We start from the raw sequence: 55,446 nt of genomic DNA on the forward strand, positions 1-55,446 counted from the left end.
GCGTCGATGCCGTCGTGCACGGGATGGCGCAGGCCCACGGCATCCCCGAGGCGGCCGGGGCCGCGAGCCAGATCCCGCGCGACCCGCGCGGCGGGGCGGCGGGCGAAGGCGACATCCTCGCCCTCGATCACGGCCCCCGCACGCAGCAGGATCCCGCCGGCCTGACCCTCGGGGGCGCAGACGACGTTGACGCACGAGTGGATGCCGTGGCTCAAGTAGACGTAGAGGTGGCCCGGCTCGCCCCACATCGTGGCGTTGCGGGCGGTTCGCCCCATCCGCGCGTGGGATCCGGGATCGGGCTCGGGCCCGGTGCCCGCGCCGTGGTACGCCTCCACCTCGGTGAGGCGCACGGCCACCCGCGCCTTGCCGACGGTGACCTCCAGCACGCCGCCGAGCAGGCGCGGCGCCACCTCCACCGGCAGCGCCGTGAGCGCCGCCCGGGTCGCGGGAATCAGGCCCGAGCGCTCGCTCATGTGCGCGGCGGCGTCTGGCACCACGAGATGTCGAAGCCCGCGAGGGCGCCGACCTCGGTGCCGGCCTCCGCGCCGGTAAGAGCCACGACGTGCGTGCGCAGGTGCGTCGGCATCGGCAGCTTGTACCCGTCATACGGGTTCGACACGGCATCCGGGGCCACCAGGAAGGCGGCGTATCTCCCGCTCGGGGACACGCACGACTGGATGAGGATGTCTTTCGGGTCGACGGAGAAGACCGGCGTCGCCTGACCCGCGGTGTCGACGACGTTGACGGTGGTCGAGCGCACGGTGAAGCCGTCGACGACGGCGAGCACCCGCAGCGTGTCGCCGTTGGTCATCGGCACCATCTTGTTCGTCTGGCCCAGAGCCTTGTCGGTCGGCGGCAGGTCGACCTGCTTGGCCGTGGCCAGGTCGATGGCCGCGGGCCCCTCCACACGCTCGACGATCGCGGTGGTCGTGCCGCGCGCGATGCCGTCGATCGACACGGCGTTGCCGAGGGTGACCGGGTCGCCGCCGGACGGGGAGATGAGAGTGAGAGCTCCGTCGTACGTGAGCATGAGGATGCTGTCGGTGCCGGGCACGAACCGCCAGTCGTCGACGCGGGACTCGCCGCCGCTGCGCTGGATCATCGTCGGCTGCGCATCGCTCTGCGCGGAGGCGAGCGAGGCCGTGAACAGCCGGGCTTCGCGAGCGCCCGGCGTGCCGACGGTGGCATCCGTGTAGGTGTAGCCGATGAGATCGCCCCGATCGGCGCTCTGCAGGTCGGTGACCGTGCCGTCGCCGGGGAGGGCGAGCTCGCGCACGTTGCCGCCGTCGAGATCGGTGACCACGAGGTGCGACTTCTTGTCGTCGTCGAGCGTCGACATGACGAGATGGCCGGCGGTCGCACGGAAGTCTTCGATGTGCGCGTTGGTGTAGACCGGTTCGGGGTCTTGACCGGCGAGGCCGGTGCGCAGGATCCGATCGCCGCCGTCGCCGCGCTGCAGGACGAAGGCCTGCAGCGCGGGCGTGGTGAAGCTCTGCGAGACGGATGCCGTCGGGCCGCCGCCGATGCCGCTGACCCCATTGATCGTCACGGTGTACGAGGTGTCGTCCCACAGCGGCTGGGTGAAGCGGATGCCCACGCTGCGTCCGGACGTGTCCACGGTGAAAGGCGCGGCGGGCGAGACGGTGACCTGGGTCGGCGTGACCTTGGCGAGGGACTGGGTGGTCGTGATGATCAGCCGCGAGCCGGCCGCGCTGACCGCGGCATCCGGGTCGACGCTCACGTTCGTGACGCGCGGACCCTGCGCGACCGTGACGGCGGCGCCGGCGAGTCCGATGACGGCCAGCGCGGCGACGACGATCGCGAACCCGGCGAGGAACGCGCGCGCGCGGCGGCGACGTGTCCGCTCGCGACGCGTCGCACGATCAGTACTCATACGGGTCCTTGGGCTGATCGACCGTCTGCACGGAGGCCGGCTGGATCTGCAGTCGTCCCCCCGCATCGCGGATCGTGCCCGTCACGGTGACCCACGTTCCGGTGGCCGGGATGTCGCCCGAGGCAACCGGCACACTCGCCGGCTGCGCATCGATGACGCAGTGCGTGATGACCAGGCGCGTCAGTCCGAAACCGCCGTCGGTGGGGGTCACGAACCCGGTGAGCGTGATGGTGTCGCCGTCGAACGCCTCGGGGTTCGTCGCCGTCGCGAACACGCTCGCCCACTCCCCGACGCCGAACTTCGAGGTGTCTCCCGTGGAGGCCAGCGCCACGGTGTCGGAGCCTTGGAACAGCGGTGGGGCACCCGTGTCGCGCTGCATCGCGAGCTCGGCGGACAGCGTCGCCGGAGGCGTCAGCATGATCGCCGCGACGACGCCGACCGACAGCACACCGCCGGTCACGGTCGCGGCGGTGCCCCAGCCGCTGCGGCGCTCGTGGCCGTGGTCGTGGTCACGCCCGTGGTCGTGGGCACCCCCGGTCGTCGAGCGAGCGGAGCGCGTCGAAACGCCGGCGCCGACCTCGACGCCATCGCCGTGATCGTGCCCGTGGTCGGATTCGGCGCCCTTCGGCAGCGCGAAGCTGATCACCGCACCGACGAGGGCGATGACCGCCATCGGCACCGCGAACCAGTTCGACGAGGGGTTGATGTACAGCGCCAGCTGGCCGTTCAGCCACAGCACCACCGTGACCGCGGCCAGGCCCGCCGCCAGTCCCACCCCGAGCAGGCGCGATCCGATCAGTTCACGCAAGGAGGTTCACCACCGATCCGACGGCCACGGCGAACAGCACGACGATCACGACGAGCCCGACCAGCACCTTCGAGCGGAAGGTGGTGCGCAGCAGCGCGAGCATCTTGACGTCGACGAGCGGACCCACGAGCAGGAACGCGACGATCGAGCCGGGCGTGAAGGTCGAGGCGAACGAGAGCGCGAAGAAGGCGTCGACGTTCGAGCAGATCGACACGATCATCGCGAGCGTGATCATGGCCACGATCGACAGCGCGGGGTTCGATCCGATCGCCAGCAGCGCCGAGCGCGGCACGAGCACCTGCACGGCGCCGGCCAGGGCAGAGCCGATCACGAGCGCGGGCATGACGGCGCGCAGTTCGACGACGAACTGGGCGAGGCTCTGCTGCGCCTTGCCCGGCCCGCGGCCGTGCGCCGCGTTCTCGAGCGAGATCTCGCAGCTGGCCCGGAAGCGATCCGTGATGAGGCCATCGGGGTCGGGATGCCGGCTGTAGAGCCACCCGATGAGGTTCGCGACCGCATAGCCGCCGAGGAGGCGCGCGATGAGGATGCCGTCGTCGAAGCCGAACGCCTGGTGCGTGGTGATGATCACGATCGGGTTCACGATCGGCGCGGCGATCAGGAAGGTGAGCGTCTCGGCGACCCCCAGCCCGCGCATCATGAGACCGCGCGCGAAGGGGACGTTTCCGCACTCGCAGACGGGGATGAGCATGCCCAGGAGCGACAGCACCGCCCGCCGCGCCCACGGCGCCCGCGGCATCCATCGTTCGATCGCACCGGCCGGCACCCACACCTGCACCACGATCGACAGCAGGACGCCGAGGATCACGAAGGGGAGCGACTCGATCAGGACGCTGATGGAGAGGGTGAGACCGTCCTGCAGCCGGGTCGGCAAGGCAGGCCCCGGGGCGAGGAAAGCGACCGCGATGAGCGCGGCCACCACCAGCGCGCCGATGCCGACGGCCACCAGAGGACGGGCCGGCGCGACGCGCACCTCAGTCGACACGCTCTCCGACCGGATCGGCGGCGCGCAGCGCGGAGCACGAGGCGCAGAGGCCGAAGATGTCGACGACGTGCTCCGCGGCGGTGAACCCGTGCGCGGCGGCGGTGCGCTGCGCCCACGCCTCGACCTCGTGGGCCTCGATCTCGACGGCGAGACCGCACGAGCGGCAGATCAGGTGGTGATGGTGACCGGTCGTCGAGCACGCGCGATAGATCGCCTCGCCGTCGGGGCTCTGCAGCTGATCGGCCTCGCCGCTGGCGGCGAGCGTCGCGAGCGCCCGGTAGACCGTGGCCAGTCCGATGCCCGTGTTCTCGTCGCGCAGGGTCGCGTGCAGCGTCTGCGCGCTGACGAAACCGGGGGCGTCGGTCAACGCCTCGCGCACGCGATCGCGCTGCCAGGTGTTGCGCTGGGCCATGCCGGGAGTCTACCCGCGAGGGCTAGGAGCGGGCTGGATGCCTTCGCGGGGGGATATCACGCCTCGACGGACCCGCGTCGGCGCGCCCCGTCGATGACGCGGCAGACGAGGTAGATGAGGAACGACAGCGTCGTGATGTACGGGCTCACCGGAAGCGTCCCCGCAATCGCCAGGAGGATGCCGCCGACGGCGGCGGTCACACCGAAGCCGGCGGCCAGCAGCGGCACGGCGATGGGGCCGGTGGAGACCCGCATCGCCGCCGCCGCCGGCGTCACCAGCAGCGAGAGCACCAGGAGGGCGCCGATGATGTGCACCGCCACCGCCACGACGATGCCCAACAGGATCATGAACGCGAACGAGACGACGGTCGTCGGCACGCCGCGCGCGGCGGCCGACTGCGGGTCGAGCGAGTCGAAGTTCAGCGGTCTCCAGATGAGCAGCAGTCCCACGAGCACGATCGCGCTCAAGACGATCAGCACCGTCAGCTGATCGCTCTGCACCGACACGATCTGACCGGTCAGCAGGCTGAAGCGGTTGGCGCTGCGGCCGTTGTAGAGCGAGATGCACAGGATGCCGATACCCAGCCCGAACGGCATGAGCACGCCGATGATCGAGTTGCGGTCGCGGGCGCGCGCGCCCAGCCAGCCGATGAGACCCGCCGCGATGAGCGAGCCCACGATGGACCCCGTGACGACGTCGACGCCGAGAAGGAGCGCCGCGGCCGCGCCGGCGAAGGACAGCTCGCTGATGCCGTGCACGGCGAAGGCCATGTCGCGCTGCATGACGAACACGCCGATGAGTCCGCCGACGATTCCGAGCACCGCGCCGGCCCAGACGGAGTTCTGCACCAGGGCGAGGATGTCGCCGTAGCGCGCCATCCCGCCGAACAGCGCGTTGCCGATGTCTCCCCAGCTCACGCGACACCTCCCGCGGGTGCGGCGACGGCGTCGCCGTGATGGTGGTGATCGGCATCCGAGTCGGGGGCGCCGACCACGACCAGGCGCCCGCCGACACGGGCGACATGCACCGGGGTGCCGTACAGGGCGGTGAGGGTCTCGGAGGTCAGGACCTCGTCCGGGCTGCCGAGGGTGAACCGGCCGCCGGTTAGGTAGAGGATGCGATCGACCTTCTCCAGCACGGGGTTGATGTCGTGCGTGACCAGCAGCACGCCGGCGCCGCTGGCGGTGCGGTAGCGGTCGATGAGGTCGATGACGTCACGCTGATTGGCCAGGTCGAGACTGGTCAACGGCTCATCGCACAGCAGCAGACCGGGCTCGTCGGCGAGCGCCTGTCCCACGCGCAGCCGCTGCTGCTCACCCCCGGAGAGCAGGCCCACGGGGCGATCGGCGAAGGCCGTGGCTCCGACGGCGTCGATCAGTGTCTGCACGCGCTCGCGGTCGCCGCGGCGGCGCACCGGGAAGCCGAAGCGGTGGCCGTCGACACCGAGACGGACGAGATCGCGGCCGCGCATCGCCGTGTGCCGGGGCAGCGGGCGCTGCTGCGGAATGTAGCCGATGCGACGATTCCCGGCCCGGCGCACGGGCTCTCCGAGCGCCTCGATCGAGCCCGCACTGAGGCGCTCGAGGCCGAGGACGGCGCGAAGAAGCGTGGTCTTGCCGGCACCACTGGGCCCGAGCACCGCGACCAGTTCGCCCGGCTGCAACTCGAGGTCGAGGCCGCGCCACAGCTCATGGCCGCTGCGCGAGAGCGCAGCGGCCATGATGCGAAGGGGAAGAGCGGAGGCGGGGGTCACGAACCCAGCGCGGTCTTAATCTGCGTAGCCATGTCAGTCATCCACGATACGTAGTTCTGGCCCTCCGGGAGCAGCTCCGAGGCTTTGATGACGGGCACGTTCGCCGCCGCGGCCTTCGCCTCGGCCTGCGTGGTCTCGGCACCCGCGGCCTGGGCGTTCACGAAGAGGATCTTCACCGATCCCCCACCGATGAGCGTGAGCGCGTCGAGAAGTGTCGCCGGCGGGACGTCCTGGCCCTCTTCGACGGCTTCGCTGAAGGCGGGCGGGGTCACGTTCTTCAGTCCGGCGGCCTCGGCGAGGTACAGCGGCACGGGCTCGGTGACGAAGATCTCGGCGCCGCTGTGGGCTTTGGAGATGTCGCCCAGGATCGGCGTGACCTTCGCATCGATGTCGCTGCGGAACGCTGTGGCGTTGGCGGTGAACGCGCTCGCGTCGGCGGGGTCGAGCGTCCCGAGCTGCTTCGCGATCTCGTCGGCGACGGCGGCGATGGTCTGCGGGTCGTAGAAGACGTGCTCGTTGAAGCCGTCGACGGCCACGGTGGGGTCGGAGCCCGTCCACTCGGGCGAGAAGGTGACGGCGCTGATCAGCGGGGCGGTCGACTTCGCGGCATCCTTCAGAGACGCCATGAACGGGTCGTAGCCGCCGCCGTTCTCGATGAGCAGCTGCGCGTTCTGGACGTCGAGCTGATCGGCCGCGGTCGCCTCGAACTCGTGCGGATCCTTGCTCTCGTCGGCGATGAGCGAGGTGACCTCGACGTGGTCACCGCCGATCGTCTTGACGATGTCGCCGTAGACGTTGGTGGAGGCGACGACCGAGATCCTGCCGCCCGCGGACGCGGAGCCGCTGGGCGACGAGGTAGCGGAGCTGGAACAGCCGGTGAGGGCGAGGGCGGATGCCGCGACGAGGGCGGACAGGAGGACGACGGGACGCTTCATACCGCCCAGCCTAGGACTACTGATAATCGTTATCAAAACCAGGGTGGCCGAAATGCTGTCAATTCATAGCCTCCGCTTGAAGTCGAGACCGCGCCGCCGACAGGCTGTTCTTCGGTCCTCGCGTCCGACGGCGCTCGCGAACGACCGTGTCACGTTCTCTGCGACCCCTCCGCTGTCGCCTTCGCCTCTCGAGGAGCCGTCATCTCCCCCTGGACTCTGCTGCTGCTCGCGCTCGGCGTCTCCGCCGATGCCTTCGCCGTCGCCCTCGGAAAGGGCCTGCAACTGCGCGCGCACGTGCTGCGCACGGCGCTCGTGTTCGCGACCGCATTCGGGGTGTCGCAGGCGATCATGCCGCTGCTCGGCTGGCTGCTCGGTTCGACGTTCGCCGACGCGATCGCACCGTGGGACCACTGGATCTCGTTCGGCCTGCTCGCGCTGGTCGGCGGGAAGATGCTGTGGGAGGCGCTGAGCCCCGACGCCCCGGTGGACGCGGAGCACCCCGAGCACGTGCACGATATCGAGGCCTTCAGCGTGCGCGAGGTGGTGCTCCTGTCGGTCGCGACGAGCATCGACGCGCTCGCCGTCGGGGTGTCCTTCGCCTTCTTGAACGTGGACGTCGCGATCGCCGTCACCACGATCGGTCTCGTCACCTTCGCACTGTCGTTTCTCGCCGTCTTCATCGGCTACCGCATCGGCACGCGCTTCCGCCGCCCGGCGGAGATCGTCGGTGGCCTGGTGCTGATCGGGATCGGTACGCAGATCCTCATCGAGCACCTCACCGCCTGACGGCCCCCTCCTTGCCCGCGACGCGGCGAGGACCTACCGTGAACAGGAGGAGGGTGTCATGACGCGACTGATCGATCGGTTCCGCACGTGGCGCGCGAACCGCAAGGCGAACCCGTACATTCCGCCGGAGGGCCGCTTCACCGGCAGTATGCTCACGCAGCTTCCCGGTGTGCGCGGCCCGTCGCTCTGGACGGGCAAGCGTGGTGGCCTCGGCGACGTGCTGCAACCGGCGAACCTGTCGGGCAACTTCCATCCCGTCGTCGACCCCGTCGACGACCCGCGGTCGCGCTGACCCGCGGTCGCGCGGACCAGGCGCCGTCCGCTCAGGCGAGGCCCGGCAGCGCGGCGGTCAGGCCGTGCACGAGGATCTCGGCGCCGATGGCCAGGATGAGAAACCCCATCACGCGGGTGATCGCGCCGACACCGGTCGGACCGAGCTTCTCGGCCAGCGGCGTGCCGTAGCGCAGGAGCACCGCGATCACCGCCGCGATGACGAGGACGGCGAGCACGATCCCGACGCGGTCCAGGATGCCGGGATTGCGCGCCGCGAGTCCCACGATCACGCCGATCGCACCGGGGCCGGCGATGAGCGGCAGCGCCATCGGCGAGAAGCTGATGTCGGTCTTCGTGGCGGCATGCTCCTTCTCGGCATCCGAGGCCCCCGCACCCAGCGCGCGCGGCACGACCATGCCGAACCCGGAGTGCATCACGACGAGGCCGCCGGCGATCTGCAGCGCGCCCAGCGAGATGCCGAAGAACTGCAGGATCAGGGTTCCGAGCAGCGCGAAGACGGTCAGGATGGCGGCGACGTAGATGCCCGTGAGCCACGACTGCCGGCGCCGGTCGGCCTCGTCGAGGTGGGCGGACAGCCCGGCGTAGGCCGCAACCGCCCCGATCGGGTTCGTGATCGGGACGAGCGCCGCGAGCGCGGCGACGAAGACGGTCAGCATGCCTTCATTGTGTCGCAGCGGATGCCGGGGGTCAGTCCAGCAGCAGCGCCGGCTCCTCCAGGATCGATGCGACATCGGCGATGAAGCGACTCATCCCGTCGCCGTCGATCACGCGGTGGTCGAACGAGCCCGAGACCGTGGTGACGAAGCGGGGACGCACCTCGCCGTCGACGACCCACGGCTTCTGGCGGATCGTGCCCATCGCGACGATGCCCGACTCGCCCGGGTTGATGATCGGGGTGCCGGCATCCATCCCGAAGACGCCGATGTTCGTGATCGTGATCGTGCCGCCCTGCTGGTCGGCCGGGGTGGTCTTTCCCTCTCGGGCCGTCAGCGTCAGCTTCTCGAGGGCCTTGGCGAGCTCACGGAGGTTGAGGTCCTGGGCGTCCTTGATGTTCGGCACGAGCAGGCCCCGCGGCGTCGCGGCGGCGATGCCGAGGTTGACGTAGTTGCGCACCCGGATCTCGGCCGAGCCGTCTTCCTTGTCGATCCACGCGGCGCCGATCAGCGGCGTGCGTCGCACCGCCCAGATCACCGCGCGCGCCATGATCAGCAGCGGCGAGACCTTGATGTCGGCGAAGTCGGGCGAGGCCTTCAGGCGCTTGACGAGCTCCATCGTGCGGGTCGCGTCGACGTCGGTCCACACCGACACGTGCGGCGCGGTGTAGGCGGAGCGCACCATGCCGGATGCCGTGGCCTTGCGCACGCCCTTGACCGGAATCGCCTCTTCACGCTCGCCGACCGGCGGGGCGGGCACGGGCGAGGCCGAGACCGGGATGGTCTGCTCCCGCTCGGCGGGGGCGGCGGGCGTCGCGATGTTGCGGAAGACGCTGGCCTGCTCGGCATGGCGCACGACGTCGTCGCGGGTGACCTCGCCGGCGGGCCCCGTGGGGGTCACTTCGGCGAGCGTGACGCCCAGATCGCGCGCGAGCTTTCGCACCGGCGGCTTGGCGACGACCCCGACGGACGCCCGCACGGTCTCACCGCGCTCGGCGGGGCGCTTGCGGCGCGAGGTCGCTCCGGCGCCCGTGCCGTAGCCGACCAGCACGGCGCCGCCGTCGTCGGATGCCGCGGCCGCCTCGGGCTGCGCGGGTGCCGGGGTGTCGGCATCCGCCGCCGCGCCGCCGATCGTGATGATGGGGGCCCCGACCGTCACGGTCTCACCCTCGGGGGCGAGGAGCTCGCCGACGGTGCCGGAGAAGGGCGAGGGCAGCTCGACCAGCGACTTGGCCGTCTCGATCTCGACGAGCACGTCGTTGACCTCGACGGTGTCGCCGGGCGCGACGCGCCACTGGACGATCTCGGCCTCGGTGAGGCCTTCGCCGACGTCCGGCAGGTGGAAGATCTGCTCGCTCATGTCGTTCTCCTTCAGGGCCTGAGTCCGCGAGACACGTGATGCGCACCGAGACACGGGGCTACAACTCGTGTCTCGGTGCGGGGCTGGTGTCTCGCGGTCATGGGCGGGGCGGGGCGGGGCGGGTCAGTAGGCCAGGGCGCGGTCGACGGCCTCGAGGATGCGGTCGGCATCGGGGAGGTAGGTGCCCTCGAGCTTGGCGGGTGGGAACGGCACGTCGAAGCCCGACACGCGCAGCACCGGCGCCTCCAGGGCGAAGAACGCCCGTTCCATGACGGTCGCGGCCACCTCGGAACCCACCGACGTGAAGCCGGGCGCCTCCTGGGCGTAGACCATGCGGCCCGTGCGGCGCACCGAGTCGAGGATGGGACCGTAGTCGATCGGCGAGAGCGAGCGCAGGTCGATCACCTCGCACGAGGTGCCCTCGCTCTCGGCGAGCGCGGCCGCCTGCAGCAGCGTCGTGACCATCGCGCCGTGGCCGACGAGCGTGACGTCGGTGCCGCGGCGCACGAGCCGCGACGCGTGCAGCGGCAGGGGGCGCTCGGCGCTGTCGACGTCGCCCTTCATCCAGTACTTGGCCTTGGGCTCGAGGAAGATCACCGGGTCGGGCGAGCGGACGGCATCCTGGATCATCCAGTACGCGTCGTTCGCCGTCGACGGAGAGACGACGCGCAGGCCCGCGGTGTGCGTGAAGTAGGCCTCCGGGCTCTCCTGGTGGTGCTCGACGGCTCCGATGTGGCCGCCGTACGGGATGCGGATGACGACCGGCATCTGCAGCGCGCCCTCGTGCCGGTTGGTGAGCTTGGCGAGCTGCGTCGTGATCTGGTCGAAGGCGGGGAAGACGAAGCCGTCGAACTGGATCTCGATGATCGGACGGAACCCGGCCATCGCCAGACCGATCGCGGTGCCGACGATGCCCGACTCGGCGAGGGGGGTGTCGAGCACCCGCTGCTCGCCGAACTCGGCCTGCAGACCTTCCGTCACGCGGAACACGCCGCCGAGGCGACCGATGTCCTCGCCCATGAGCAGGACGTGGTCGTCGGCGGCCATCGCGGCGCGAAGACCCGCGTTGAGCGCCTTCGCGAGGGGCATGGACTCCACCATCAGACTCCTCCCTCCAGCGACGCCTCGTAATCGGCGAGCCAGCGACGCTGCTCCACCATCAACGGGTGGTCCTCGCTGTAGACGTGCGCGAACATCGACTCGGGCTCGATCGCGCCCAGCGCGTTGGTGCGTACGCGCACATCGTCCGCGTAGGCCTGCGCCGCGGCATCCACCTCGTCGAAGAAGGATGCCGCCGCCCCCCGCGCCTCGAGGTAAGCACGCATGCGGGCGATCGGATCGCGCCGCGCCCACGACTGCTCCTCGTCGGACGTGCGGTACTTGGTGGGGTCGTCGCTCGTCGTATGCGCGCCCATGCGGTAGGTCATCGCCTCGATCGCGCGGGGCCCCTCGCCGGCGCGCGCCTCGTCGAGCGCGAGCTTGGAGACCGCGTAGCTGGCCAGCACGTCGTTGCCGTCGACGAGGGTCGACGGCATGCCGTACCCCGCGCCGCGGCGGTACAGCGGAGCCCGCGACTGGGTGGCGACCGGCACCGAAATCGCCCAGTGGTTGTTCTGCAGGAAGAACACCTGGGGCGTCCGGTAGGTGTTGGCGAACACCATCGCCTCGTGCACGTCGCCCTGGCTGGATGCGCCGTCGCCGTAGTAGACCACGACGGCCTCGTCGCGGTTCGCATCGCCCGTGGCGCATCTCTTGTCGAAGACGAGCCCCATACCGAAGCCGGTCGCGTGCAGCGTCTGCGATCCGAGGACGAGCGTGTAGATGCGCACGTTGCCGTTCTTCGGGTCGGTCGGGTCCCACCCGCCGTGCGTGAGACCGCGCATCACGCGGATGATGTCGATCGGGTCCACGCCGCGGGCGGTGGCCACGACGTGCTCGCGATAGGACGGGAACAGGTGATCCTGCGGCCGGGCGGCACGCACCGATCCGACCTGGGCGGCCTCCTGCCCGAGCGACGGCGGCCACAGGGCGAGCTGGCCCTGCCGCTGCAGGTTGGTGGCCTGCCGATCGAAGGCGCGCACGACCACCATGTCGCGGTAGAACGTCTCGAGCTCGGCGTCGGAGAGCGCGTCGATGAGCGGCAGGTAGCGCTCGGCTTCGGGTGTGGGGGCGAACGTCCCGTCCGCCGCCAGAACGCGCACGAGGGCCGGGTCGTCAGGCGGGGTCATGTTCCCACGCTAACGCCCCGCGCATGCGTCCGACTGCATGGGATCGACAACGGGAATCGCGATCCGCCGTGTGCCGACCACAACGGGCAGGAACTAACGGTGCGCTGCGACGGATGCCGCCACCCGCACGATCGGCTCGATCGCCTCGTGCTCGCCGATGGAGATGCGCACCCCGTCACCGGCGAAGGGGCGCACGATCAGGCCGGCCTCCTCGAACGCCGCCGCGACCTCCAGGGCACGCGCGCCGGCCGGCAGCCAGACGAAGTTGCCCTGCGCCTCGGGAACGTCCCACCCCGCCGCGCGCAGCCGTGCGGCCAGGTCGTCGCGGTGCGCGGCGAGGGTGCGCACGCGCTCGAGCAGCTCCTCCTCGGCATCCAAGCTGGCCAGGGCCGCTTCCTCGGCGGCGGCCGTCACCGACAGGGGGATGCCGGTGCTGCGCGCGGCCGCCAGGATGCGCGGGTCGCCGACGGCGTAGCCGACGCGCAGGCCGGCGAGACCGTAGGCCTTCGAGAAGGTGCGCAGCACGACGACGTTCGCGTGGCCGGCCGCGATGACGTCGGCGCCGGCCACGGCATCCGGATCGGTGACGAACTCGGCGTACGCCTCATCGAGGATGACGAGGACGTCATCCGGGACGCGGGCGAGGAACGCATCGAAGCCCGCCTGGGTCACCACCGGACCCGTCGGATTGTTCGGGCTGCAGACGATGATCATGCGGGTGCGCTCGGTGACGGCGTCGGCCATCGCGTCGAGGTCGTGACCGCCCGCCGGATCGTTCGGGACGGTGACGGCCGTCGCGCCGGCCACCGTCGCCAGGCTCGGGTAGGCCTCGAACGAACGCCAGGAGAAGAGGATCTCATCGCCCGGTCCGCTCGTGGCCTGGGCGAGCTGGAAGAGGATCGACACCGACCCGGCCGCGATGTGCACCGCGTCGTCACCGACGCCGAAGCGCTCCGCGAGGCGGGCCCGCAGACGCGGCGACGAGGCATCGGGATAGCGGTTGACGGCGATGGCCGCCTGCACCGCGGCCACGACGCTCGGCAGCGGCGCGAAGGGGTTCTCGTTGCTGGACAGCTTGAACGCCTCGGCGCCGGCCTGCTTGCCCTGCTTGTAGGCGGGGAGGGCGGCGATCTCGGGGCGGATGCGCACGGGCAGATCGGTCACGCGTCGAGTCTACGAGGGGCGATGCGAGGCCGGCGTGAACCTTTCGAGCGCGGCATCCGCGTGGAAGACTGTGAGCACCATGCGCTTCATCGTCCGCGTCGTCGTCAACGCCTTCGCCATCTGGGTCGTGACCCTCATCCCCGCCCTCCGGGTCGGGGTGACGCCGTTCGCGCCCGGTGAGACCCTGCAGCTCGTGCTGACCCTGCTCGCCGTCGCCGCGATCTTCGCGCTGGTCAACACGATCATCGGCACCGTGATCAAGATCGTCGCGATCCCGCTGTACATCCTGACGCTCGGGCTCATCTCGTTCGTCATCAACGGGCTGCTGCTGTGGATCACGGCATGGGTCACGAGTTCATGGGGCTGGGGCCTGACCGTCGAGAGCTTCTGGCTCGGCGTCGTTGCCGCGATTCTCATCTCGCTGATCAACTGGGTGTTCGGCATTCTGCTGCGCCCGCAGGAAAAGAAGCGCCGCAGCTGACGGTCGCGCCTCCTCGTCAGAGCCCTCCTCCTCCCGAGCGCCGGCGCCGATCCGCCGAGCGGTTCGGCTCGCGGTGGGCGCCGTAGACCGTCGAGGTGACGACAGCCGCCCCCGCCAGAGGTGCGAGCCGCTCGCGCAGCACCGCGATGCGCGGATCGGCCGAAGCGTCGACCATCGCCGCCGTCTCGCGGTAGGCGCCGAGCTGGTGCACCGAGAAGGTCGCGTCGCTCCAGCGCGGCATGGGGTCGACCTCGCGTTCGACGACGACGCTGTCGGCAGAGCCGGACACCCCTGGGATGCCGCCCGCCGCCAAGGCCGCGACCGGATCGTCGGTGTGGCGGACGGCGACGGAGAGCACATGGTCGGTCTGGTCGGCCTGGACGGGGCTGCCGAAACTGACCTCGGTCACGACGTCGAAGCGGCCGTCCCGCGCCAGGTGCGCCGCGATCATGCCGCCCTGCGAGTGGCTGAACAGATGCACGCGGCTTCCCGCGACCGCCCCGGCCGCCGCCAGTGCGCGCTCCACCGCGACGTACGACGACGACTGCTCGCCGAAGTAGAGCTGGAGGTTGGAGGTCATGTCCCACGGCTCGTCCGGCGCGAACGCCGCGCGGGTGCCCGCGATATACGCCACGAACTCCCGCTCGCCCGACGCATAGCGGTACTCCTCCACGCGCACCCGTGCATCGTCCAGGCCGTCCGCTCCCGGCATCCGGTCGATGGCGTCGACCAGTCCGCGCGGCGCGGCCGCGGCGCCGGTCGCGACATGCACGCTGATCTCCTCGACGGATGCCGTCTCGGCCCCGCGCCGCAGCGGGGGCGCCGCGGCGGGCACCGTCCCCCGATCGGCGCGGCGGACGGCGGCCGTCAGCAGCGTCAGGGCGGGTCCGAGCGGCGCGTAGACACCGAGCAGGAGGGCGCTGGCCCGCATCTGATCCTCGATGTCGCGGTGACGGCCGTCGATCCACTCGGCCGCGAGCCGCCTCGCCGCCGCCGCCACATCCGCCTCGGCCTGCATCCGCGCGGCGGCGAGCCGCATCGCGTCGACGTCGCGGGGGCCGTGGAGCGCGTGAAGCGCCTCCGTCTCGGCGAGGTCGTACGCCTCGGCGAGCACCTCGAGCGTGCGCGACAGCTCGGTCACGATCGACTGCGCCCCCCGCGCCCGCCCGGCGGGATCGGCGACCCAGAGCCCGGCCGCCAGCGATGCGGCACCGGCGGCCGCGAGGGCGTCTGCGGCCTCGTCGAGATGCGCGGCGATCAGACCGAGGGCGCCGGAGAGCTCTCGCAGGGCGTCGGTGTCGACCGCGATGAGCCCGCCGGAGCGGATATCGACGTCATCGCTCATCCGTCCGCCTCGATCAGTGCCCGTTCGGCCGCGTGAGCCAGGTCACGATCCCACTCGTCGATCTCGTCGATCGCCATCGCGCTCAGCCGTGCGCTGGCGTCGAGACGTTCCCGGACCGGCTCTGCCGCCGCTGTCTCCCATTGCGCGTCGACCCCCAGCCCGAGCATCCGCAGATTCGCCGCCGCGAGGAGGTCGCGCGCGTGACGCAGGCCGGCTCGGGCATCGGCGATGTCGGCGAGTCGGTCCACGCGACGATCGTCGCCCCGGGCGACGCAGCCCCGGGCGGTGATCCCGGCATCCGTGGACCGTCTCGGCGCGCAGCCGCGTGGGGAGGAGGTCTTTCGTGCGGCCGGCGACCTGCACCACAATGGGGAGGTGACTGCCGACGCCGCACCGTTTCGCGTCGTGTTCGTCTGCACCGGCAATATCTGCCGCTCCCCCATGGCCGAGATCGTCTTCCGCGAGATCGCCGAACGCGCCGGCCTCGGCGCACGCGTGGTGTCGACCAGCTCGGGGACGGGCGACTGGCACGTGGGCGAACGCGCCGACAGCCGTACCCTCGAGGCGCTCGCGCGGCGCGGCTACGACGGCGCGCGCCACCGCGCGCGCCAGTTCACCCTCGACGACTTCGAACGCAACGACCTCGTGGTCGCCCTCGACCGTTCGCACGAGCGCATCCTCGCCAGCTGGGCGCGCACGACGACGGATGCCGACAAGCTCGCGCTCCTGCTCTCGTTCGACCCCGAGGCCCACGGCAACCTCGACGTTCCCGACCCGTACTACGCCGGCCCGGAGATGTTCGACGACGTGCTCGGTATGATCGAGAGCGCGAGTCGGGCGCTCTTCCGGCAGCTCGAACCGGCCATCCGTCCGTTGTGAGCGTGTCGTCGTGCGCATCGGCCGCGCGTCGACAGACACCGTGATCGGAGCCCACGTCGTGACCACCGCGAACACCCTCGCCCACCAGCCCCTCAGCCCCCTCGACGGCCGTTACCGCGGCGCCGTCGCCGACCTGTCGGCGTACCTGTCCGAGGCCGGGCTCAACCGCGCGCGCGTCGAGGTCGAGGTCGAGTGGATCATCACGCTCACCGACCGCGGCCTCTTCGGGTCGACGGCGCTCACCGACGAACAGAAGGACGCCCTGCGCGAGCTCTACCTGGCCTTCGGCTCGACGGAGATCGAGTGGCTCGCCTCCACCGAGTCGGTGACCCGTCACGACGTGAAGGCCGTCGAGTACCTCGTGCGCGACCGCCTGCGGACGCTGGGCCTGGACGCCGTCGCCGAGCTCACCCACTTCGCGTGCACCAGCGAGGACATCAACTCGGCCTCGTACGCGCTGACGGTCAAGCGCGCCGTCGAGAGCGTCTGGCTGCCGAAGCTGCGCGCCGTGATCGACGCCCTGTCGGCGCTCGCACACCAGCACCGGGATGCCGCGATGCTCTCGCGCACCCACGGCCAGCCCGCCACTCCGTCGACGATGGGCAAGGAGCTCGCCGTCTTCGCCTGGCGGCTCGAGCGCGTGGCCGCCCAGATCGCCGACGGCGAGTACCTGGCGAAGTTCTCCGGCGCCACCGGCACGTGGTCGGCCCATCTGGCCGCCGCGCCCGACGTCGACTGGCCCGAGCTCTCCCGCGCGTTCATCGAGGGCCTCGGCATCGACTTCAACGTGCTGACGACGCAGATCGAGTCGCACGACTGGCAGGTGGAGCTGTACGACCGCGTGCGGCACGCCGGCGGCATCCTGCACAACCTCGCGACCGACATCTGGACCTACATCGCGATGGGCTTCTTCGCCCAGATCCCGGTCGCCGGCGCCACCGGCTCGTCGACCATGCCGCACAAGATCAACCCGATCCGCTTCGAGAACGCCGAGGCGAACCTCGAGATCTCGGGAGGTCTGTTCACGACCCTCGCCTCGACCCTCGTCACGAGCCGCATGCAGCGCGACCTCACCGACTCCACGACGCAGCGCAACATCGGCGTCGCGTTCGGCCACTCGCTGCTCGCTCTCGACAACCTGCAGCGCGGGCTCACCGAGATCTCACTGTCGCGCGACGTGCTGCTGGCCGACCTCGACGCCAACTGGGAAGTGCTGGCCGAGGCGATCCAGACCGTGGTGCGCGCGGAGATCGTCGCGGGTCGGTCGCAGATCACCGACCCCTACGCGCTGCTGAAGGAACTCACGCGCGGGCGCCGCGTCGGCGGCGCCGAGCTGGCGGAGTTCGTGCGCGGCCTGGACATCGGCGACGACGCCAAGGAGCGCCTGCTGGCCCTCACCCCGGCCGGCTACACCGGCCTCGCGGACGAGCTCGTCGACCGGGTCTGACCGCGTTCGACGGGCTCAGACGCGCGGCGCGGCGCCGTCGTCCGTCGCGTCGGGCGACGCGACGGCATCCGTGTCGTCCATCAGCACACCGTGGTCGATCTCGCCGCCCATCTTGGCCGGGTCGATCGCGAGCATGCACAGGGCGATGATCACCAGGGTCGCGATGAAGGCGACGCCGGCGACGACCAGCGAGACCACGACGACGTGCACGCGCTCATCGCCGGTGAGGTCCTGGAAGAACCCCATCGAGACGAGAGTGACGAGGCCGGAGAACACGGCGGCGGCGAAGGCGAAGCCCAGCAGCTGCACCGGCTTGAGCAGATCACGACGGGTGGGACGCGGCTCGCTCATGCGGATCCTCCTGAACGGGTGCCGTCCTCGGCAGCGGAGCGTCGCGGCGAGAAGCCGGCGATGCCGAGGAAGACGGCGATGATGGCGGCGTAGCCGCCGAAGAGGCCGACACCGATGGTGATGCCGGTGAGGGTGAAGGAACGCCCGGCCTCGGAGATGAAGTACTCCAGGCTGTATGCGGGGTTCACCAGGAGCAGACCGATACCGAGGGCGATGGTGAGCGCGCCCGCGAGCACGCCGTCGCGCCCCTCGTCCCTGCGCTCGCTGCGCAGGACGCCGTCCAGTGACGCAGCGCCGCGGCGCAGTCGAACGCCCCCGACGAGCTCGGCGACACCCGCGATGAGCGCCCACGCGATGACGACGACGAAGAACAGGGCCGTCGAACGCAGCCCCGGGATGCCGGTGGCCATTCCCGCGAGCAGAGTCAGCACTCCGAGCAGGATCGGAACGGAACGGCGCTCGCGCGGGAAGGCGAGCCAGGCGCCGATCAGGAGCACGAGCGCGGTGGCGATCGCCCAGCCGCTGAAGACGGCGAGACCGACGGATGCCGAGTGGTCGGGCGAGAAGGTCACCATCACGGCGGCGAGAGCGGCGAGCAGGGCGCGACCGAGCTGCACATGACGCACGTCGAAGGTGCGGGTCGCTCCGGCACCGTGGGTACGGCTGGGAGCGGGGGCGTCGTCGGACACGTCGGACTCATCGGATCGGGGACGGTGGAACCCCACCAGTCTAGGTCGTCGCCCGCGCCGATCCGGCGCCGACCTTCGCCGGACGCCGGCGGTGCGCGCTCAGCCCACCGAGCGGGCGACGAGCTCCCGCAGCGTCTTTTCCACGGCCGGTGTCACGGCGACGACGGCGAAGGACGTCGCCCACATGTCCCCATCATCCAGCAGCGCATGCTCCTGAAAGCCCACCGTGCCGTATCGGGTGTCGAACTTCGACGCCGGCTGGTAGAAGACGACGACCTTCCCGTCGCGGGCATAGGACGGGAAGCCGTACCACGTCTTCGGCGCGAGCTGGGGCGCTTCCTCGGTGACGACCCGGTGCAGCAGCGTGGCCACCTCGCGGTCGGTGCCGGTCAAGGCATCGATCGCCGCGATGCACGCCTCGAACTCCGCAGCCAGCTTGGCGGCGCCCTTCAGCCCCTTCGTGGATCGCAGCTCTTCGGCGCGCTGCGCCATCGCCGCACGCTCATCGGCGCTGAAGCCGCTCTTGGTGTCACTCATGGGTGTCTCCTCTCAGTGGGACTGCTGGATGCGCAGGAGGTTGCCGGCGGGATCGCGCACCGCGGCATCCCGCAGCCCGTAGTCCTGATCGGTCGGGTACTGCACGATGTCGGCGCCCGCCGCCGCCAGGCGGGCGATGTCGCCGTCGAGGTCGTCGGAAGCCAGGTTGACCCCGAAGTAGCTGCCCTTCGCGACGAGCTCGGCGAGCGTCCGCCGTTCGTCGTCGCTGATGTCGCGTCCCACACCGACCGGGTGCAGCACGATCGCGGTGTCGGGCTGGCCGGCGGGGCCGACCGTGATCCACCGCAGGTGCTCGTAGCCCACATCCAGGCGCACCTCGAATCCCAGCACGTCGCGGTAGAACGCGAGCGACGCCTCGGCGTCGATGTGCGGCAGGAAGGAGGAGTGGATGCTGATGCTCATGGGCCTCACGATAGGCCGGTCTCGCGCGGGAGCGCTTCTCGATTCCTGACCGGTCGGGTCAGCCGACGGGCGATGCAGGGGAGCATACCGACGCGGAAGGGCGCGCCGCGGGTGCGATAGCGTCCCGGAGACACGCCCACCAGCTCGGTGAAGCGTGTGGTGAAGGTACCCAGAGACGGGCAGCCGACGGCGAGCGCGATGTCGGTGACGGCGAGCTGCGTCGTCCGCAGGAGGGTCATGGCGCGTTCGACACGACGCGTCATCAGGTACGAGTAGGGCGTTTCGCCGTAGGCCCGCCGGAACTGTCGCGACAGGTGACCCGGCGAGACGTGCACGGCCCGCGCAAGGGTGGGCAGGTCGAGGGGCTGGGCGAAATCGCGGTCCATCATGTCGCGCACGCGTCGCATCCGCACGAGCGTGTCGAGCTCGACCCCGGCGCTCACCGCGCGGCGCGTCCCGATCCGGCGCGCAGCGTCTCGGCATCGGCACGGATCGCCTCGACCGCGCGCAGCACCTCGAGGCTGCGCTGCTGGTCGGCCGACGCGTCGGCGCCTGCGCGGACGAGCTGCGCGAAGCGCGCCACCTCGAAGCGCATGTTGTTGTCGGGCCCGTCGATCTCGATCTCCTCGTGGACACCGGAGAAGAGGTCGAGCGTGATCCGGCGCGGCGCCGTGATCTCGTCGATCTCGATCGTGCCGAGCTCGCCCTGGATCTCGTTCGGCCGACGCGAGGCGCCGATCTTGGAGAAGCCGATCTGCACGACGAAGCCGTCATAGGCGAGCACGGCCGCACCCGCTCCGTCGGCACCGGTCGCGATCGTCGCCGTCGCCCCGACCACCGCGCGCGGCGGGCCGAACAGCTCGATGGCGGCGCTGAGCGGATAGACGCCCAGATCGAACAGGGCCCCGCCCGCCAGAGCCGGGTCGAAGATGTTCGGCGTCTCGCCGGCCAGCACGAGGTCGTAGCGCGCCGAGCGCTGGCTCTGCCCGAACGACACGAGCCGCACCGTTCCCACCTGTGGCAGCAGGGTACGGAGGCGGGCCATGCCCGGGTCGTAGGCGTTGCGCATGCCCTCGAACACGACGACACCTCGCGAGCGGGCGGCCTCCACGAGGCGCGCGAACTCGTCGGCCGTCGGCGTCGCCGGCTTCTCGAGGAACACGTGCACGCCCGCCGCGATGGCCGCTTCGGCCTGCGCGGCGTGGGCGCCGTTCGGCGAACCGACGTACACGGCATCCACCTCGCCGGAGGCCAGCAGCGCCTCGAGATCGGTACTGACGCCGTCGACGCCGAGTCGATCGGCGAACGCGCGTCCGCGCGCTGCGTCGCGGGAGAAGACCACGTCGATGCGGATGCCGGGCGTCTGCGCGACGGCATCCGCGAACTTCTCGGTGATGGTGCTGGTGCCGATCGTGGCGAGTCTGATCACGCCCCCAGAATAGGCGCGGCGCCTGCCTCGAGGAATGGATGGTGTCCGCCGACGGTTGGAACTCAGCATGAAGGCACTCGTCTATTCGGATTTCGGCGGCAACGACCGCTTCGAGCTCACCGACCGTGAGGAGCCCCACGTCGGCCCCGACACCCTGGTGGTGAGGGTCGTCGCGGCCGGGATCAACCCCGTCGACTACAAGATCCGCGAGGGCTACCTGCGCGGCCTCATCGACACCCGCCTTCCGGTCGTGCCCGGCTGGGACGTCGCCGGCATCGTCGAGAAGACGGGTCTGGACACCCCCGAGTTCGCCGTCGGTGACGCGGTGCTCGCCTACGCCCGCGCCGACATCGTCGAGAACGGCTCGGTCGCCGAGTTCATGCCGGTGCCGGTGCGCACCGCGACTCCGAAGCCCGAAGGTCTGTCGTTCGAGGATGCCGCCGCGCTGCCGCTGGCCGGGCTGACGGCGCTGCAGACGCTGGAGCGCGCCGGTGTCGGCGCGGGTCAGACCGTGCTGATCCACGGCGCCGCCGGTGGGGTGGGCTCGTTCGGCGTGCAACTCGCACGCCGGCTCGGGGCTCGTGTCGTCGGCACGGCGTCGGAGCGCAACCACGCGTACCTCCGCGATCTGGGCGCCGAGCCCGTCGTCTACGGCGAGGGCCTCGTCCCCGCTGCCCGCGAGATCGCCCCCGAGGGGTTCGATGTCATCATCGACTTCGTCGGCGGCTCGACGCTCGACTCGACGCCCGATCTGCTCGCCGACGGCGGCGTCGTCGCCTCGATCGCCGATGCCCGCGCACGCACCGAGTTCGGCGGCCACTACGTGTGGGTCCGCCCGAACGCGTCGCAGCTGGGCGAGCTGGCTGAACTCGTCGCGTCGGGTGAGCTGCGCGTCGAGATCGCCGCGACCTATCCGCTCGACGAGGCCGCCGCCGCGTACGCCGCTCTCGAAGAGGGCCACACTCGCGGCAAGATCGTCGTCACCGTCTGATCGCCCCCGCCTCGCGGCGGCGGTCTCACGGCCGCAGCGGCAGAAGGGGCGCGAGGTCGGCCCGGGTTCCGGACGCGAGAATGCGACCGGCGGCCCGGGCCTCGGCCCACGACTCGACACCGGTCGCGAGCGCGATCCAGGTGGTCGCGTCTGTCTCGACGACATTCGGCGGGGTACCGCGGGTGTGCCGCGGGCCCTCGACCACCTGCACCGCGCCGAACGGCGGCACGCGCACCTCGACGGTGTTGCCGGGGGCCTTCTCTGCCAGCAGCTGGAGCAGGTAGCGCACGGCGGTCGCCAGCGCCGTGCGCGGGGGTGTCACGTCGGCATCCGTCGCCGCGGCGACAGCGGCGAGCGCGTCACGACCGTCGGCGGTGGAGATCTTGCGGGCCATGCCTTCACGCTAGCCCGCACCGACGACGCGGCGGGCCGTCGGTAGGCTGGCCGGGTGCGCATTCTCGTCCTCGGTTCCGGTGCCCGCGAGCACGCCATCCTCCTCGCTCTGAAGGGGGAGGACGCGGGGCACGATCTGTTCGCGGCCCCGGGCAACGCGGGCATCGCCGCGGACGCCACGATCGTTGCCGACCTCGATGCGAACAGCCCGGCCGCAGTGACCGAGTACGCCAACGACCACGACATCGACCTCGTGATCATCGGCCCCGAGGCGCCGCTGGTCGCGGGAGTCGCCGACGCCCTGCGGGAGCACGGCGTTCCGGTGTTCGGCCCCGGCAGGGCAGCCGCGCAGCTGGAGGGCTCGAAGGCGTTCGCGAAGCGGATCATGGATGCCGCCCACGTGCCCACGGGCCGGGCGACGCGCGCGACGACCCGCGCAGAGGTCGAAGCCGCCCTCGACGCCTACGGCGCGCCGCACGTCGTGAAGGCCGACGGGCTGGCCGCCGGGAAGGGGGTCGTCGTCACCGACGACCGCGAGGCGGCGCTCGCGCACGCGGACACCTACCTTCCCACCGGCCCCGTGCTGGTGGAGGAGTTCCTCTCCGGGCCGGAGGTGTCGCTCTTCTTCGTCAGCGACGGCGACACCGTGCGGGCGCTCAGCCCCGCACAGGACTTCAAACGCGCCTACGACGGCGACGCGGGTCCGAACACGGGTGGGATGGGCGCCTACTCGCCGCTGCCATGGCTGAGCGACGATTTCGGCAGCGAAGAGGCGTTCGTCGCCGAGGTGACCCGGACGGTCGCCGAACCGGTCATCCGCACGCTGGATGCCGAGGGCACCCCCTTCATCGGTCTGCTCTACGCGGGCCTCATCCTGACTGCCGACGGCATCAAGGTCATCGAGTTCAACGCCCGCTTCGGCGACCCCGAGACGCAGGTCGTGCTCGCGCGTCTGACGAGCCCGCTGTCGCGGCTGCTCATGTCCGCGGCATCCGGAACCCTCGAGGACGAGCCGGCACCGACGTTCGCCGACACGGCCGCGATCACGGTCGTGCTCGCCAGCGAGGGCTACCCCGAGGCGCCGCGGACGGGGCGTGCCATCACGGGACTGGAGGCCGCGGCATCCGTCCCGGGAGTGCACCTCGCCCACGCCGCGACGGCGGTGAGCGGCGACGAGCTGGTGGCGACGGGGGGACGCGTGCTCAATGTCGTGGCGACCGGTTCCTCGTTCGGCGCCGCGCGCGACCAGGCGTATGCCGCTCTCGAACGGATCGCCCTGGAGGGCTCGCACTACCGACGCGACATCGCCGCCCGGGTGGCGCTCGACTGACGGGTCGTGTCGTCGTCGGGCCTCACCGGGCGGCGATGGGCGATGCCGCTCGCGCTCAGCGCTTGACGAGGTGCGGCGGGCGCTGCATGAACAGCACGGCGACGACGCCGATCAGCAGCACGATCGCCGGCAGCAGGATCGTCTGCGCCATGGCGTTCGAGAAGCCGTCGACGACGAACGCGGGCAGCTGTCCCGCACCGAAGTCGCCGCCGGCGTTCGAGGCGCCCGGCAGGTTCGCCTCGAGACGCGACTGCATGAACGCGGCGATCGCCGCCGAGCCGAGCACCGAACCGATCGTGCGCGTCGTGTTGTAGATGCCCGCGCCGGCGCCGGCCTGGCGCGGCTCGAGGTTACGGGTCGCCGTGGTGGCCAGCGGCCCCCACATGCCGGAGTTTCCGACGCCCATCAGGAACGAGGGCAGCAGGAACATCCAGATCGGAGTGTCGGCGTGCATCAGCGAGGAGTACCAGAAGAGCGATCCGGCGACCAGGAGCAGCCCCGGCACCAGCAGGACGCGGGCGTCGACCCGGTCGAGCAGCCGGCCGGTCAGCGGCGAGAGCACACCCGCGGCGACGGCCATCGGCACGAGCAGGAGCGCCGACTCGGTGGGCGTGAGACCGCGCGCCAGCTGCACGAAGAACATGAGCGGCAGCGACATGCTCGTCACCGTGAAGCCGACCGTGGCGATCGTGAAGTTCGACACCGAGAAGTTGCGGTCGCGGAACAGACCGAGCGGCACGAGCGGCTCGCTGCGGGTCTTCGCCTGCTGCCAGATGAAGAGCGCCATGACCACGACGCCGCCCGCGATCATCGTCCAGACCCAGGCGGCCCAGTCGAAGTGCTCACCCTCCTGCAGACCGAAGACGATGAGGAACAGGCCGACCGCGCTCAGGACGACCCCGACCAGATCGAAGCGGTGGGGGTGCGTCTCGAGGTTCGGGACGAGCATCCACGCGAGGACGAAGCCGATCACACCGACGGGCAGGTTGACGAAGAAGATCCACTCCCAGCCGAGGCCGTCCACGAGCAGGCCTCCGGCGAGCGGCCCGACGAGCATGGCGACCCCGGAGGTCGCTCCCCACAGGCCCATCGCGGCACCGCGGCGCTGGGGCGGGAAGGTGCGGGTGATGACGGCCATCGTCTGCGGGGTCATGAGTGCGGCACCCAGGCCCTGGATCGCGCGGAAGACGATCAGCATCTCGAGGGATCCCGACAGGCCACAGCCCAGGGATGCGAGCGTGAAGATCGCGAGGCCGATGAGGTAGATGCGCTTCGGTCCGAATCGATCACCCAGACGGCCGGTGATCAGCAGGGGCACGGCATACGCCAGGAGGTAGGCCGACGTGACCCACACGACGTTGTCGAGGTTGTTGGTGGACGGGTCGAGGGCCGCCTTGATGGCGGGGTTGGCCACCGAGACGATCGTGGTGTCGACCAGGATCATGAAGAACCCGATGACGAGCGCCCAGAGGGCGGGCCACGGGTTGCGTTCGGGGGTGGGTGCGGGCGCGGTCACATCGCGCGTGCGTTGTTCGGTCATGAGCGAGCAGCTTCTCTCTGTGCCAGATAGCGATCGGTTTTCTCGTGTGATCCCCACACGAAGTCGGGGTGGGCGAGCCGTTCCAGCAGGTCGGCGAGCCAGTCGTGGTCGGCGGCGAGCAGGGCCCGCTCGCGATCGATCTCGATGAGGTACTGCTCGATGACGGATGCCGGGCCGGTCTTGCTCTCGCGCGCATGGGCGATGCCGTCGGCGAGCTCGTCGCGCGCACGGGCGAGATGCTCCCGACGGGTCGACAGCAACGCCACGACGTCCTCGCGGGGGAGATTGTGCGCCTCGGCCAGCGCCACGCGGAACTCGACGGGCCGGTCCAGGAGCGGAAGCTCCCGGCGCACCCAGTCCTGGACGACCTCGTGGCCGGCATCGGTGAGGGTGTACGTGGTGCGCTCCGGCCGGTTGCCGTCCCGATCGACGCCGACCTCGGCGAGCAGACCGGACTTCTCCAGACGTGCGACGGTGTGGTACATCGTGCCGTTGGTCACCGACACGATGCGATCGTCGTGACGGTGCCGCATCAGCCGGATCATCTCGTAGGGGTGCATGTCGTCCTCGCGCAGCAGCGCGAGCACCATCACTCCCAACGGTGTGAGCCGGTCCACGGCGCTCTTCACGACTGTTCTCCTCCACGGCTTGTTATTCCATCTTGACTAGTCCACATGGACTATACGCTGATTTGTCACGGCGCGCTACGGTCTGCTCATGACGGCAGAGGCGCGCGCGGTGTTCGACGACATCGCCGCCGAGTACATGGTGCTCCCGGGCGTCGACATCGGCCCGATGTTCGGGAGCGAGGGCCTGCGCATCCGAGGGAAGGTGTTCGCGTTCATGGGCTATCGGTCGGGACTGATCGCGAAGCTGCCCGAAAGCAGAGTGAGCGCGCTCGAGAAGACCGGCAGGGCGGAACGGATGACCATGCGCGGCCGCGCGATGCGCGAGTGGGTCTTCGTCGGGACCGATGCCGTGGATCTCTGGCCCGACGTCGTGGCGGAGGCCTACGCCTTCGTCGACGAGATCACCCCGCGCGCAGGCGGCGGCACAGCCGCACCGTCCCCGCGATAATGGACGCGTGACCGACGCCTCCTCGCCCTCCGCCGCGCCCGCCGATCTGCCCGGCTGGACCCACGTCTACTCGGGCAAGGTCCGCGACCTCTACCGCCCCGCGTCGGACAGCCCCGCACCGGCCGAGCGCATGCTCGTCGTCGCCAGCGACCGGGTGAGCGCGTTCGATCACGTCCTGAGCCCCGGCATCCCGGGAAAGGGCGAGCTGCTCACCACCCTCAGCCTGTGGTGGTTCGACCAGCTCTCCGGCGCCGACGGCGGCCGCCGCATCCCGAACCACCTGGCCGCGACCCACGCGCTCCCCTCCGGATCGGACGACGCGGTTGATCTCGTCCCGGACGCCGTCACGGGTCGGGCGATGATCGTGCGCACCCTCGACATGCTCCCGATCGAGTGCGTCGTGCGCGGTTATCTGACCGGCTCGGGCTGGAAGGAGTACGTCGCCGCGGGGACGGTCTGCGGCATCCCGCTGCCGTCCGGCCTGCAGGACGGCGATCGCCTCCCCGAGCCCCTGTTCACCCCGGCGTACAAGGCGCCGATGGGAGAGCACGACGAGAACATCTCGTTCGCCCGCACCGAGGAACTGGTCGGGGCCGAACGCGCGGCCGCGCTGCGCGATCTCTCGCTGGAGATCTACCGCCGCGCCGCCGCGACCGCGGAAGCGAAGGGGCTCATCCTCGCGGACACGAAGTTCGAATTCGGCGTGGATGCCGACGGGGTGCTCACCCTGGCCGACGAGGTGCTCACGAGCGACTCGTCGCGCTACTGGGATGCCGCGGCGTGGGCGCAGGGCACGAGCGCGGCCGAGCGGATGGCCAGCTTCGACAAGCAGATCGTCCGCGATTGGCTCGCCGCCGCCTGGGACGGCCAGGGAACGCCGCCCGAGCTGCCGGCCGAGATCGTCGAGCGCACCGCGGCGAAGTACCGCGAGCTGCTCGAGATGCTCACCGACTGACGCGAACGCGTCTCGACGCGCTGCGCTCGCGGGGCGACCGGGGAGAGGGGCGCGTCGTAGAGACGCCCCAACGGTCAGACGAAACGCACCGTGTCGCCCGGACGCAGGCTCTCGACGATGCCGCGGGCGGGCGCCGCGATCTCGCCGACATGGGCCTGCAGACCCGTGAGCGGCAGATCCCGACGCATCAGGTGGATCTCTCCCCGATAGCGACCGAGGCTGTCGAGATCCATCTGCAGCGACCCGGCGGCACGACGGTCGGCGTTGCGCGCGGCATCCGGAGCGACGCTCCCGCGCGTTCCCTCCAGCCGGAACGACGCCGCGCTGTCTTCGACACGCAGCCGCCAGGCGGCGCCCCGCAGAAATGCCGCGGCCGGGTCGAGTCCCGACACAGGTACGGTCACCTCCCCGGTGCGCTCGTGGTGGGCGATCCATTCGAGATGCTCCGCGCGCACGGTGCCCTCGGCGCAGACGATCTCGACACCGGGCGCGATCGCACGCAGGTGCAGATAGTTGCGCCACGCGGTGCGATGACGATGCTCCTCGAGCGTGGGCAGACCGAGGTGAAGGGGTGCGCGCAGCGCGCTCTCGCCCGGAAGGAACGCGTACACGGGGCTCTGCCGCTCGGCGAACAACGCGTTCTGGCTGAGGAAGAACTCCGTGCCGATGCCGGTCTCGGGCCGGGGATAGAAGTTGTGCCATCCGACCACGTCGATGCCGTCCAGCTCGTCGAGGAACGACGCGGTCGCCGTGCTCGCGTTCACCGCGATGCGGCATCCCGAGGCGCGGGCGATGCGGCGGATCTCCTCCGGCGCGAAGCCGAAGTCGATCCGCAGCATCTCGACACCGCCGTCGCGCAGCCGCCCCAGCCCGTCGAACCCCTCGCCCAGGCGCTCGAGGGCGAGCGGCGAGATGTCGGCGCAGAACGTCACACCCCGCTCCCGGTGCGCGTCCGCCAGCTCGGCGGCGAAGCCGCGCAGGCCGTCGCTCTCCGGCTGGTGCAGCGACGTGAAGAGCATCGGCGCCGCGGCGACCGCGCACGCCTGGTCGATGACGTCCGCGCGGACCTCGGGCGTATCGGTGGGATAGATCGAGAACAGCATCAGCTCAGCCGCTCGACCATGTGCTCCTTGAAGCCGAAGAAGTAGGTCAGAACGAATCCCATGACGTAGGCGATCAGAAGGCCCCCGACGTACCAGAGCCATTGCCCGTTGGTGATGACGGCCGTCATCAGCACGCCCGACAGTCCCAGCGCGCCGGCGCCGAACCCGCCCGTCGCCTGGATGCCGTAGGCCACGAACGCGCCGCCGAAACCGCCGCCGAGGCAGGCGGTGATGAGGGGGTAGAACAGGGGCAGCGAGACGCCGTAGATGAGCGGCTCACCCACGCCGAGGACGCCGATGGGCAGCGCCGCACGGATGATGCTCTTCAGGCGCGTGCTCTTGGTCTTGACGTAGATCGCGATCGCCATACCGACCTCGCCCGCCCCCGCCATCGCCAGCACGGGGAGCAGCTGGGTGAAGCCGTGGTCGGCGATCAGCTGCGCGTGGATGGGGGTGAGTCCCTGATGGATGCCGAGCATGACGAGCGGCAGGAACAGCGACGACAGCAGGTACCCGCCGATGACGCCACCGCGCTCGAGGGCGAAATCGATCAGCACCCAGTTGATGCCCTGCATCAGCAGTCCCGCGATGGGCATGATCACGAGGATGCAGACCGCGGCCCCGACGAGCACGGTGACGACGGGAACCACGAACAGGTCGAGCCACGCGGGAACGCGCGTGCGCACCCACTTCTCGATCACCGTGAACAGCCAGGCGGTCACGATCACGCCGATGATGCCACCCAGTGCCGGCTTGAGCTCGCCGAACAGGGGCAGTACCAGGGGCTGTGCGGCAATCGCCGTGCCGTCGGCCGCCTTCGAGGCCGGGATGCCGGCGAGGGCGGGCATGTACGACACGGCGCCGGCGATGAGGCCGAGCACGGGGGTGCCGCCGAACTCCTTCGCGGTGTTGTAGCCCACCAGCAGATTCAGGGCCCCCACGACGATCGAGCCCAGCGCGGCGAACGCGAGGAACCAGGGGTTCAGGGCGACGCCGGGGGCGATCAGCTTCCAGACGTTCGCGATCGCGACGATGAGACCGCACGCGATGAAGCCGGGGATGATCGGGATGAAGATGTTGCCGATGTGGCGGAACAGCGAGTGCACACCGGTCTTCTGGCGCGCCTTCACCTTCTGGGTGTTCTTCGTCTGCAGTGCGCGCAGATCGGCCGCCGCGCTCAGCGGGGCCTCATCGTCGGCATCCACCGGCGCGGTGCCCTGCTGCCCGCTCTCCGCCGCGAACGCGTCGCGCAGGCGCTGGGCGTGACCGGGGCCCACGACGACCTGCAGTTGGTCGCCGTCGACCACGCCCATCACGCCGTCGAGCTTCTTGATCGCATCGACGTCGACGCGGGAGGGATCGATGATCTCGAGTCGCAGACGCGTCATGCAGTTGGTGAAGGACGAGATGTTCTCGCCGCCGCCGACGAGCGGGAGGATGTCGCGGCTGAGTTTCGGGTAATCCACGGTGATTCCTTTCGTGATGTCCGGGGCGACTAGCGCTGATCGGTGGGGGCGGCGCCGGCGGGGGCCGCGTCGTCGATGGCGGCGCGGACGAAGCCGTGCGCGTCCGCGAGTCGTTCGCGGGCGGCGCCGGCACCGATTCCGCAGAGGATCGCCACGATGGCGGTCTTCGCGTGGCCGTCGGCGTCGGCCAGTGCGCTCTCGGCGCGTGAGCGGTCGCATCCGGTGGCGGCCTGCACGATGCGGACTGCGCGGTCGACGAGCTTCTCGTTGGTCGGGCGGACATCGACCATGAGATTGCCGTAGACCTTGCCGAGGCGCACCATCGTCGCCGTGGAGATCATGTTCAGCACCAGCTTCTGACTCGTGCCCGCCTTCAGCCGAGTGGAACCGGTGAGCACTTCGGGACCGTTGTCGATCTCGATCGCGACGTCGGCATGCTCGCTGATCTCGGCATTCGGGTTGGCGGCAAGGGCCACCGTCGCCGCGCCGATCGCGCGCGCGTGGTCGAGGCCGCCGATGACGTAGGGCGTGCGGCCGGAGGCGGCGATTCCCACGACGACGTCGGCAGCGCTCAGTTCGATGGCCTGCAGGTCGGCGACGGCGAACGCGACGGAGTCTTCGGCGTTCTCCACGGCCTCGAACATGGCGGCGCGCCCACCCGCGAGCACCCCCCGCACCTGTCCCGGATCGGTGCCGAAGGTGGGCGGGCACTCCGCGGCATCCAGCACCCCGAGCCGTCCGCTCGTGCCGGCGCCGAGGTAGATGAGCCGGCCGCCGGCGCCGAGGGCGGCGACGGCGAGATCGACCGCACGGGCGATCTGTCCGATCGCGGCGGCAACGGCCACGGGCACGCGGCGATCCTCGTCGTTCATCGCGGTGAGCAGCTCGGTGACGCTCATGGCGTCGAGCGCCCGGGTACGCGGGTTCTGCTGTTCCGTGGTGACGGCGGACACGGGAGCGGTCATGCGGCCTCCTCGTCGATGGCGGTCCCGCGCGGTTTCGTGGGTGTGAATGACTATTTCACAAAGCCAATCAAATGTGAAGCATGATTTCATGAAGCGTGGGAGACTGACGCAGACCCGGGAGGCGACATGGATGGCGACGTCATCGAGACGATCCGCACGGCCGTGCCGCGTCTGCGTCCAGCGGAGTCCCGGGTCGCCACGATCGTGCTGCACGATCCGGATGCCGTCGTCAACGCGACCGTGGCCGAGCTCGCCGACCACGCCGGCGTCTCCCAGGCCTCGGTCGTGCGCTTCTCCAAAGCGCTCGGCTTCGCCGGGTTTCCGGCACTGCGCATGCAGCTGGCGCAGGAGCTGTCGCGCAACGCCGCTGACCTCGAGCGTTCGGACATCGCCGAAGGGCAGCTGAACCCGTCGGACTCGCTGTCCGACATGGTCTCCAAAGTCGCCTTCCACGAGGCGCGCACGATCGAACAGACGGCGCGGCTGATCGACCTCGCGGCGCTGGAGGAGGTCGCCGGGCGCATCGCCGCGGGTGCGCGCGTGATCGCTGTCGGCGTGGGCGCGTCGGGTCTGGCCGCCGGCGACCTGTCGCAGAAGCTGCAGCGCATCGGCGTGAACTGCCTGAACGCGCCCGACACGCATCTGCAGCTCGTGCACGCTGCGCTCGCCGGCACCGACGCCGTCGTCATCGCCTTCTCGTTCAGTGGGGGCACCCGCGACGTGCTGCACGCGGTCGAGGTCGCCGCCCGCACGGGAGCCCTGACCGTCGCCGTGACCGGCGACCCCGACTCGGCGCTCGCCGGCGCCTGCGACCTCGTGCTGCGCACGCCCGCCCGGGAGGCGACGCTACGCGCGGCGGCGCTGGCCAGCCGCATGGCGCAGCTCGCCGTGGTCGACTTCCTCTTCCTGCGGGTCGGGCAGCTGCGTTTCGACGATCTCGGATCGGTGCTGGACGCCACTCGACAGGCCGTGACACCTCAGCATCTGCCGCGGGGCGAGCGCAACTGAGACGGGAGCGCTCTTTCACGGCGCGCGTGCGCGGCTCACAGCCCGCTCCCAGGTAGCCTGACCTGGGCATCCGCCGCCCGCCCCATCCCCCGCCGTTTCGCCGACCGCACCGCCGAAGAAGGAGCACGACCATGCCCATCTGGACTCAGCACGGAGACGGCCGCACCGTCGAGCCCGGCGCCGTCGTCAAGCCGCACGAACGCCTCGGCTGGCCGGCGACGATCGCGATCGGCGCCCAGCACGTGGTCGCCATGTTCGGTGCGACATTCCTCGTGCCGCTGCTCACCGGGTTCCCGGTCTCGACCACGCTGCTGTTCTCCGGCATCGGCACCCTGCTGTTCCTGGTCCTCACCGGCAACCGCCTGCCCAGCTACCTCGGCAGCTCGTTCGCGTTCATCGCGCCGATCCTCGCCCTCGGCCCGGGCGGCGGAAAGGCGCTGGCGACCGGCGAGCAGATCAGTCAGGCCCTGCTCGGCGTGTTCGTCGCCGGCGTGCTGCTGGCCGGCATCGGGCTGCTCGTGCAGGCCACCGGCACCGGCTGGATCGAGAAGCTCATGCCCCCGGTCGTCTCCGGCGCGATCGTGGCGCTCATCGGCCTGAACCTCGCGCCCGTGGCGTGGACGAACTTCCAGCAGGACGCGCTGCTCGGCGGCATCACGCTGGCCGCCTGCATCCTGTTCGCCGTGTTCTTCCGCGGCTTCCTGGGGCGCATCTCGATCTTCCTCGGCGTCGTCGTCGGCTACGTCGTGGCCGCGCTGATGGGTCGCGTGAAATGGGACGGCGTCGCGGATGCCGCGTGGGTCGGCCTCCCCCAGTTCCACCTGCCCGCGTTCGGCGACGCGCACGCCTGGGCGATGCTGCCGATGTTCCTGCCCGTGATCCTCGTGCTGATCGCCGAGAACGTGGGCCACGTGCGCGGTGTCGCCACCATGACCGGCGACCCCTCGATCAACAAGCGCACCGGTCGCGCGCTGATCGCCGACGGCCTGGCGACCACGATCGCCGGCCTCGGCGGCGGCTCGGGCACGACCACCTACGGCGAGAACATCGGCGTCATGGCCGCAACCCGCGTCTACTCGACGGCCGCGTACTGGGTCGCCGGCACCGTGGCGATCCTGCTGGCCTTCTCCCCGAAGATCGGCGCGGTGATCTTCGCGATGCCCGCGGGCGTGCTCGGCGGCGTGACGACCGCGCTCTACGGCCTCATCGGCGTCATCGGCATCAAGATCTGGGTCGACAACCAGGTGGACTTCTCCCGCCCGGTCAACCAGTACACGGTCGCCGTGGCCTTCGTCATCGCGATCGCGGGCTTCACGATGAACCTCGGAACGCTCAGCTTCGGCGCCATCGTCCTGGGCACCGTGGCCGCTCTCGTCATCTACCACCTCGGCAACGCCATCGCCCGGGCGCGCAAGACCGGCGCGGATGACGGCGGGCCGATCGTGCCCATCGGCCCGCTCGGCGGCGATCCCGAGAACGTCGGCTGACGCTCGGCGCCGGATCGACGGACGCGGGGCGGCGCCGAGCGACGCGGCGCCCCGCGGATGCCGAGGTCAGGCGGAGTCGCGGACGATGAGCTCCGTCGGCAGGATCGTCACACGGTCGGGCGTGCCGCCGGAGAGGATCGACAGCAGCATGTCGGCCATGCGCTCCCCCTGCTCGTGGGAGGGCTGGCGCATCGTCGTGAGCTGCGGGCTGACGGTGCGCGCGACGGGCGAGTCGTCGAAGCCCACGATCGCGACGTCCTCGGGAACGCGGATGCCCGCGCGCCCGAGCGCCGCGAGCGCACCGCGAGCCATCAGATCGCTCGCGACGAAGAGCGCGTCGAACTCCACTCCCGTTTCGATGATCCGCTGCATCGCGGCCGAGCCGCCGTCGGCCGTGAAGTTGCCGTCCTCCTCGGCGACCGGCTCGAGCCCGGCGGCGGAGAGCGCATCGCGAAAGCCAACGAGACGGTCGATGCCGGCCGGCATCGTGACAGGGCCGGCGATCGTCGCGATGCGGCGGAAGCCTCGACCGATCAGATACTCGGTCGCCTCGCGTCCGCCGGCGACGTTGTCGACGTCGACGTAGTAGTCGCGTTCGCGCTCCCGCACGGGACGGCCGCCGTAGACGACCGGCACGACGTGCGCGATGCGGTCGATGAACGTGTCGCTCGTGTGGTGCGAGACGACGATCGCACCGTCGACGGCGCCGCTGCGCACGTATGCCGAGGTCTTGTCACCCGGATCGTCGCTCGCGATGATCAGGTTGAGCACGTACTCCGACCGGCTGAGCCGCGTGTTGATTCCCGACACGACCGAGGCGAAGAACGGGTCGCCGAAGAACCGGGTGGTGTCCTCGGGCACGACGAGTGCGATCGCCATCGTGGCGCGGCTCGCGAGCGAGCGCGCGGCACGGTTGGGCACGTAGTTCAGGTCCGCGATGGCGCGCCGCACCGCTTCCAGAGCCGCCGGGCTCACGGCCGTGGAGCCGTTGACGACGCGGGAGACGGTCGACCGCGACACTCCCGCGGCGGCCGCGACCTCTTCGATCGTCGGGGCGACGCGCGGGGTGTCGATGGTCACGGGCTACCTCTGAAGAGTCGAGATCGGTGCGCCGGGATGCGGGACGGCCCCGGAGACCGGAACCGCCGCGTCGTCGAGTGCGCGGGCGGCGATGACCCGACGATACTCCAGCGCGCTGTCTTTCGCGGTGCGCACCTGGGTGTCGTAATCGACGTGGACGATCCCGAAGCGCTTGGCGTATCCCCACGCCCACTCGAAGTTGTCCAGGAGCGACCAGTAGAAGTAGCCCCGCACATCCACGCCCGCATCGGCGGCGTCGAGGATCGCGTCCAGATGGGCGAGCAGGAACTGCGTGCGCTCGAGGTCGTGCACGCGGGCGACGCCGTCCTCGACGACGAGCTCGTCGTCGTAGGAAGCGCCGTTCTCGGTGACGTACAGGGCGGTGCCGGCCGGCTGGGCGTACTCGGCCCAGACGCGCTGCAGCAGACGCGTCAGCCCCTCGGGCTGCACCTCCCAGTGCATGTTGGTGCGCGGCAGACCGCGATCGTGCCAGTAGATGCCCTCGTGCGACGGGAAGGGGGATGCCGCGGGCCGGTCGGTCGGCGCATCGCCCGGCAGCGGTGGCTGCGGGTCGGGTGCGCCACCCACGAACTCGCCGTGGTAGTAGTTCACCCCGAGCGCGTCCAGCGGCTGCGAGATGGTGTTCAGGTCGCCCGGCTGATTCGCCGCCTCGAGCGCGTCGATGGCCTCGGGCGCGACGGCGCGGATGTCCTCGATCACATCGGCGGGGTACGCGCCGCGGAAGATCGGGTCGAGGAACCACCGGTTGAACTGCCCGTCGATGCGGCGGGCGGCATCGGCATCCGCGGCATCCGCGGGGTCGACGGCGTCGGCCACCGTGAGGTTCAGCGTGATGCCGAGGCGCAGATCGGCGTCGCGCTCACGCAGCTCGCGCACGACCGCCCCATGGCCGAGCATGAGGTGGTGGGCGGCGAGCACGCCATCGGTCACGCTGTAGCGGCCCGGCGCGTGGATGCCCGCGGTGTAGCTCAGGAAGGACGAGCACCAGGGCTCGTTGAGCGTCGTCCAGTTCTGCACCCGGTCGCCCAGCGCGTCGTGAACGCCCAGCGCGTACTCGAGGAACTGCTCGCTCGTGGAACGGACGGTCCAGCCGCCCTTCTCCTCGATCGCCTGCGGCATGTCCCAGTGATACAGCGTGAGCCACGGCAGGATGTCGTTGGCCCGCAGCTCGTCGACCAGGCGCTCGTAGAAGTCGAGCCCCTTGCGGTTGACCGGCCCCCCGTCGGGACGCACCCGCGACCACGAGACCGAGAAGCGATACGTGTCGAGCCCGAGGTCCTTCATGAGGGACACGTCGTCGCGGAAGCGGTGGTAGTGATCGCACGCGACATCACCGTTGTCGGCGGCGATCACGGCGCCGGGCACGCGGCTGAACGCGTCCCAGATGGATGCCGTGCGACCGTCCTCGAAGGCGGCGCCTTCGATCTGGTACGCCGCGGTGGCCGCGCCGAAGAGGAAGCCCTCCGGGAAGGAGCGGGAGAACTCTGTCATGAGTCGACCTTTCTGAAGCGGTCGGGCGCTCAGCCCTTGACCGCGCCTTGCATAATGCCACTGACCAGCTGCTTGCCGGCGAAGACGAACAAGATCAGCAGCGGAATCGTGGCCAGAAGCACGCCCGCGAGCACGATCGAGTAGTCGATGAAGTAGTTGGACTGCAGCAGCGACAGCGCCACGGGCAGCGTCGGGTTCTGCCGGTCGAGAACGATGAACGGCCAGAAGAAGTTGTTCCACGCCGACACGAAGGTGAACAGCGCAAGCATGGCAGCGGCGGGCCGCGCGGCCGGCAGGCCGACGGTGAGGAAGGTGCGGAACGAGCTCGCCCCGTCCACGCGGGCCGCCTCGATCAGCTCGTCGGGCACCGCCTGGCGCAGGTACTGCGTCATCCAGAACACGCCGAACGCGCTCACGAGGGCGGGCACGATGATCGCGCCGAGCTGACCGGTCCAGCCCATCTCGCTGAACAGGATGTACAGCGGCACGACGCCGAGCTGGGTGGGGACGGCCATCGTCGCGATGACGAAGACGAGTAGCCAGCTCGATCCCTTGAACTTCAGCTTGGCGAACGCCCACCCGGCGAGCGTCGAGAAGAAGACGACCGAGAGGGCGATCAGGCCGGAGCTGATGATCGAGTTCCACAGGGCCACCCAGAAGTTCACGGCCGGATCGTTCATGACCTTCGCGGCGTTGGCGAAGAAGTTGCCGCCCGGGATCCACGACATGTTGGGGTCGCGGATCGTGTACGAGTCGCCGGAGCCGATCAGCAGCGACCAGTAGAAGGGGAAGAGGCTGCCGACGAGCACGGCGGCGAGGCAGGCGTAGACGATCCAGCCCGGGCGGGTGCCCTTGACGTGGCGCGGACGACGCTTCTTCTCGCCCCGGCCCGGGGTCGGCAGCGCGTCGTCGACGACGGGGACGGCCTGTTCGTTGAGGACGCTCATCGCGTCACCTCCGCTGATTCGTTCGTGCGACGGGGTTCGGATGCCGCCGCGCGATCGGCGGCGACCGCGGCACGGGCTGCGCGTCGGGCGGCGCGCATCTGTGCCCGGGTGAGGGTGTTGCGGCTTCCTTCGTCGCGCACCAGGTTGCGGGTGATGAAGAGGTTGATGACGCCGATCACCAGGATGATGATGAAGAGGATCCAGGCCAGCGCGGCGGCGCGGCCCAGGTTCCACTGGCCCCAGCCGAGGTCGTAGAGCCAGAGCGAGATCGTCAGCCACTGGTTGTTCGCGCCGCCGGTGCCGGTCTGGTCGTACATGCGCGGCTCGTCGAAGATCTGCAGGCCACCGATGGTGGACGTGATGATCACGAAGATCAGGGTGGGGCGCAGGCTCGGCAGGGTGATCGCGAAGAACTGGCGCACCTTTCCGGCGCCGTCCACCGTCGCGGCCTCGTAGTAGTCGCGCGGGATGGCCTGCATCGCCGCCAGCAGGATGAGGGTGTTGTATCCGGTCCAGCGGAAGTTCACCATCGTGGCGATCGCGATGTGGCTGGCGAAGGTGTCGGAATGCCACATGACGGGAGGCAGCCCGATGCTGCTCAGCCAGGTGTTGATGATGCCGTACTGGTCACCGAACATGTTCGAGAAGATCAGGGCCACGGCGACCGGGGCCATGACGTACGGGACGAGCACGCCCATGCGCCAGAAGGTCTTGGCGCGGATGTTCTGATCCAGCAACGCCGCGATGAACACGGCGGCGATGAGCTGCGGCACCGACGACAGCAGGAAGATGCTGAAGGTGTTGCGCAGCGCCGCCCAGAACTTCGGGTCGGAGATCACGGTGGCGTACTGGTCGAACCCGACGAACGTGCCGGAGTTTCGCACCAGGTCCCAGTCCATGAAGGAGATCACCGCGGTGTACCCGATCGGGAAGAGCCCGACGACGAGGAACAGGATGAAGAACGGGGAGATGTACAGGTACGGCGAGAGCTTGAGGTCCCACGAGCTCAGCCGGCTGCCGAAGCCGATCCGTTTCGGCTGACGCGCGGCGATGGCGGCGGTGCCGCGCACGCGCGTGGAGGTTCTGGTGGTGTCCACTCTTCAGTCCTTCGATCTCGTGGTTGAGGCAGGGAGCGGGCCCGGGAGGGTCCCCCGGGCCCGCTGTCACATGTCTGCCGTCGTCCTTACTTGATGGCGGCGACTTCCGTCTGCCACTGCGCCCACGAGGCGGCCTTGTCCTGCGTTCCCTCTTCGACGCGGGTCAGAGCCTTCTGCATCGCGTCGTTGATCTGGAAGTAGAACTGGCCCTTGAAGGGCGAGACGGTGACCGCGTTGGCGCGGTCGGTGAGGATCTGGCCCACCGGAGCGTTGTTGAAGAACTCGTTCTTCGAGCTCAGCAGCGTGTCGGACTTCATCGCGTCGACCTGGCTCGGGAACGTGCCGGCCGCCTCGAACGCCTTGAGCTGCGTGTCGGGGCTGGTCAGCCAGTCGGCGAGCTGCTGGGCAGCCGCGACGTTCTTGCCGTTGGCGGGGACGGTCAGGTACGAACCGCCCCAGTTGCCGCCGCCGCCGGGGAAGACGTTGGCGATGTCCCAGCCCTTGACGTCCTTGGCGTTGCCGGAGATGACACCGAGCATCCAGCCCGGGCAGAGCATCGTCGCGAACGAGCCGTTGGACAGGCCGGCCATCCAGTCGTCGGACCACTGGCTGAGGTGGGCGGACTGCGTCTTGGCGGCGTCGAGCACCTGGTTGTAGATCGTCTCGACCTGCGGGTCGATCGTGATCTTGCCGTCCGAGGGGTTCTCGTACGCGGCCTCGACCTGGTTGATCATGCCCTGGTAGGTGCCGCCGGCGGAGTCGAAGAACGCCTTTCCGGTCGCGGCGGTGTACTTGGCACCGGTGTCGAAGTAGGTCTTCCAGTCGCCGGTGAGCAGCTTCGCGACCGACTCGCGGTCGGTCGGCAGGCCCGCCGCGGCGAACAGGTCGGAGCGGTAGCAGACGCCCTCGGGGCCGATGTCGGTGCCATAGCCGATGAGGTTGCCCTTGGGGTCGGTGGCGGCCTTGGTCTTCCAGTCCAGCCAGCGGCTCTTCAGGTCGGCGGGAACGGGCGCGAGCAGGTCGGAGTACTTCATGACCTCGGGCAGCCAGTCGACCTCGATGGCCTCGATGTCGGCGAGGCCGGTCTTGCCGAGCTTCTGGAAGTAGTTGGCGCGCGCGTCGTTGCTCGTGGCCGCCTTGTTGTGCACGATCGTGACGTTCGGGTGCTCCTTCGTGTACTCGGCGAACAGGGCGTCCGAGTATCCGAAGTCGTTGAAGGTCGCAACGGTCAGGGTGACCTTCTCGTTGGGGTCGGCCGTGGCTGCTCCGCCGCCGCCACCGGCGCAGCCGGCGAGGACGAGGGCGGAGGTGGTCGCGACGCCGGCCACGAGGCCGATGCGCCGCAGTGCGCGTGTGTTCACGTGTCACTCCTTTGTGGATGTGTTTCAGGTGCGTGGGTTGCGTTCCCGTCTCCCCGCGTTGCCGCGTCGCTATCGGAATGGGAGCGCTCTCACCGGACACCGACGACGTTATGGGATCGCTCCCAGGAATGCAAGGGAGCGCTCCCATGAGCCGATCACAGTTGCGTAACGGCGGCCGTGGCAATTCGCTGGCGTCCGCGTCGCCCGGCGTCGCGCTGGCAACGGATGCCGAGGGCGGGATGCCCGTAGACTGTGGGCGACCCCTTCCCTCCCGTGGCGCGCCGACTCCGGCATCCGTCGGCGGGACGACCCCGCGGCCGTCAGGCGGCCCTCAGGAGGACCGAATGCCCACCATCGTCGTCGATGTCATGCCCAAGGCCGAACTGCTGGACCCGCAGGGCAAGGCCGTCGCCGGCGCCCTCGGCCGCCTCGGCGTGGAGGGCTTCTCGGCCGTCCGCATCGGCAAGCGCTTCGAGCTCACCGTCGACGTCGCCGACGAGAAGACCCTCGAGACGGTGCGCACCCTGGCCGACGAGGTGCTCTCCAACGCGGTGATCGAGGACGTCGTGGGCATCGAGGTCGTCGAATGACCGCACGCATCGGCGTCATCACCTTTCCGGGCTCGCTCGACGACGGCGACGCCCAGCGGGCGATCCGCCTCGCGGGCGCCGAGCCCGTCGCCCTCTGGCACGGGTCGCACGACCTCGAGGGCGTCGACGCGCTCGTCCTGCCGGGTGGCTTCAGCTACGGCGACTACCTGCGCGCCGGTGCGATCGCCGCGCTCGCCCCGATCATGACCGAGGTGAAGGACGCGGCCGCCAAGGGCATGCCCGTGCTGGGCATCTGCAACGGCTTCCAGATGCTCGTGGAGGCTCATCTGCTGCCGGGCGGTCTGATCCGCAACGCCCACCAGCAGTTCATCCGGCGCGACCAGCGCCTGCGCGTGGAGAACGCGTCGACCGCGTGGACCTCGGCGTTCGAGACCGGCCAGGAGATCACGATCCCCCTCAAGAACGCGGACGGCGGCTACATCTGCTCGGCCGAGACGCTGAAGCGGATCGAGGGCGACGGACTCGTCGCGTTCCGCTACCTCGGCGTGAACCCCAACGGCTCGCTGGACGACATCGCGGGTCTCACGAACGAGCACGGCAACGTCGTCGGCCTCATGCCCCACCCCGAGCACGCGGTGGAGCCGGGCTTCGGCCCGAACACCCCCGACGCGATGCGCTCGGGCGTGGACGGCCTGGGCTTCTTCACCTCGGCGATCGCCGCCGTGGTGGGCGCCGCCGCCTGAGTCAGACGGTTCCGATCGGCGGCCAGAGTCCCATGACGAGCGCCATCAGCAGCACCGATGTCAGCTCGAATCCGATCGTGAGCACCGTCAGCTGCGACGGGCGCCCTTCGAACGCGTCGTGGGTGATGACCCGCGCCGCGGTGAAACCGGCCCAGAGCGTGACCGCTGTCACGAGCGCCGACGCGAGATAGCCGCCGCCGTAGAAGTGCCACGCGATCGCGACCGAGCCCGCCAGCACCCACGCCGTGAGGAACGTCACGACCGCAGACACGATCAGCGGAATCGCGGGCGAGCCGCGACGTGCGCTCATGTCGATGCGGGCCAGGCGTGCCCACCGGTCGACGAAGAGCGCCGGCGAGTACCAGACGGCGCCCAGCGCCATGCTGAGAACCGTGCCGATGAGCACGGCCCAATAGTTGATCTCGGGAATCATGACGCCTCCTGGTGGGTGAGCCGGTGCCGTGCCGCGAGGCTACCGCCTCGCTCGGCGCGGCGTACAGGGCAATGGCGACGGTGGGTGGACCGCGGGCGCGGCGTCAGTCGCGGGTATCCCGGTCGCGGCCATGCCACAGGTCGGCGCACTCCACGCGCTCGGCGCCGTGCGCGCGCAGGTAGGCGCCGGCACCCCTGTCACCGGCCAGCTCGCCGGCGACCCGCGGCCAGTGCGCCCGGCCGATCAGCACCGGATGACCCGGGCGGCCACGGTACGCGGCCTGCCGGAGCGCGTCGCCGTCGGCACGCCGCATCACCCGACGGCACGCGGATGCCGGCAGCTCCGGCACGTCCACGGGAACCACGAGCGCGGCGACGGCGCTCGAGCCGGCGGCAGCCTCGAGCCCGACACGGACGGATGCCGACAGCTCGCGGTACCCGTCGGCGACGCGCACCACGACCGTCCCCGTCGGGACGAGCGGTTCCGCCTCGTCGGCGCCGGTGCCCAGCACGACGACGACCGGGACGCACCCGGCGGCGCGCAGCGTGGCGACGGCGAGCACCAGCCACGACTCTCCCGCGGCGGTGCGGGCCAGCGCCTTCGGGCCACCGAAGCGGGTGCCGGCGCCCGCCGCGAGGACGACCCCGCAGACCGTCATGAACGCCCGGCGGGCGCCCGGCCGACAGCGCTGATCGGCGCGCAGACCGCGGGGCTCGCCGGCACGGTCACCGCCTGCCCCCCGCCGCGAGCGGCGGCGTGGACGGGTCCGGCCAGACCCGACAACCGTGCACCCGACCCGCCCCGACGATCGGCGATGATCTCGGCGAGGATCGACAGCGCGGTCTCCTCCGCCGACACGCCACCCAGATCGAGCCCGATCGGCGAGCGCAGGCGAGCGAGAGCGGCGGTGCCCACGCCGGCCTCGCGGAGGCGGCGGAGGCGATCGTCGTGGGTGCGGCGGCTGCCCATGGCTCCCACGTAATCGGCGGGCGAGCCGAGCGCGACCCGGAGTGCCGGGACGTCCAGTCGCGGATCGTGACTCAGGACGCAGATCGCCGTGCCCGCCTCGAGCCTCTCGGCGGCGAGATAGCGGTCGGGCCAGTCGACCACGACCTCCGCGCCGGGAAAGCGGTCGGCGGTGGCGAAGAGATCTCGGGGATCGACCACGCTCACGCGGTGTCCCATCGCCGTGCCGAGCCGCGCGAGGGCGACGGCGAACTCCACGGCGCCGACCACGATGAGTCGCGGGCGCGCGCCGACCTCGACGACGATCGCGTCGGCATCCGCGTCGAACGCGGGCGCGGACCCGTCCCGCACCGTCCCCTGTCCGCGCAGCGCCCCCGACGTGACGAGCCGGAAGCGGGTGGGGATGCCCGCGGCATCCCGCTCGGCCAGCAGTGCGAGCTGGGCCGCCGCGGCGCTGCCGGGCGACACGGGGCGCACGAGCACGTCGACCGCTCCCCCGCAGGTCAATCCCGCGGCAAAGCCCTCGCCGTCGCTGTAGCCGAAGCTGTCGATGGACACCGCGCCGGTGGCGATCGCGTCGAGACAGCGCTCGTGCACGGCCCCCTCGACGCAGCCGCCGGACACGTTCCCGAACACCCCGGCATCCGAGACGATCATGCTCGCCCCGACGGGCCGCGGCGCGCTGCCGGAAACCGCGACCACCGTCGCGATCGCGAACACGCGCCCCTCGCGCACCCACTGGGCTGCCGGGGACAGGATCTCGCGCATGGTCGTCACCGTAATCGCCGCTCGTTGCGGGCCTGTTGCGTGCGCGTGAAACACGGGCGAAACGGCACTCTGTTTCACTCGAACCCGATCCGGCCCGCGCACCCGACGCCGCGGACGGGACGTGACCCAGATCGGAGCGACACATGGACATCACCACCGTGCGCTCGTTCCGGACGGCGCGCACCCGTGACGACCTCCGGCTCGCCGAGGGCGAGACGATCATGGCGGGCGGCACCTGGCTGATGAGCGAGCCGCAGCCCGCAACGACCGGGTTCGTCGACCTCACCGGCATGGGCTGGGCCGACCTCGACGCCGATGCCGAGGGTCTGCGCATCGCCGCGACGTGCACCATCGCACGCCTCGTCGCGTTCGCGCAGAAGGCCCCGGCACCGTGGACGGCCGCCTCGATCATCCCGGATGCCGCGAACGCCCTCCTCGCCTCGTTCAAGATCTGGAACACCGCCACCGTCGGCGGCAACGTCTGCCGCGCTTTCGCGGCGGGCGCGATGGTGTCGCTGTGTGCCGGGCTCGACGGCGTCGCCGAGATCTGGAGCGACGACGGCGACCGCGAGCTGCCCGTCGCCGAGCTCGTGACGGGCAATGGAACGACGTCTCTCGCGCGGGGCGAGGTGCTGCGCGCGATCCGCCTGCCCGCCCACGCGCTGCGCTCGCGCGCCGCGCTGCGCAAGATCGCCCTGGCCGAGCACGGCCGCTCGGGAGCCGTCGTCACGGGCCGGGTCGACCCCGACGGCGCCAGTGTCTTCGGTGTGACGGCGGCGACCTGGCGTCCCACGGTGCTGCGCTTCACCGCGCTGCCGGATGCCGCGACCCTCGCCGCCGCCATCGAGGAATCCCCGGGGTACTACACCGACCCGCTCGGGTCGGCCGACTGGCGTCGCGGTGTCGCCGCCGCGCTCGCGGAGGACATCCGGAGGGAGCTCGCATGAAGTGGGTCGTCGACGGCGCCGAGGTGGATGCCGAGCCGCGTCCGGGCCAGTGCCTGCGCACCCTCCTGCGCGAGACGGGCCACACCGAGGTCAAGAAGGGTTGCGACGCGGGCGACTGCGGCGCCTGCACCGTGCTGCTGGACGGCGAGCCCGTGCACTCCTGCCTCATTCCCGCCGGTCGTGTCGAGGGTCGACACGTCACCACGGCGGCCGGACTCGCGCCGGGCGATGAGCTGCATCCGGTGCAGAAGGCGCTGGCCAGCGGCTTCGGCTTCCAGTGCGGGTTCTGCACGCCGGGGATGAGCGTGACGGCGTCGACGCTCTGCGAGAGCGACCTCGACGACCTCGACCGTCGCATGAAGGGCAACCTCTGCCGCTGCACGGGGTATCGCCCGATCCGCGAGGCGATCATGACCGCGGTGCGCGAGACGGGGCGGTCGGCACAGCGAGGCGGGGCGGATGCCGCGGCATCCGAACCGGGCGTCGTCGGCCGCTCTGTCGTGCCTGCCGCCGGCCCGCGGCTGACGCAGGGGCGCGAGAGCTTCACCTTCGATCTCGAGCCGGGTCACCCGGCGGCCGACGCCCTCGTGCTGCGGCTGGTCACGAGCCCTCACGCGCACGCGCGCATCACGGCGATCGACACCGCGGCCGCCCTCGCCGTGCCCGGCGTCGTCGCGATCTTCACGCACGCCGACGTCCCCGACGTGCGCTATTCCACCGGACGGCATGAACACCGCACCGACGATCCCGACGACACGCGCATGCTCGACGACGTGGTCCGCCACATCGGACAGCGGGTCGCCGCGGTGGTCGCCGAGACCGCCGAGGCCGCGGACGAGGCGTGCCGGCTCGTCCGTGTGGACTACGAGCCCCTCCCCGCCGTCTTCGACCCGGACGAGGCGCGCCGCCCCGGCGCTCCGCTGCTGCACCCCGACCGCACACCGGCCGACCGCGTCGACGAAGCGGAGCGCAACGTCATCGCGAGCGTGCACGCCGGGCCCGACGCCGCCGAGCTCGAGGCCGCCCTGGCCGCGAGCGCCGTGACGGTGACCGGGACGTGGCAGACCGCGAGGGTCACGCACGCGCAGCTGGAGACCCACGGCTCGATCGGCTGGCTCGACGACGACGGCCGCCTGGTGCTGCGCTCCTCGACGCAGGTGCCGTTTCTGGCGCGCGACGAGATCGCGCACATCTTCGGCCTGGACCGCGACCGCGTGCGCGTGCACACGGCCCGCCTCGGGGGCGGATTCGGTGGCAAGCAGGAGATGTTCACCGAGGACCTCGTCGCACTCGCGGTGCTGCGCACCCGCCGCCCGGTGGCGTTCGAGTTCAGCCGCGCCGACGAGTTCCAGCGGGCCGCCGTCCGGCATCCGATGCGGGTGAGCGTCACGCTCGGCGCGGATGCCGAGGGGCGGCTGACCGCGATGGCGATCGACCTGCTGAGCGACACGGGCGCGTACGGCAACCATTCGCGCGGCGTGATGTTCCACTCCCTCGCCGAGTCGACGACGATCTACCGGGTTCCGCTCAAACGGCTCGACGCGGAGGTCGTGTACACGAACAACGTGCCGTCGGGCGCGTTCCGCGGATACGGGCTCGGCCAGGTGGTGCTCGGCGTGGAGTCGGCGATGGACCAGCTGTCGGAGCGTCTGGGCATCGACCCGTTCGAGCTGCGCCGGCGCAACGCCGTCACCCCGCAGGACGACCCGGGCCACGACGACCTCGTGTGGGGCAGCTACGGGTTCGATCAGTGCCTCGACCTCGCCGAGTCCGCGCTGCGTCGCGGCAACGGCGTCCAGGCCCCTGCAGGATGGCTCGTCGGCGAAGGGGTCGCGGCGGCGATGATCGCCACGATGGCGCCCTTCGGCCACATCGCGCACACGAGCGTGACCCTCCGCGCCGACGGCACGTACCTGCTGCGAGCCGGCACTGCCGAGTTCGGCAACGGCACCACGACGGTGCTCCGCCAGATCGCGGTCACCGACCTCTGTGCCGACCCCGACGGCATCGAGCTCTGGCACGCCGACACCGACGCCGTCGCCCACGACACGGGCGCGTTCGCATCGGCCGGCATCACCGTCGCGGGCAAGGCGCTGCACGCCGCCTGCCTCGCGCTCGCCGCGCGAATGCGTGCCCGTGCGGCCGAGCTGACCGGCACGGATGCCGCGGCGGCCCGACTCATGCCTGACGGCGTATACACGCCGGTTCGCGTCGTGCGACTCGGCGAGCTGACGGCGGAGGGCGAGCTCACCGCCGACGGCAGCGAGCTGGGTGAGCACCGTTCGCTGGCGTTCAACGTCCACGCGGTCCGCGTCGCCGTCGACCCGCGCACCGGCGTCGTCCGCATTCTGCAGTCGATCCAGTCGGCGGATGCCGGATTCGTGATGAATCCCGCGCAGTGCCGCGGACAGATCGAGGGCGGGGTGGCGCAGGGCATCGGCAGCGCCCTGTACGAAGAGGTCATGGTCGAGGACGGCAAGGTCACCACCCCCGTCTTCCGGCTGTACCGGGTGCCCCAGTTCGGCGATGTCCCCGACACCGAGGTGTACTTCGCCGACACCGCCGACGACCTCGGACCCTTCGGCGCGAAGTCGATGAGCGAGTCGCCGTACAACCCCGTGGCGCCGGCGATCGGCAATGCCATCGCCCGCGCACTCGGCGCTCGACCCTACGAGCAGCCGTTTCGCCGCGACCGTGTCTGGCGCCTCGCGTCACACCACCGAAACACGAACGGGCAAACGCCGGAAATGTGAGACACCTATCGTCTCCAGAATCACCGCAGCCCGTTCTGCATCCACAGCACAAGACACAGCACCCGGGAGACCCGATGCACTCACGCTCCAGCCGTCGCCGCCGCGGCGGAATCATCCTGGCGGTCGCCGCCGCCGCAGCCCTCGCCCTCTCGGCCTGTTCCTCGTCCGGAGGGGCGGCGAGCCCCTCGGCATCCGGTGAGGCCGCCAGCTACGGCGACATCAGCGTGCAGTACTCGTGGATCAAGAACGAGGAGTTCGCGGGCGAGTTCTACGCCTACGACAACGGCTACTACGACCAGGCGGGCTTCTCCAAGGTGACGGGTGTCGCCGGCCCCGACACGGGTGTCGCCAAGCTCCTCTCCGGCTCGGTGCAGGTGGCGTTGACCGATGCCGCGTCCGTCGGCGCCGCCGTGTCGGAGCAGAGCGCCCCGCTGAAGATCATCGCGACGACCTTCCAGAAGAACCCCTTCACGATCCTGTCGCTGAAGGACAAGGGCAACATCGCGACGCCGAAGGACCTCATCGGCAAGAAGATCGGCGTGCAGGACTCCAACGCCTCGGTGTTCAAGGCGCTCCTCGCCGCGAACGGCATCTCGGAGAGCCAGCTGACGATCGTGCCCGTCGACTTCGATCCGACCCCCCTCATGAACGGCGACGTCGACGGCTTCATGGCCTACCTCACCAACGAGGCGATCACGGTCTCGATGGCCGGCTACCAGACCACCAACCTCGCGTATGCCGAGAACGGTCTGCCCTACGTCGCCGAGTCGTACGCCGTCACCGACCAGTACCTCGCCGAGCACAAGGACCTGCTGAAGGCCTTCCTCATCGCCGAGATCAAGGGCTGGACCGACACGTTCACCAAGCCCGTCGACGACACCGTGACGGTCGTCACGAAGCACTACAACGACTCGGCCGCGGCCGGCGACCTCACCTTCGGCGAGCTGAACCCCGCCAAGGTCAAGGCCGGCATCGAGGCGCAGGCGAAGCTCATCTCGACCGATGAGACCCAGGCCAACGGCCTGTTCACGATCTCGGACGACCTGAAGAGCCAGACCCTCGCGTCGCTGAAGGCCTCGGGCTGGGAGCTGACGGCCGACCAGCTGTTCGACACGTCGATCATCGACGAGATCTACGCCGAGCACCCCGAGCTCAAGAAGTACCTGCCCTAACGAGATGTCCGTGTCATCCACGATGGATGCCGGTGCCGGCGCGACTGCCGCCGGCACCGGCATCCAGATCTCCGGAGTCTCCAAGTCGTTCACGCTGCGCGGCGGGCGTTCGCTGCAGGCGCTGCAGGGCACCGACCTCCACACCGACAAGGGGTCGTTCCTCGCTCTGCTCGGCCCCTCGGGATGCGGCAAGTCGACGATCCTGCGCATCCTCGCCGCCCTGGATCACCCGACGGACGGCGTCGCGCTCGTCGACGGCGAGACCCCCGACCAGCTGCGCGCCAAGAGCGAGCTGGGTATCGCCTTCCAAGACCACGCATTGCTGCCGTGGCGCAGCATCCGCAAGAACATCGAGCTGCCCTTCGAGGTCGCCGGTCGCAAGGTCGACCGCGGCTACGTCGACGAGCTGATCGACCTCGTGGGCCTCCGCGACTTCGCCGACGCGAAGCCCGCCCAGCTGTCGGGCGGCATGCGCCAGCGCGCGTCGATCGCACGCGCCCTCGTCCTGAAGCCGTCGGTGCTGCTGCTGGACGAGCCGTTCGGCGCGCTCGACGACATGACCCGGCAGAACCTCAACCTCGAGCTGCTGCGCATCTGGACCGAGAAGCCCGCGACGACGCTGCTGGTGACCCACGGCATCAGCGAGGCGATCTTCCTCGCCGACCGCGTCGCCGTCATGTCGCCGCGGCCCGGGCGGGTCAAGGAGATCATCGAGGTCGATCTGCCGCGCCCGCGCACGCCCGAGATGATGCGCACGCCCGAGTTCCACGCGCTCGTCGACCGCGCCTCCGAGCTGCTGTTCGGACACGACGGCCGCGCCGAGGCCGAGGCGTAGCCGTGGCTCGCGTGCGCGTGCCCGGCTGGGTCGCGGGACTCGTCGGCGCCGTCGTCCTGGTGGGCGTGTGGTGGCTGTTCTCGCTGACCGCTTTCCGTCCGGCGGACGGCACGAGCTACACCCCCGTCCCCTCGCCGTGGGCGGTCGTGGACTGGCTGTTCGTGCAGGGCAACATCGCGGGCGCCTGGGGCGTGTTTCAGCCGACCATCACCGCGGCGGCGATCGGCTACCTCTGGGGCAACGGCATCGCCCTGCTGCTGGCGACGGTCGTGCTCGTCTTCCCGCGCACCGAGACGGTGATCACGCAGATCGCGGTCGTCACCTATTGCCTCCCGATCGTCGCGGTCGGAGGAATCTCGATCGTCGTCCTCGGCGGCGCCAAGAACCCCGGCGACCCCTCGGCGACCGCGATCTTCCTCGCCGCCCTGGTGTGCGTGTTCACGACGGTCGTCGGCGCGATCCTCGGATTCACCTCCGCCGACAAGGCGGCGCTGGACGTCGTGCGCGTCTACGGCGGCGGACGATGGACCCAGTTGCGCAAGGTACGGCTCATCGCCGCGCTTCCCGCCATCCTCACGGCGTTGCAGATCGCCGTGCCGACCGCCTTCCTCGGCGCAGTGCTCGGCGAATACCTCGGCGCCATCACGGCCGGCGTCGGACCGACGCTGATCCGACTGCAGGGCCAGCTCGACTCCGCCGGCGTCTGGTCGGTGTTCCTCCTGTGCGCCGTGTTCGCCCTCGTCGCCTATGGACTGTTCGGTCTTCTCATCAGACTCGTCACCCCGTGGGTGGCCGGAAAGGCGGTGTGAGTGTGAACGTCATCGACGCGTCCCCGGCGACACCCGCGGCATCCCACGTCGGCACGGCCGACCCGATCGCCGTCGCGCGCCTGCGCGCGGAGCGGCGGCGCGGGCTCCGGCGCACCCTGCGACGCTCGCTCGGCAACGCCGGCATCACGCTGCTCGTCCTGCTGCTGCTCTGGCAGGCGATCGTCAGCCTCACCGGCATCTCGCCCTACATCGCGAAGGGTCCGCTGGACGTGTGGACGTTCCTCGTCACCGCGCCCAAGGCGGAGGCCAACCGGGCGCAGATGTTCCCGCTCGTCGGCCAGACGCTGCTCGACGCGTGGATCGGATTCGTCGTCGGCATGATCGTCGCGATCATCCTGGCCATCGCGTTCAGCCTGTCGAAGGCGATCGAGGCGGGCGTCATGCCCCTCGTACTGCTGCTGCGCACCATTCCCCTCGTGTCGATCGCTCCGGTCATCATCCTCGTCACCGGGCGCGGCACCCCGGCATCCGTCGCCGTCATCGGCACCGTGGTGGTGCTCTTCCCGGCCCTGGCCAACGTGCTGTTCGGATTGAGCCGCGCCAGCCAGCAGAGCCTCGACGTCGTGCACGTCTTCGGCGGCGGCCGGTTCACGGCGCTGCGCAAGGTCAACCTGCCCGGGGCGCTGCCGTCGGTGTTCGCCGCAGCGCGCGTATCGGTGCCGGGAGCCGTGACCGGTGCCCTGCTGGCGGAGTGGCTCTCGACCGGCACCGGCATCGGCGGATCGATCCTGAAGTTCAACGCGCAGGCGCAGTTCGCCCAGCTGTGGACCTCGATCGCCCTCATCACCCTGATCACGCTCGTGCTCTACAACCTCGTGCAGATCGTGGAGAACATCGTGCTGGCCCGCATGGGCATGGCCACCGGGCGCTGAGGGCCCGCGCCGCGCGTCACACGGCATCCCTTGCAGTTCGCCGGGGCGGGGGCGACAGCGCAGAGGGGCTCAGTGCGGGTGGCCGCGCAGCGGGATCACGGCGGCGGGCAGCTCGTGCACCTTCGCCGACGCCTCCTCGGCGAGGGGGTTGGTCGAGACGCCTTCCGCGTTCACGAGACGACCGCCGACGTAGACGGCCTTCAGATTGCGCGGGCTCATCGCCAGCACGTACGAGCGCACGGGGTGCCACAGCGGCCCGACGTCGGGACGGCGGGGGTCCACCACGACGAAGTCGGCGAACTTGCCGACCTCGAGCGAACCGACGCGATCGGCGACACCCATGATCTCGGCCGATCCGAGGGTGTGCAGCCGGAGCATCTGCTCGGGCATCATCGACAGCGGGTCCTTCGTCCGCGCCCGCTGCGCGTAGATGCCGATGCGCATGTTCTGCCACGGGTCGCTGACGTCGGTGCAGGCCTGGTCGTCGAGACCGACCCCCACCTTCATCCCCATCGCGAGCATCTCGGGTACGAGCGCGGTGCCCGAGGCGAGACGACCGTTGGATGCCGGCTGCCACGACATCGCCGCACCCCCGGCCACCGACTGCGCGATGATCTCCGGCGTCGTCTGGATGAAGTGGCCGAACACGAGTCCGAGCTCGAGGGCTCCGGCGTCGCGGTACAGCGCGAACTTCGACTGCTGGTGCTCGACGGCCTCGGGCGACTCGAGGAAGTGCGCCTGATTCGTGACCCCGTACCGGCGCATCGCCTCGACTTCGAAGGCCGCGGCATCCGGGTGGGGAGACCACTGCACCTGGCCCATGATCGACGAGCCGAGCGCGTAGTCCGCATCGAACGTGCGGGTGTGGGCGACCTCGGCGGCGAAGCGGTCGAACACCTCGTCGGGGGTTCCGGCGGTGACATCCATGCCGGCGGCATCCACGAAGCGGATGCCGGAGTCGCGCGTGCCCTCCGCCTGACGCCAGTGGTACTCGAGCCCGCGCAGGCCCGCGGTGCCCGTGCGCTTGCCATCGACCATCGGCTCCCACGCCTGCAACGGGTCGGTGAAGTTGTACGCCGTCGTCACACCGTTCGACAGGAAGTCGAGGGAGCCGTGCAGCGTCGCCCAGTAGAGCTGATCGGCGCTCATGTGGGCGGTGGTGCCGAGCATCGCGTCGCACCAGCCGTACAGGGTGTCGGCCACGCCGAGCCCACGCAGACCGCTCGTGAACAGGTGCGAGTGGCTCGACACGAATCCGGGAGCGACGAACGCCCCCGCGACGTCGAGCGTCTCGTCGGCGTCGGTGCCGACCGGCGGGGTGCCCGCGCCGAGGGCGGCGATGCGGCCGTCATCGNCCACGAGCATCCACCCGTCCTCGACGTAGCCCGGGTCCTCGGTGCCGGCGGGGACGGTGATCAGACGAGCGTGAGTGACGAGGAGCGACATGCTCTGCACGCTAATCAGGCCATGTTTCCGACCTGTCACGGCATGGAAACACCCGTGCACGTCGTGGAAACACGCGCCGATTAGCGTCTGTGCATGTCGCGTTTCACGGTCACGGTCTTCTGCGGATCCTCGCCCGGATTCGACCCGGTCTACGTCGAGGCGGCGCGCGCCGTCGGCACGGCGATCGGCCAGGCGGGCATGGCGCTCGTGTACGGCGGGGGCCACGTGGGGCTGATGGGGACGGTCGCCGATGCCGCGCTCGCCGCGGGGGCGGAGGTCACGGGCATCATCCCGCGAGCTCTCCAGGCGCGCGAAGCCGTCAACGAGGATCTGACCGAGCTGATCATCGTCGACACGATGCACGAGCGGAAGATGCTCATGGCCGACCGCGCCGATGCCTTCCTCGCCCTTCCCGGCGGGCCGGGCACGCTCGAAGAGCTCACCGAGCAGTGGACGTGGGCGCAGCTCGGCATCCACGAGAAGCCGGTGGGCCTGCTCAACGTCGCGGGCTACTTCGATCCGCTGCTCGCCTTCGTCGCGAACATGCGCGACCGCGGCTTCACACACCCCCGTTACACCGACATGCTCGTCGTCGCCACCGCGGCGACCGAGGCACTGGCGCGACTGCGCGACTACGTGCCCCCGGCGCGGTCGGAGATCTCCCCGGGCGCCGAGATGACCGGCGCGATGGCGCTGCCCGTGCGCCCCTGAGCGCGCCGGCGGCGGGCGGCGCTGAGCGAGAAACCACTCTGGCGCCGAGACATCTCCGCAGCGGGGGTTTCTCGGCGCGGAACGTGTTTCTCGGCGCGGTGTGGAGCGCGGCGACGGGTGGAGGCTCCCCGGCACCTCACAGCACTCAGCGGGCGTAGCGGTCGCCACTCATCTTCTCGAGCCCGCGGCCTCTGGTCGATCGCGGCGGCGCCCGGCGGCACCTAGCGCCCGATGACCACCCCTAGATTCGCCGGGAGATCGCGGCCAGACAGGTGCCCGCCGGCGACGCGTCGCCGGCCACGCGATCTTCAGGAAGAGAGATCCCGTGCAGAAGAGAATTGTTGTCCTGGCTGCCGTCGCGGTCGCGGTGCTGACACCCGTGGCGATGACCTCCGCCGGTTTCACCGACACGACCCATGCCGCGTCACGTCTCGTCACCGCATCCGCACGCCTCGACGAGCCTCCGGTGTACTTCAACTCCGCCAGCGGCTCGGGGCTGTGGATCACACAGTCGGGCGAGCTCTATCTGTCGGGTGATCGCCGCGCGGGAGACGGGGCGGGCGGTACGACCTCGAACGGCTCCGCGCCGACCAAGGTCGCCATCCCGAACGACGTCCGGATCATCGACGCCGTCGGGGGGAGCACCGACTTCCATTATCCGATCGGCGAGAGCTGGTACGCCGCACTCGATGATCGGGGGCGGGTCTGGACCTGGGGCACCGCGCAGAACGCGTTCAACGGCGAGAAAGGACGCGACTCGATCGGTCGAGGGCGCCTCTCCCCGGGGGAGCAGTACCGCGCGGGGCTGGTGGTGACCTCCGACCGACGTGTCCTCAGCGGAATCGTGCGAATCGCGCGCACCGAGAACCAGATTCTCGCCCTCGACGCCGACGGCAACCTCTGGACCTGGGGAAGCATCGACAACATCGCCCGCCCGGACGGTCGCAACGTCGCCACGCCCTTGCCCATTGTGTCCAACGACACGTGTTGGACGCCTGGGTCGGGGCGGTGCACGCCGGACAGTCCCGACACGGCGGGGAAGATCCGTTGGCGCTCGGTGTGGAACGGGGCGAACCTGGGTCTGGGCGTCGGGCGCAATGGATTGATCTACACCTGGGGGTGGGACAACTCGAACGGACTGAGCTCCGGACAGGTACACACGTACGCGCCGACCTTGAACGAGGGCGCAAACCTCACACTCTTCGCCGCCTATCCCGACCTCTACCGCACCGGCGACGGCCTCGTCTACGACCCGAAGGTGCAGACGACGGCGCAAGCTCGACACCGCACGTACGTTGCGATCGTCACGGCGATGAAGGACAAGGTGCTGCCCGGCTGCGACGGCACCCTCGGCCAGCTCGACCGCGTCGACGACACCTGCCCCGTGCGCCAAGCCGCGATGTTCGATCTGGCCGGGAGCTTCCTGCTCCAGAACGGCGCCCTGTTCACCTGGGCCGTCAACGACGCACGCAACGGGTACGCCTTCCTCGGCCGCGCGAGTACCACCGACTCGACGTGGAGTCTCGATCCGACCTATCGATACGCCCCCGGACGTGTGAGCGTCGCGGGGCAGCAGACCACGTTCCGCTCCTACAACGCCACCCTGACGAGCGTGACGGCGATCACCGCCGCCGGCGACGTGTACGGCTGGGGTGTCAACAACTACTGCCAGGCCATCGGCCGCCACCTCGACGGTTCCATCCCGTGCACGCGGGAGATCTCCCGCGAACGCGTGCTGCTGCCCACGCGCGTCGCCGGGCTCGACGACGTCGCCGTCCGCGAGATCAGGACGGCGGCCTGCACGACCTGGGCGGTGACGCGGGGCGGCGGCCTGTACACGTGGGGAGGCACGCAGAACGTCGCGGCCTTCGACTACGCGTGGTGCGGGAGATACCCCTCCGGCGCCCAGTCGTTCTCGTTCGTCGGCGTGACCGACCCGACCACGCCGTCACTTGTCTACTCCCGTCCGCTGGCCGAGGTCGCAACGGGGACCGTTCGAGTGAAGTGACGGCGCGGCACCGTGAGCGCTCACCGGCTGATCAGCTGGAAGAGCTCCTGCCTATTCGTGGCGCCCGTCTTCTTCAAGGCGCTGTGGATGTGATTCTCGATCGTGCGGACACTGAGCCCCAGCCGGGAGGCGATCGCCGCGTTGGAGTGCGTGCGAGCCAGCAACGCGATCTCGGTCTCCCGCGCGGACAGCGCGTCGGCGCCGTCGTCTGCCGCCGCTGTTCGAGAGGCCGATGCGGTCAGCGGGATGTCGGCATCCGCCTTCAGAGCGTCGAACGCGACCCGGATGGCGACGCCGAGCTCCGACGACGGGCTCTCCCGCTCCTGCCTGCTGCGCGCCGCGAGAAGGAGCACGGCCAACGGCACGGTGCGGTCGTCGCCGAAGTCTCTCGCGAGCGTGACGAGGCGCTCGGGATCGCTGAAGGAGGCCACCCCCAGTGCGAACAGCTTCTCCGGATCCTGTCCGTACGCCTCCATCATGTAGCTGCGGAAGAGCTCGAGGGAGGAGATGTCCGGCCAGATCGCAAGCCCGATCCGCACCGTCATGAGGGCGGCGAACAGGCGACGCTCACCCTTCAGCCGTTCGGCGAAGCCGCGCATCGCCTCCATCGCGCGCGTCGGAGCATCCTGGATGAGGAGGCGGAGGATGCCGCCGAGGTCGCCCTGCATCCCGGGCAGAGCGTCGTCGGAGACGTCGAGGCTCTCGGCCTCCGCCTCGAAGAAGGCCGCGATGCTCGTGTCCCCGAGCCACAGGTTGATGAAGGAGCCCATCCACAGCAGGGATCGGTACAAGCCGTTGTTGACGGTGCCCGACGGCCCGTAGGACAGCGCCGAGTCGACGACGTCGAGAGCCTCATCCCAGCGGGCGAGACCCAGCAGCGACAACGATGCGACGTAGGCGTGCAGCAGAATCCCGGCGTGATCGCGAGCGTCCTGCGCGTCCTGGAAGCGCGCGAGACTGCGCTCGAGGGCGCGCTGCGCCTCGCCCCCGACGAGTTCGGTGAGCGCCTCGACGAAACCGACGAAGCGCCGGACGATCTGCAAGCCCGAGTCCGGAACACGCGCCACCCACTGTGCCGCGACCGCGAAGCGCCCCTCGACGAGGCTCGCATAGGCGAAGGTGGAGATGCAGAGCGCCTCACCGGCCGTTCCGACGATGCCGACGTCGGAGAAGACCCGCGTCGGATCGTCGCCGATGCTGTCGGCGCCGTGCGTGAGAAGCCGACCGA

General features: G+C 70.4%; 58 protein-coding genes (2 of these 58 running past the window's edge). 21 read left to right on the top strand and 37 right to left on the bottom strand.

From position 1 onward, the window contains the following. The 8 genes in view from CEP17_RS09310 to CEP17_RS09345 are tightly spaced (at most 56 nt apart) and all read right to left on the bottom strand, a layout consistent with a single transcriptional unit that may run on beyond the window. Positions 1-473 carry the 5' portion of a DNA-3-methyladenine glycosylase gene (locus CEP17_RS09310; protein ID WP_112932930.1) on the bottom strand. 199 nt of this gene lie to the left of the window's left edge, so the window shows 473 of its 672 coding nt (coding positions 1-473); the start codon lies at positions 471-473; its stop codon lies off the left edge, out of view. Beyond that, the gene (locus CEP17_RS09315) at positions 470-1,894 is read right to left on the bottom strand and encodes an Ig-like domain-containing protein (protein WP_112932041.1); all 1,425 of its coding nucleotides are present in this window, start codon (positions 1,892-1,894) and stop codon (positions 470-472) included. Before CEP17_RS09315 ends, CEP17_RS09310 begins: the two co-directional genes overlap by 4 nt. Next, a complete protein-coding gene (locus CEP17_RS09320) occupies positions 1,884-2,702 on the bottom strand; it encodes a TIGR03943 family protein (protein ID WP_204359822.1) in 819 nt (272 codons plus the stop codon). Before CEP17_RS09320 ends, CEP17_RS09315 begins: the two co-directional genes overlap by 11 nt. After that, complete coding sequence (locus CEP17_RS09325; protein WP_051039652.1) at positions 2,695-3,705, bottom strand: permease; 1,011 nt, start codon at positions 3,703-3,705, stop codon at positions 2,695-2,697. Before CEP17_RS09325 ends, CEP17_RS09320 begins: the two co-directional genes overlap by 8 nt. Continuing rightward, positions 3,695-4,117 carry a transcriptional repressor gene (locus tag CEP17_RS09330; RefSeq protein WP_112932042.1) on the bottom strand — a complete coding sequence of 141 codons (423 nt, stop codon included), beginning with the start codon at positions 4,115-4,117 and terminating at the stop codon, positions 3,695-3,697. The genes CEP17_RS09325 and CEP17_RS09330 overlap by 11 nt, the downstream gene beginning before the upstream one ends. A 56-nt stretch (positions 4,118-4,173) precedes the next feature. Further along, positions 4,174-5,034: a metal ABC transporter permease gene (locus CEP17_RS09335; protein ID WP_112932043.1), complete on the bottom strand. Its 861-nt coding sequence runs from the start codon at positions 5,032-5,034 to the stop codon at positions 4,174-4,176. Further along, complete coding sequence (locus CEP17_RS09340; RefSeq protein WP_112932044.1) at positions 5,031-5,870, bottom strand: metal ABC transporter ATP-binding protein; 840 nt, start codon at positions 5,868-5,870, stop codon at positions 5,031-5,033. The genes CEP17_RS09335 and CEP17_RS09340 overlap by 4 nt, the downstream gene beginning before the upstream one ends. Beyond that, entirely contained in the window at positions 5,867-6,805 is a 939-nt protein-coding gene (locus tag CEP17_RS09345; protein ID WP_112932045.1) for a zinc ABC transporter substrate-binding protein, read from the bottom strand. Before CEP17_RS09345 ends, CEP17_RS09340 begins: the two co-directional genes overlap by 4 nt. Positions 6,806-7,099: 294 nt before the next feature. On the opposite strand from CEP17_RS09345, the gene CEP17_RS09350 reads away from it, so the two are divergent. Together CEP17_RS09350 and CEP17_RS09355 are read left to right on the top strand one after the other, a co-directional pair. Then, complete coding sequence (locus tag CEP17_RS09350; RefSeq protein WP_231477160.1) at positions 7,100-7,591, top strand: manganese efflux pump MntP family protein; 492 nt, start codon at positions 7,100-7,102, stop codon at positions 7,589-7,591. Between the two features lie 58 nt (positions 7,592-7,649). Continuing rightward, complete coding sequence (locus CEP17_RS09355) at positions 7,650-7,883, top strand: hypothetical protein (protein WP_112932046.1); 234 nt, start codon at positions 7,650-7,652, stop codon at positions 7,881-7,883. A gap of 31 nt (positions 7,884-7,914) precedes the next feature. Here the strand turns inward: CEP17_RS09355 and CEP17_RS09360 are convergent, their stop codons facing one another. From CEP17_RS09360 to CEP17_RS09380, 5 genes are all read right to left on the bottom strand, one after another. Then, entirely contained in the window at positions 7,915-8,541 is a 627-nt protein-coding gene (locus CEP17_RS09360; protein ID WP_112932047.1) for a MarC family protein, read from the bottom strand. A 31-nt stretch (positions 8,542-8,572) separates the two neighbouring features. Further along, positions 8,573-9,898, bottom strand: a complete 1,326-nt coding sequence (locus CEP17_RS09365; RefSeq protein ID WP_112932048.1) for a dihydrolipoamide acetyltransferase family protein — start codon at positions 9,896-9,898, stop codon at positions 8,573-8,575. 123 nt (positions 9,899-10,021) lie between these two features. Next, positions 10,022-10,999 carry an alpha-ketoacid dehydrogenase subunit beta gene (locus CEP17_RS09370; RefSeq protein ID WP_036321332.1) on the bottom strand — a complete coding sequence of 326 codons (978 nt, stop codon included), beginning with the start codon at positions 10,997-10,999 and terminating at the stop codon, positions 10,022-10,024. Continuing rightward, positions 10,999-12,126, bottom strand: coding sequence for a thiamine pyrophosphate-dependent enzyme (locus CEP17_RS09375; RefSeq protein WP_112932049.1), 1,128 nt, complete (start codon positions 12,124-12,126; stop codon positions 10,999-11,001). The genes CEP17_RS09370 and CEP17_RS09375 overlap by 1 nt, the downstream gene beginning before the upstream one ends. Positions 12,127-12,219: 93 nt before the next feature. Beyond that, positions 12,220-13,290, bottom strand: coding sequence for a histidinol-phosphate transaminase (locus CEP17_RS09380; protein ID WP_112932050.1), 1,071 nt, complete (start codon positions 13,288-13,290; stop codon positions 12,220-12,222). Positions 13,291-13,369: 79 nt separating this feature from the next. Between CEP17_RS09380 and CEP17_RS09385 the strand changes: the two genes are divergently transcribed. Then, positions 13,370-13,771, top strand: coding sequence for a phage holin family protein (locus tag CEP17_RS09385; RefSeq protein ID WP_005051743.1), 402 nt, complete (start codon positions 13,370-13,372; stop codon positions 13,769-13,771). A 16-nt stretch (positions 13,772-13,787) separates the two neighbouring features. Here the strand turns inward: CEP17_RS09385 and CEP17_RS09390 are convergent, their stop codons facing one another. Further along, a complete protein-coding gene (locus CEP17_RS09390) occupies positions 13,788-15,116 on the bottom strand; it encodes a hypothetical protein (RefSeq protein WP_112932051.1) in 1,329 nt (442 codons plus the stop codon). Continuing rightward, positions 15,113-15,364, bottom strand: coding sequence for a hypothetical protein (locus CEP17_RS09395; protein ID WP_036321324.1), 252 nt, complete (start codon positions 15,362-15,364; stop codon positions 15,113-15,115). The genes CEP17_RS09390 and CEP17_RS09395 overlap by 4 nt, the downstream gene beginning before the upstream one ends. 193 nt (positions 15,365-15,557) lie before the next feature. On the opposite strand from CEP17_RS09395, the gene CEP17_RS09400 reads away from it, so the two are divergent. Next, the gene (locus CEP17_RS09400) at positions 15,558-15,995 is read left to right on the top strand and encodes a low molecular weight protein-tyrosine-phosphatase (protein WP_051039651.1); all 438 of its coding nucleotides are present in this window, start codon (positions 15,558-15,560) and stop codon (positions 15,993-15,995) included. 58 nt (positions 15,996-16,053) lie between these two features. Further along, a complete protein-coding gene (gene purB, locus CEP17_RS09405) occupies positions 16,054-17,442 on the top strand; it encodes an adenylosuccinate lyase (RefSeq protein WP_204359888.1) in 1,389 nt (462 codons plus the stop codon). Between the two features lie 15 nt (positions 17,443-17,457). Here purB and CEP17_RS09410 read toward each other — a convergent pair whose 3' ends face one another. The 6 genes from CEP17_RS09410 to CEP17_RS09435 form a co-directional block, all read right to left on the bottom strand. After that, positions 17,458-17,793, bottom strand: a complete 336-nt coding sequence (locus CEP17_RS09410; RefSeq protein WP_036321323.1) for a hypothetical protein — start codon at positions 17,791-17,793, stop codon at positions 17,458-17,460. Continuing rightward, positions 17,790-18,482, bottom strand: coding sequence for an acyl-CoA synthetase (locus tag CEP17_RS09415; RefSeq protein ID WP_112932932.1), 693 nt, complete (start codon positions 18,480-18,482; stop codon positions 17,790-17,792). The genes CEP17_RS09410 and CEP17_RS09415 overlap by 4 nt, the downstream gene beginning before the upstream one ends. 99 nt (positions 18,483-18,581) lie before the next feature. Next, positions 18,582-19,019, bottom strand: a complete 438-nt coding sequence (locus CEP17_RS09420; RefSeq protein WP_112932053.1) for a hypothetical protein — start codon at positions 19,017-19,019, stop codon at positions 18,582-18,584. 12 nt (positions 19,020-19,031) lie between these two features. Then, positions 19,032-19,442 carry a VOC family protein gene (locus CEP17_RS09425; protein WP_112932054.1) on the bottom strand — a complete coding sequence of 137 codons (411 nt, stop codon included), beginning with the start codon at positions 19,440-19,442 and terminating at the stop codon, positions 19,032-19,034. Positions 19,443-19,447: 5 nt separating this feature from the next. Beyond that, on the bottom strand, positions 19,448-19,849 hold the full coding sequence (locus CEP17_RS09430; protein WP_061681359.1) for a helix-turn-helix transcriptional regulator: 402 nt from the start codon (positions 19,847-19,849) through the stop codon (positions 19,448-19,450). A gap of 32 nt (positions 19,850-19,881) precedes the next feature. Next, a complete protein-coding gene (locus CEP17_RS09435; protein WP_112932055.1) occupies positions 19,882-20,871 on the bottom strand; it encodes a Gfo/Idh/MocA family oxidoreductase in 990 nt (329 codons plus the stop codon). A 67-nt stretch (positions 20,872-20,938) separates the two neighbouring features. Here CEP17_RS09435 and CEP17_RS09440 point away from each other — a divergent pair, with 67 nt between their 5' ends. Next, positions 20,939-21,862, top strand: coding sequence for an NADP-dependent oxidoreductase (locus CEP17_RS09440; RefSeq protein WP_036321313.1), 924 nt, complete (start codon positions 20,939-20,941; stop codon positions 21,860-21,862). A 25-nt stretch (positions 21,863-21,887) separates the two neighbouring features. Here the strand turns inward: CEP17_RS09440 and CEP17_RS09445 are convergent, their stop codons facing one another. Beyond that, positions 21,888-22,256 (bottom strand): sterol carrier family protein, encoded by a 369-nt coding sequence (locus CEP17_RS09445; RefSeq protein WP_036321311.1) that lies wholly within the window; start codon positions 22,254-22,256, stop codon positions 21,888-21,890. Positions 22,257-22,310: 54 nt separating this feature from the next. Here CEP17_RS09445 and purD point away from each other — a divergent pair, with 54 nt between their 5' ends. Beyond that, a complete protein-coding gene (gene purD, locus CEP17_RS09450; RefSeq protein ID WP_112932056.1) occupies positions 22,311-23,585 on the top strand; it encodes a phosphoribosylamine--glycine ligase in 1,275 nt (424 codons plus the stop codon). Between the two features lie 55 nt (positions 23,586-23,640). Here purD and CEP17_RS09455 read toward each other — a convergent pair whose 3' ends face one another. Together CEP17_RS09455 and CEP17_RS09460 are read right to left on the bottom strand one after the other, a co-directional pair. Next, the gene (locus CEP17_RS09455) at positions 23,641-25,125 is read right to left on the bottom strand and encodes a DHA2 family efflux MFS transporter permease subunit (RefSeq protein ID WP_039413796.1); all 1,485 of its coding nucleotides are present in this window, start codon (positions 25,123-25,125) and stop codon (positions 23,641-23,643) included. Next, entirely contained in the window at positions 25,122-25,754 is a 633-nt protein-coding gene (locus CEP17_RS09460; protein ID WP_036321304.1) for a PadR family transcriptional regulator, read from the bottom strand. Before CEP17_RS09460 ends, CEP17_RS09455 begins: the two co-directional genes overlap by 4 nt. Before the next feature lie 88 nt (positions 25,755-25,842). On the opposite strand from CEP17_RS09460, the gene CEP17_RS09465 reads away from it, so the two are divergent. Together CEP17_RS09465 and CEP17_RS09470 are read left to right on the top strand one after the other, a co-directional pair. After that, entirely contained in the window at positions 25,843-26,202 is a 360-nt protein-coding gene (locus tag CEP17_RS09465; RefSeq protein ID WP_112932057.1) for a hypothetical protein, read from the top strand. Positions 26,203-26,209: 7 nt separating this feature from the next. Next, positions 26,210-27,157, top strand: a complete 948-nt coding sequence (locus tag CEP17_RS09470; RefSeq protein ID WP_112932058.1) for a phosphoribosylaminoimidazolesuccinocarboxamide synthase — start codon at positions 26,210-26,212, stop codon at positions 27,155-27,157. Positions 27,158-27,231: 74 nt separating this feature from the next. Here CEP17_RS09470 and CEP17_RS09475 read toward each other — a convergent pair whose 3' ends face one another. Genes CEP17_RS09475 through murQ form a run of 3 tightly spaced genes read right to left on the bottom strand, consistent with a single transcriptional unit; the run spans position 27,232 to position 30,691 of the window. Beyond that, positions 27,232-28,260, bottom strand: a complete 1,029-nt coding sequence (locus CEP17_RS09475) for a MupG family TIM beta-alpha barrel fold protein (protein WP_162722426.1) — start codon at positions 28,258-28,260, stop codon at positions 27,232-27,234. Next, positions 28,260-29,726 carry a PTS transporter subunit EIIC gene (locus CEP17_RS09480; protein WP_112932060.1) on the bottom strand — a complete coding sequence of 489 codons (1,467 nt, stop codon included), beginning with the start codon at positions 29,724-29,726 and terminating at the stop codon, positions 28,260-28,262. Before CEP17_RS09480 ends, CEP17_RS09475 begins: the two co-directional genes overlap by 1 nt. Positions 29,727-29,755: 29 nt before the next feature. Then, positions 29,756-30,691, bottom strand: coding sequence for an N-acetylmuramic acid 6-phosphate etherase (gene murQ, locus CEP17_RS09485; RefSeq protein WP_112932061.1), 936 nt, complete (start codon positions 30,689-30,691; stop codon positions 29,756-29,758). Between the two features lie 126 nt (positions 30,692-30,817). Here murQ and CEP17_RS09490 point away from each other — a divergent pair, with 126 nt between their 5' ends. Next, positions 30,818-31,699, top strand: coding sequence for a MurR/RpiR family transcriptional regulator (locus tag CEP17_RS09490; RefSeq protein ID WP_112932062.1), 882 nt, complete (start codon positions 30,818-30,820; stop codon positions 31,697-31,699). 131 nt (positions 31,700-31,830) lie between these two features. Next, on the top strand, positions 31,831-33,186 hold the full coding sequence (locus CEP17_RS09495) for a solute carrier family 23 protein (protein WP_112932063.1): 1,356 nt from the start codon (positions 31,831-31,833) through the stop codon (positions 33,184-33,186). A 66-nt stretch (positions 33,187-33,252) separates the two neighbouring features. Here the strand turns inward: CEP17_RS09495 and CEP17_RS09500 are convergent, their stop codons facing one another. The 5 genes from CEP17_RS09500 to CEP17_RS09520 form a co-directional block, all read right to left on the bottom strand. After that, entirely contained in the window at positions 33,253-34,266 is a 1,014-nt protein-coding gene (locus tag CEP17_RS09500; protein ID WP_112932064.1) for a LacI family DNA-binding transcriptional regulator, read from the bottom strand. Positions 34,267-34,269: 3 nt separating this feature from the next. Continuing rightward, complete coding sequence (locus CEP17_RS09505; protein ID WP_112932065.1) at positions 34,270-35,778, bottom strand: GH1 family beta-glucosidase; 1,509 nt, start codon at positions 35,776-35,778, stop codon at positions 34,270-34,272. Between the two features lie 29 nt (positions 35,779-35,807). Beyond that, on the bottom strand, positions 35,808-36,725 hold the full coding sequence (locus tag CEP17_RS09510) for a carbohydrate ABC transporter permease (RefSeq protein ID WP_036321144.1): 918 nt from the start codon (positions 36,723-36,725) through the stop codon (positions 35,808-35,810). Continuing rightward, a complete protein-coding gene (locus CEP17_RS09515; protein WP_036321142.1) occupies positions 36,722-37,822 on the bottom strand; it encodes a sugar ABC transporter permease in 1,101 nt (366 codons plus the stop codon). Before CEP17_RS09515 ends, CEP17_RS09510 begins: the two co-directional genes overlap by 4 nt. An 86-nt stretch (positions 37,823-37,908) precedes the next feature. After that, on the bottom strand, positions 37,909-39,183 hold the full coding sequence (locus CEP17_RS09520; RefSeq protein WP_036321140.1) for an extracellular solute-binding protein: 1,275 nt from the start codon (positions 39,181-39,183) through the stop codon (positions 37,909-37,911). Between the two features lie 344 nt (positions 39,184-39,527). On the opposite strand from CEP17_RS09520, the gene purS reads away from it, so the two are divergent. Both purS and purQ read left to right on the top strand, forming a co-directional pair. Then, on the top strand, positions 39,528-39,773 hold the full coding sequence (purS, locus tag CEP17_RS09525) for a phosphoribosylformylglycinamidine synthase subunit PurS (RefSeq protein WP_036289123.1): 246 nt from the start codon (positions 39,528-39,530) through the stop codon (positions 39,771-39,773). Next, positions 39,770-40,477: a phosphoribosylformylglycinamidine synthase subunit PurQ gene (purQ, locus tag CEP17_RS09530; protein ID WP_036321138.1), complete on the top strand. Its 708-nt coding sequence runs from the start codon at positions 39,770-39,772 to the stop codon at positions 40,475-40,477. The genes purS and purQ overlap by 4 nt, the downstream gene beginning before the upstream one ends. A 1-nt stretch (position 40,478) precedes the next feature. On the opposite strand, the gene CEP17_RS09535 is transcribed toward purQ, so the two are convergent. The 3 genes from CEP17_RS09535 to CEP17_RS09545 all read right to left on the bottom strand — a co-directional run bounded on the left by CEP17_RS09535 (position 40,479) and on the right by CEP17_RS09545 (position 42,644). Further along, positions 40,479-40,910: a DUF1761 domain-containing protein gene (locus CEP17_RS09535; RefSeq protein ID WP_112932066.1), complete on the bottom strand. Its 432-nt coding sequence runs from the start codon at positions 40,908-40,910 to the stop codon at positions 40,479-40,481. Positions 40,911-41,013: 103 nt separating this feature from the next. After that, positions 41,014-41,568, bottom strand: a complete 555-nt coding sequence (locus CEP17_RS09540; protein WP_112932067.1) for a nucleotidyltransferase family protein — start codon at positions 41,566-41,568, stop codon at positions 41,014-41,016. Further along, positions 41,565-42,644, bottom strand: coding sequence for an XdhC/CoxI family protein (locus tag CEP17_RS09545; protein ID WP_112932933.1), 1,080 nt, complete (start codon positions 42,642-42,644; stop codon positions 41,565-41,567). The genes CEP17_RS09540 and CEP17_RS09545 overlap by 4 nt, the downstream gene beginning before the upstream one ends. Before the next feature lie 143 nt (positions 42,645-42,787). Between CEP17_RS09545 and CEP17_RS09550 the strand changes: the two genes are divergently transcribed. From CEP17_RS09550 to CEP17_RS09575, 6 genes are all read left to right on the top strand, one after another. Further along, positions 42,788-43,591 (top strand): FAD binding domain-containing protein, encoded by an 804-nt coding sequence (locus tag CEP17_RS09550; RefSeq protein ID WP_112932068.1) that lies wholly within the window; start codon positions 42,788-42,790, stop codon positions 43,589-43,591. Beyond that, positions 43,588-46,344, top strand: a complete 2,757-nt coding sequence (locus CEP17_RS09555) for a molybdopterin-dependent oxidoreductase (RefSeq protein ID WP_112932069.1) — start codon at positions 43,588-43,590, stop codon at positions 46,342-46,344. Before CEP17_RS09550 ends, CEP17_RS09555 begins: the two co-directional genes overlap by 4 nt. A 74-nt stretch (positions 46,345-46,418) precedes the next feature. Then, entirely contained in the window at positions 46,419-47,516 is a 1,098-nt protein-coding gene (locus CEP17_RS09560) for an ABC transporter substrate-binding protein (RefSeq protein WP_036321125.1), read from the top strand. Between the two features lie 22 nt (positions 47,517-47,538). Further along, positions 47,539-48,351 carry an ABC transporter ATP-binding protein gene (locus CEP17_RS09565; protein ID WP_036321127.1) on the top strand — a complete coding sequence of 271 codons (813 nt, stop codon included), beginning with the start codon at positions 47,539-47,541 and terminating at the stop codon, positions 48,349-48,351. 2 nt (positions 48,352-48,353) lie between these two features. Beyond that, positions 48,354-49,160 carry an ABC transporter permease subunit gene (locus tag CEP17_RS09570; protein ID WP_036321123.1) on the top strand — a complete coding sequence of 269 codons (807 nt, stop codon included), beginning with the start codon at positions 48,354-48,356 and terminating at the stop codon, positions 49,158-49,160. A 2-nt stretch (positions 49,161-49,162) separates the two neighbouring features. After that, a complete protein-coding gene (locus CEP17_RS09575; RefSeq protein ID WP_036321122.1) occupies positions 49,163-50,053 on the top strand; it encodes an ABC transporter permease subunit in 891 nt (296 codons plus the stop codon). Between the two features lie 69 nt (positions 50,054-50,122). Here the strand turns inward: CEP17_RS09575 and CEP17_RS09580 are convergent, their stop codons facing one another. Continuing rightward, positions 50,123-51,499 carry an amidohydrolase family protein gene (locus CEP17_RS09580; RefSeq protein WP_112932070.1) on the bottom strand — a complete coding sequence of 459 codons (1,377 nt, stop codon included), beginning with the start codon at positions 51,497-51,499 and terminating at the stop codon, positions 50,123-50,125. A gap of 93 nt (positions 51,500-51,592) precedes the next feature. On the opposite strand from CEP17_RS09580, the gene CEP17_RS09585 reads away from it, so the two are divergent. Together CEP17_RS09585 and CEP17_RS09590 are read left to right on the top strand one after the other, a co-directional pair. Then, the gene (locus CEP17_RS09585; RefSeq protein ID WP_112932071.1) at positions 51,593-52,210 is read left to right on the top strand and encodes a TIGR00730 family Rossman fold protein; all 618 of its coding nucleotides are present in this window, start codon (positions 51,593-51,595) and stop codon (positions 52,208-52,210) included. A gap of 325 nt (positions 52,211-52,535) precedes the next feature. Beyond that, complete coding sequence (locus CEP17_RS09590; protein ID WP_162722427.1) at positions 52,536-54,218, top strand: hypothetical protein; 1,683 nt, start codon at positions 52,536-52,538, stop codon at positions 54,216-54,218. Between the two features lie 20 nt (positions 54,219-54,238). On the opposite strand, the gene CEP17_RS09595 is transcribed toward CEP17_RS09590, so the two are convergent. Further along, a protein-coding gene (locus CEP17_RS09595; RefSeq protein ID WP_162722428.1) for a helix-turn-helix transcriptional regulator crosses the window boundary here: on the bottom strand, positions 54,239-55,446 show its 3' portion. Its footprint extends 1,306 nt past the window's final position; 1,208 of the gene's 2,514 nt are visible here — the last part of the coding sequence; its start codon lies off the right edge, out of view; it ends in the stop codon at positions 54,239-54,241.

It is taken from the genome of Microbacterium sp. PM5 (assembly GCF_003293595.1).
Classification (GTDB): Bacteria; Actinomycetota; Actinomycetes; order Actinomycetales; family Microbacteriaceae; genus Microbacterium.

What these genes read in the sequence shown, in the direction of transcription:
- CEP17_RS09315 (WP_112932041.1), bottom strand. Translation starts at nt 1,894, where the DNA reads ATGAGTACTGATCGTGCGACGCGTCGCGAGCGGACACGTCGCCGCCGC.
- CEP17_RS09330 (WP_112932042.1), bottom strand. Translation starts at nt 4,117, where the DNA reads ATGGCCCAGCGCAACACCTGGCAGCGCGATCGCGTGCGCGAGGCGTTG.
- CEP17_RS09345 (WP_112932045.1), bottom strand. Translation starts at nt 6,805, where the DNA reads ATGAAGCGTCCCGTCGTCCTCCTGTCCGCCCTCGTCGCGGCATCCGCC.
- CEP17_RS09355 (WP_112932046.1), top strand. Translation starts at nt 7,650, where the DNA reads ATGACGCGACTGATCGATCGGTTCCGCACGTGGCGCGCGAACCGCAAG.
- CEP17_RS09360 (WP_112932047.1), bottom strand. Translation starts at nt 8,541, where the DNA reads ATGCTGACCGTCTTCGTCGCCGCGCTCGCGGCGCTCGTCCCGATCACG.
- CEP17_RS09365 (WP_112932048.1), bottom strand. Translation starts at nt 9,898, where the DNA reads ATGAGCGAGCAGATCTTCCACCTGCCGGACGTCGGCGAAGGCCTCACC.
- CEP17_RS09370 (WP_036321332.1), bottom strand. Translation starts at nt 10,999, where the DNA reads ATGGTGGAGTCCATGCCCCTCGCGAAGGCGCTCAACGCGGGTCTTCGC.
- CEP17_RS09375 (WP_112932049.1), bottom strand. Translation starts at nt 12,126, where the DNA reads ATGACCCCGCCTGACGACCCGGCCCTCGTGCGCGTTCTGGCGGCGGAC.
- CEP17_RS09385 (WP_005051743.1), top strand. Translation starts at nt 13,370, where the DNA reads ATGCGCTTCATCGTCCGCGTCGTCGTCAACGCCTTCGCCATCTGGGTC.
- CEP17_RS09390 (WP_112932051.1), bottom strand. Translation starts at nt 15,116, where the DNA reads ATGAGCGATGACGTCGATATCCGCTCCGGCGGGCTCATCGCGGTCGAC.
- CEP17_RS09400 (WP_051039651.1), top strand. Translation starts at nt 15,558, where the DNA reads ATGGCCGAGATCGTCTTCCGCGAGATCGCCGAACGCGCCGGCCTCGGC.
- CEP17_RS09410 (WP_036321323.1), bottom strand. Translation starts at nt 17,793, where the DNA reads ATGAGCGAGCCGCGTCCCACCCGTCGTGATCTGCTCAAGCCGGTGCAG.
- CEP17_RS09420 (WP_112932053.1), bottom strand. Translation starts at nt 19,019, where the DNA reads ATGAGTGACACCAAGAGCGGCTTCAGCGCCGATGAGCGTGCGGCGATG.
- CEP17_RS09425 (WP_112932054.1), bottom strand. Translation starts at nt 19,442, where the DNA reads ATGAGCATCAGCATCCACTCCTCCTTCCTGCCGCACATCGACGCCGAG.
- CEP17_RS09430 (WP_061681359.1), bottom strand. Translation starts at nt 19,849, where the DNA reads ATGCGACGCGTGCGCGACATGATGGACCGCGATTTCGCCCAGCCCCTC.
- CEP17_RS09440 (WP_036321313.1), top strand. Translation starts at nt 20,939, where the DNA reads ATGAAGGCACTCGTCTATTCGGATTTCGGCGGCAACGACCGCTTCGAG.
- CEP17_RS09445 (WP_036321311.1), bottom strand. Translation starts at nt 22,256, where the DNA reads ATGGCCCGCAAGATCTCCACCGCCGACGGTCGTGACGCGCTCGCCGCT.
- CEP17_RS09455 (WP_039413796.1), bottom strand. Translation starts at nt 25,125, where the DNA reads ATGACCGAACAACGCACGCGCGATGTGACCGCGCCCGCACCCACCCCC.
- CEP17_RS09465 (WP_112932057.1), top strand. Translation starts at nt 25,843, where the DNA reads ATGACGGCAGAGGCGCGCGCGGTGTTCGACGACATCGCCGCCGAGTAC.
- CEP17_RS09475 (WP_162722426.1), bottom strand. Translation starts at nt 28,260, where the DNA reads ATGCTGTTCTCGATCTATCCCACCGATACGCCCGAGGTCCGCGCGGAC.
- murQ (WP_112932061.1), bottom strand. Translation starts at nt 30,691, where the DNA reads ATGACCGCTCCCGTGTCCGCCGTCACCACGGAACAGCAGAACCCGCGT.
- CEP17_RS09490 (WP_112932062.1), top strand. Translation starts at nt 30,818, where the DNA reads ATGGATGGCGACGTCATCGAGACGATCCGCACGGCCGTGCCGCGTCTG.
- CEP17_RS09495 (WP_112932063.1), top strand. Translation starts at nt 31,831, where the DNA reads ATGCCCATCTGGACTCAGCACGGAGACGGCCGCACCGTCGAGCCCGGC.
- CEP17_RS09505 (WP_112932065.1), bottom strand. Translation starts at nt 35,778, where the DNA reads ATGACAGAGTTCTCCCGCTCCTTCCCGGAGGGCTTCCTCTTCGGCGCG.
- CEP17_RS09510 (WP_036321144.1), bottom strand. Translation starts at nt 36,725, where the DNA reads ATGAGCGTCCTCAACGAACAGGCCGTCCCCGTCGTCGACGACGCGCTG.
- purS (WP_036289123.1), top strand. Translation starts at nt 39,528, where the DNA reads ATGCCCACCATCGTCGTCGATGTCATGCCCAAGGCCGAACTGCTGGAC.
- purQ (WP_036321138.1), top strand. Translation starts at nt 39,770, where the DNA reads ATGACCGCACGCATCGGCGTCATCACCTTTCCGGGCTCGCTCGACGAC.
- CEP17_RS09535 (WP_112932066.1), bottom strand. Translation starts at nt 40,910, where the DNA reads ATGATTCCCGAGATCAACTATTGGGCCGTGCTCATCGGCACGGTTCTC.
- CEP17_RS09540 (WP_112932067.1), bottom strand. Translation starts at nt 41,568, where the DNA reads ATGACGGTCTGCGGGGTCGTCCTCGCGGCGGGCGCCGGCACCCGCTTC.
- CEP17_RS09545 (WP_112932933.1), bottom strand. Translation starts at nt 42,644, where the DNA reads ATGCGCGAGATCCTGTCCCCGGCAGCCCAGTGGGTGCGCGAGGGGCGC.
- CEP17_RS09550 (WP_112932068.1), top strand. Translation starts at nt 42,788, where the DNA reads ATGGACATCACCACCGTGCGCTCGTTCCGGACGGCGCGCACCCGTGAC.
- CEP17_RS09555 (WP_112932069.1), top strand. Translation starts at nt 43,588, where the DNA reads ATGAAGTGGGTCGTCGACGGCGCCGAGGTGGATGCCGAGCCGCGTCCG.
- CEP17_RS09560 (WP_036321125.1), top strand. Translation starts at nt 46,419, where the DNA reads ATGCACTCACGCTCCAGCCGTCGCCGCCGCGGCGGAATCATCCTGGCG.
- CEP17_RS09565 (WP_036321127.1), top strand. Translation starts at nt 47,539, where the DNA reads ATGGATGCCGGTGCCGGCGCGACTGCCGCCGGCACCGGCATCCAGATC.
- CEP17_RS09585 (WP_112932071.1), top strand. Translation starts at nt 51,593, where the DNA reads ATGTCGCGTTTCACGGTCACGGTCTTCTGCGGATCCTCGCCCGGATTC.